We start from the raw sequence: 57671 nt of genomic DNA on the forward strand, positions 1-57671 counted from the left end.
AACCGCATTTGCCGCGAGGTGCGGTTGAACAGGATGCGTTCCTGATAGGTATTGATGACGGACAGGCCGCCGTTGCAGAAATAGAAAACGGTGATGCTTTTATTCAACAGCTGCGGATGAGTAAGGATGTTGTCGATAAAGGCCGGCAGAATGTCCGGCACGATCCCTTTGGCGCCGTCGCCGATAAACGCCACCACGTGGCTGGGGCTGGTATAAGCCAGGTAAGCGGTGGCCAGCAGGGCATCGCCCATCAGGGCGCGGCCATACCAACCGGAAAAGCCGCGGCGCGTCTTGGCGACGTTGCGCGTGGCGGAGATGCCGCACCGGCCGACGTCGTACACGCCGGTAAAATCAAAACCCTCCGTTTCGATCAACCCTTCGATCACCCGGTTCAACTGGCAGAAGAAGTAGTTGGCCGACATGGGCAGGCTGGGGAGCTGGCTGACCACGTCGGAAGGCGAATCGAGATAGGCGGCGATCAACGCCCGGCGTTTTTCCCGCAGCGCCGGATCGACGGCGAGGTGGGCTTTCACCGCGCGCAGGAACGCCAGGCAGTTCATGTGCAGATGCAGATCGGCATAGGGCGACAGATGGCGTTCGTCGTGCGTGAGCTGTACCAGATGAACCTTGCGCTCCAGCCTGCCGTCGGAGAAGGGGGTGGTGATCTGAGCGACGCGGCTCTTGATCATAAACAGGCTCTGTTCGCTCATGGCGTTGAGCTTGTCATTGGTGTGCAGGAAGTTGTAGACCCGCGGGCTGTAGCCGTAAATCGCCAGGGTGCCTAGATAGTGGGGATTGCGCTGCCCCTGATAGTATTTCGGCGCCGAGCCGGGGTGCGCCAGCGAGTCCACCAGGGCGATGCCGGCGGCGTCGGCGATGTCGTGGATCAGGGCGTATTCATCGTCGCTGACCGGGCCCAACTGCCAAACCAGCCGCTCCGGCCCAGCGTTGATCAGCGCCAGCGCCTGCGCCAGGCTTTCACTCATCGGCAACGGATCGTCCGCCGACAGAACCGGGATCGGCGAAGGATCGCAGACGGCGTCCTCCAGCGACAGGGTGGATTCCAGCACGTTTTGCGTCGCCAGGATCACTACCGGCCCCTGGCCTTGATGATAAAGCCGGAAGGCTTCTGTCAGGCCGGCGCCGATCCCTTCGACGTCATCGATATAAACGAACGGGATGCGGCGAGCGATAAGCACTTCGCGCATGTCTTCCGTCGGCGTCAGCGTTCCCTGGAAGCTGTACCATTGATTGTCGCGGTTTTCCGCCGCGACGATGATGCCTTGGGCGGCGGTTTCCTTGAGGTTGGCCAGGGTGCCCTTGAATTCATCCATCATGCCGGAGGTCACCACGCCGAGGAACGGCATGCGGTACAGCTGCCAGTTGGCCATGGCGCCGCAGGCGATGGCGTGTTCGTTCGGGCCACGCAAGATCAGCGCGCCACGCGCTTCCGCATGGCGATCCAGATAGCCGATCAAATTGGAGATGATCGACCCGGTGTAATAGGACACCAGCCAGCGATCGGCGGCGGTGCGTTCGAAGAACTGAATCAGCTGCTCACCCAGGGTGTTGTGCAGCGCCAGCGCGCCGATCGGTTTGACCCGGCGGTTGGTGTAATTCATCTCAAAGAAGTCCATCCACAGGCACAACAGCTCGGTCTGGAATATCGCCGGATCTTCGCTGCGCACGATTTCGCGGTATTGCTGCGGCAAATAGCGGAAGGGCGATCGCAGCTGGCGAATGAACGCGACGGTGGAGAAGGTGGTGTAAAAAGCGGGGATGCCGCTGCGCTGCAAGGCGCTGTAAAACGCATCCAAATCGCGATCGATCTGTTCGATGCTGTCATCGACGCCGGCCGGCGTGGTCTGATCGTAAAACAGCATGCCCAGATGAAATTCGGGGCGCTGCTCCAGCGCATGGGTATAGATGATCTTGCCGGTGGCCTCGGCCAGACTGGCGCACTGGATGATGCGAATATTGATCGCTTTGTTTTGGCCCTTGAGAAAGTGCAGCGCCTTTTCGCGCGCGGCCAGATAAAGCGAATCTGTCGCCAGATCCAGCAGCCTCAGCGGCAGCTCGGACTGGATATGCACGCGGTTGAAAACATAATCGCGGATATCGTTCAGTACGCTGAGCCCGGTTTGGAAAAAGTCCGGGTTGCGCGTCACCACCACCACGCCTACCGTGATGGTGTCGGGGTCTGCGTCGGCACGGCAGGCCTGGCGCTCCGCTTGCCACACTTGTTCGTAGGCGGCGGAGTTGGTGAGTCTTGCTTGTCCTGTCAGGGTCGTCATGATGAGTTCCTTGTGCAGCCAAAATGGAGTGACGGCTTCAGCCAGGCGGGCAAATTTGGCACGACAAAGCCCGCGACGGTCTCTGCAGGCGGCGGTTGCCGCGCGCATCACCCTCGTTGTATTGCGCTGTTTTCAGGCGGATTGTTTACCTTCGCCGGATATGGCGCGGACTAGCCATCGGCACGTTCTCCGTGTTGAATAATGACCGTCCCGCTGTCGCCATCGAGGATCAACGTGTCGCCGCTGTTGATCAGCTGAGTGGCGTTCTTGAGGTTGACCGCCGCGGGGATGCCGAATTCGCGCGCCACGATGCAGCTGTGGGACAGCGCGGAGCCGATGTCGGTGACGATGCCCGCTGCCAGCGCGAAGAGCGGGGTCCAGCTGGCGTCGGTAAAGCGCGCCACCAGGATTTCGTTGGGTTGCAGTTCGCCGGCCTGCGTCTGCAGATCGGTGATGACGCGCGCTTTCGCCACCACTTTTCCGGGGCTGGCCGCCAGCCCGAACAACACGCCGGTGGGGCTTTCCGCGGTGGGCGCTTTCATCCTGGGCTGATACCCCCCGACGATCGCCATCGGCGGCTCTTCCGCATGCAGATTCAGCAGATGCTGGTGGCGATTGCGTTCGATCAGATCGGCGGCGAACGCTTCCTGCGCCGACTGTTCTCCCGCCATAAACGCGCGGAAGCGCTCGAAGTCCACATACGGCAGATCGGCCGTTTTGACCATGCCTTGCGCTTCGAGGCGCCGCAGCACTTCCAACATGATGCGGCGGTAGAACCAGGTTTCGGTGACGAAGGTGGGCCGGGTCGCTTCGCGGCGTTCGGCCATCACGCCATACAGTTTGGTGATGAGTTTCAGCTTCATCCGGCCAAACCAGGGCATTGCTTTAAGCAGCGCCGCACTGTCCTCATGGCGCAGTCGCTCCGTCTCCCGCAGTTTCTTGTGCAGATCCACCGGATGTTGCAGATACATTTTCATCACTTGCAGCAGGTAACTGGGGTCGTCGCTCCAGCGCGGAATGCTCAATTCGAACTCCTGGCGGCCACGGGCGCCGAACTCGAACAGGAAGGCGCTGAAGTCGCCTTGCCAGAAAGCACGCGAATCCTGTTCGGCGGGCAGGACGCTGACCAGTTCCTGCGCGCTGTGTCGCTCGAACAGGGCCTTCAGAGCCGGTTGACGATTGACCGTCTCCACCAGGCCGAGAATACCCAGCGTGACTTCGATGGTGCGTAGATTGTTCATCGACGCCTTGATACGATTCTGCAATCCGTTGCCCCGCCCTTTGAGGTAACGTTCGCAGGTCAGCGCCAGCGCGTCGTAAAGCGCGAAAGACTGAAGGAAGAAGGGCATATAGGCGGCGCAGCTGTCGAGGAAATAACCGTCGATGCGGCTGAGCTCCCGTTCCAGTTCCTGATGCGTCATGGCCGTCAGATCCAACGCCAGAAAGCGGCGCGTCTCGCGCTGGCGCAGGGCGATCATCGTATCGACGGTCGCGGCGGCGCTGCGCAGGTTATGCGCCTGTTGTTTCAGCCAGTACCAGGCGCTCTTGAGATAAGCCCATCCCTGTACGCCGGAACCATAGGGATTTTTATACCCGCTGAAATCGATATCGGCGGTGGCGTAGCGGGTGGTGAATTTCATTTCGTCGCGGGTTGGCGGGCACTGGCGGAGCATGTAGGCCGATCCGGAGATATTCAGATAGACGTAGCCTTGCAAATACCCCATATAGATCTGCCAATCGCCGATATCCGCCAGCCCCATGGTTTTGATCGCCGGGCCATGAATGTGCTTTTGATAAAACTGGCAAAACGACAGCCCCAGCGGCGTCATCAAACCGGTAACGATCTCGCCGGTGTCCATCCGGGAGAAAAAGGCCCGTTCCTTGACCGCCGGATCGCTTTCCCACGGGTTGGCGTAAAGCACCTGAGCCGGTTTGGCCTGTGTGGTGACCGGCCGCGCCTGCAGTAGCCACACCCGATCGTCTTTCACCGCCCATTCGATATCCAGTTCTGTGCCGTAAATCAGCCGGGTTTGCCGGGCCAGCGTGGCCAGCTGCAGCAGCTGTTCCGGGGTTAAACTGGGGGCGTCCCGCCTGGCCTCGGGCGTTTGCAGCAGGGCGACGCGTCCTTGCGCGTCTCGCTGGCAATAGTGCGGCTTGTGGCGAATTTGCCGTTCGCGGATCTCGCCGCTCGCCTTGTCCAAAATAAAGCTGTCGGTGGTGACTTGCCCGGAAACCACGCCTTCTCCTAGCCCCCAGCAGCTGTCGATGACGATATGGTCGGCATTGCCCGTCAGCGGATCCTGGGTAAACATGACGCCGGCGGCATCGGCATCCACCATGATCTGCAAGACGACGGCGATATCACTCTGCGCCGCCGACGTCCGGCTATACTGCGCGGCGCGTTCCGCCCAGAGCGAAGCCCAGCAGGATTGCACCTTGCGCACCACCTCGTCATCCCCGCGCACGTGCAGGTAGGTGTCGTATTGCCCGGCGAAAGAGTGGGTCAGCCCGTCCTCTTCCAGCGCCGAAGAGCGCACCGCAAGCGAGGCGTCGTTGCCCAACTGCTTGCAGGCGTGGCGGATCGCCTGGTCGAGCGGGGCGGGGATGGCGGCGCGCAAAATCATCTCGCGCACGTTGTCCGGCTCGCCCGCGTTGAGCAGCTCTCCCGGTACGGCGAATTCGATAAATTGCCTGTAAGCCTGCGCGGTGATGCAAAACGCCGGCGGTACCGGCAAACCCGCCTGAATCAAATGATTCAGCGAATGGGCTTTGCCGCCCAGTCGATGGGGTTCCAGCGTTTTATCGCCGGAGAGCTCAACTACCAGGGTTGGGTTCATGGCGTTACCTCCGCAGGCGTTGCGGGCATCGCGAGGCGTTCTTTCACCGCTTTGGCGGCGTGCAGCCCGGCCAACACTGCGCTTTCGATATTACCGATGCCTACGCTGTCCTGATTGGCGAAGTGAATGTTTTCAAACGGCCTGCTGGCCTGGTGAAACACCCCCTGGGCCTGTTGCCCGGCGACCGAGGTCACCAGGCCCGCGGGCCAGAACCAGATTTGAATGTCTTCAATGATGTCGGCGTTAATGCCCATATTGCCCAGCACCTTGGCGATTTCGACATAGGTCTGCTGCTGCAACGCCGGGAATTCGTTTTGCGCGGTGCGCCCTTGCCGCTCTGGCCGGGTGGTCGGTTTGAGCAGGGTTAATACCCCGGTTTCCACATTGAGGTGATTGTCCATCCAATTGGCGACCAGGCAGGTGCCGGCTTTGCTCCAGTAGTAAGGCGTGCGGGCATTTTCCGGCTCGATGAGATAGCCGCCGAATGAGCGTTCGAGGATCGGCTTTTTCAACAGCACGTTCGCCAGGTAGTAATCTTCATGGCGGATTTTGCGGATTGCCGCCAACTGCTCTTTGGGCAGGGCGGGCAGCCAGGTTGGCAAATGCGTTTTGGGGGCGGCCCAGATCACTTGTTTGGCTCTGACTTCGCTGACTGCGCCATTGACGCTCAGCTGGATCACCGTTTCGTCGTTTCCGGGCGTGATGCCTTTAAGCTGTACGCGGCTTTGCAGCCTGACGTTGCTTTGCACATCGAGATAGTCGTGCAGCCCGGCGCTGATGCTGCCGTTACCCCCCGGCAGCGTCACCAGATTGCCGCGCAAATACCCTACCAGGAAGTGCAATCCGACGTAGGCGGACACTTCGCGGATATCGAGACATTCCACGCGCAGCGTGGTGCTCACGGCATTCTCCACCAGCTTGCCGAATTTTCTCGGCGGCCGCAGGTGCGCCGGAACCTGACCCAGCTTGTGCGGCTCGAACAAATAGGTATACAGCGGGATATTATCGAGCAGCGTCATATGCTCTTTGCTCCAGGCGCTCTCCGGCGTCCAGGGCATGCTGGGATACCGTTCGCCGCGCGGCGAGAAGGTATCCAGGAAGGCATACAGATCGGCGAAAATCGGATCGCCCAACTGCTTTGCCGCAATAACATAAGGCTTACCGATCAAGACATGCAGGAACAGCTGCCCGGTCAGGCGCCAGACGGCGGGTTTGAGCAGGTAAACCGGCTGTTTGAGAAAACCGACGACGACTTCGCCCAGGCATCGGAGCAGCAAGAAGGTGTCGAAAAACACCAGCGTGTCCTTTTCGTTGGACTTATAGGCGCCGCTCAGACCGATTTTCTTTAGCAGCTGCAACATGAACGAATCCGGCAGCGGCTCCTGGAAGCAGACCCCGGCGATGGGGAACTTCAGGCGGTTCACCGCACTATAGCGAGCGTTGCCGCCGAAGGAGGCGCTTTTTTCCAACACCAGAACCCGGCGGTCGGTCAGTTCGCTGGCCGCGGCCAGACCGGAGACACCGCCGCCGATGATCACCACGTCATACTCGTCGTCCAGCGGGGGCGTTACCGGGCCGCCTGTCGCCGGCGTGGGCGTGGAAAAGTCGCGCGTGGGGAACGTGCGCGGCTTGGGCTTGCGGTGGTGTTGCTGTCGCAGCATGTACAGCGCCGCCAGCGCAAAAATCGCATCGAGCAACAGGACCTGCGGCTGGGCGCGATGCAGGATAGTGACAAACACCGCCATCATCAGCAGCTGGCAGTAGATGACCAACGTCGTCCAACGCGGGTTGAACATCAGTACCGCGCCGGAGCCAAACAGCGCCACGCCGGTCAGCACATTGACCGCCGCGCCGTGCGCCGCCAGCCAAACCGTCGCCCCGGCGTACCAGGTGCCCTGGTTCGTCACGGCCGCCTGCTGCAGAATATCGGCGACGTTTTCCAACTGAGGGAAGGCTTTCGCCAGGCCGGCCAGCATGTAGAGCACGGCAAAAAGGCGTTGAACGATCATTATGCGCCTCCCCGCAAGCCCAGTTTGCGGGCGACGATCTCTTTTTGTATCTCGTTGGTGCCGGAGAAAATCCGGCTGGGGATCACGTTCAGCAAGTGGCGCACCAGGCCGAGTTCTTGATCCATACCGGCGCCGCCGAAAATTTGAATCGCGTCCAGCGCGGACTGCACGGCATATTCGGAAATCAGCAGCTTGCTCATGGCGATGTCGATCTCGGCGTCTTGGCCCCGATCGTGTTTCCAACAGGCGCGGTAGAGCATCAGCCGACACTGTTCCAGACGCAGTTTCATATCGATGATGCGGTTGGAGACGGACTGAAATTGGCCGATCGCTTTGCCGAATTGCCGGCGTTGTTTGGCATAGTGCAGCGCGCTGTCGAGCACGCGATCCATTGCGCCGACAAACAGCGCCGACAGACAGCCCTTTTCCCAGATCATCGAGTCGTGGAAGATGGCGCCGCCGGCGCCCGGCATACCGAGCCGTTGGGCTTCGGGAATGAAGACGTCGTTGAAGGTCAGTTCGCTCCACGGGCAGTTGGAGAGGCAATCTTTAGGGCTGACCGCGCCGACGTTTAAGCCGGGCGTTCCTTTCTCGATCAAAAATGCGCTGACGCCCATAAAGCCATGCTCGGGATGGGTTTTCGCATAGACGATAAAGATGTCGGCAATCGGTGCGTTGGTGATGAAAATCTTGCTTCCGTTGAGACGGTAACCGCCGTTACAGGGTTGCGCGGTTGATTTCATGGCGTAAATATCGGAACCGGCTTCCGGCTCCGTCGCCGCATTCGCCGCGATCAGCTTGCCGGCTGCCATCGCTTCGAGATACTGCGCTTTTAGCGCCTCGGAACCGAAACGGGAGAGCGGGATCACGCAGGCGCACAGATGGGCGCAGAGCGAGAAGGACATGCCGATATCGCGGCTGCCTTTCCCCAGCGCCTCAATCATCAGCGCGGTATCGAGCGCGCTCATGCCCAGCCCGCCGAACGAGGTCGCCACGGGGGCGCGGGTAAAGCCATATGCGGCGGCTTGTCGCCACAGATCCAGGCTTAATACCCGCTGTGAAAGGCGAGCGTGCGCATCCTGATCCAGCACCTCGCGGGCAAAACGCTGCGCGGATTCGCTTAGAGCCTGCTGCTCGCTTGATAAATTAAAATCCATGACGAACTCCGCTATCGGGTTGAATGATTAAAGCAGCTAATACTTCTAGTTTGAGTGAGGATAAAACTCAAACAGCGTGGATAATGGCAAATGTAAATAAATGTTTATTTATGTGGTTTGTTATTACACTTTTGTTAATCATTGTTTTTATATTGTTGATTTTAATTTGTTTTATTTTGTGTTATTTATACACAATTACTTACATATAATAAAAATCTTAATTTGATCATATTTTGATTGATTAAATTATCCATTGTTTCGTGGTGAATACTTTGCAAGTGAAGTATGCAATGTTCAACGCGACGAGCGATTTTCTCATCGGTATCGGCGGTGGGGGGCTGAGGCTTGGTCAGTGGCAGAAAGCGGCTTAAGATAAGCGCTGATGCAGGAGCATTCCGGAGGGAAAATGAATATTAGCGACGTAGCGAAAAAAACCGGTTTAACCAGCAAGACAATTCGTTTTTACGAAGAGAAAGCGCTGATTACCGCCCCGATTCGCAGCGACAACGGTTACCGCCATTATTCCGCCAAGCATGTCGAAGAGTTGACGCTGTTGCGCCAGGCGCGGCAGGTGGGCTTCAATCTGGACGAGTGCCGCGAGCTGGTGGCGTTGTTCAACGATCCGGCCCGCCACAGCGCCGACGTGAAGGCGCGCACGCTGCAGAAGGTGGCGGAGATCGAAAAGCACATCAGCGAACTGGGAGAAATGCGCCAACGCCTGCTGACGCTGGCCGAGCAATGCCCGGGCGATGAGGGGGCTGAATGCCCCATCATCAATAACCTGGCGGGGTGCTGTCGTTCGAATTAACGGTTGATGGCGCGGATCACCAGCGTGACGCCTTCCACCGCCACCACTTCCACTTCGGTGCCGGCGGGCAGATCTTCTGCCGCCTGCGCGCGCCAGCTGCTGTCGCCGATATTGATGCGCCCCATGCCGTTGTGCATCGGTTCCGTCAGCGTGGCGCGGGTGCCGATCAGCTGGCGGTTGCGCTGGTTGAGCACTTGCGTGCTGCCGGTTGCGGCCGCCGGGCGCCGACGCAGCCAATACCACCACAGGTAGGCGACAACGACGGTCAGGGCGGCGAAGATCACGCCCTGCCACTCCCAGGGGAGCTGCGGCAGCAGCCAGATAACGGCGCCAACCAGCAGCGCTGCCACGCCGCTCCACAGCAGGTAGCCGCCGGCGCCGAGCATTTCTGCCGCCAGCAACACGCCGCCGAGAGAAAGCCAGAACCACAGCGGATTCGCCGCGATCAGTTCGAGCATGATTATTTGCCTTTGCTTTCTTTCAACAGCTCGGTAATGCCGCCGATCGAGCCGAGCAGGCTGCTGGCGTCCAGCGGCATCATCACCACCTTGCTGTTGTTGGAGGAACCGATCTTCTGCAGCGCGTCGGTGTATTTCTGCGCCACGAAGTAGTTCACCGCCTGAATGTTGCCGCTGGCGATGGCGTCTGACACCAGCTGAGTGGCGCGCGCTTCGGCTTCGGCGGCGCGTTCACGCGCTTCCGCCTGCAGGAACGCCGACTGACGTTCGCCCTCGGCCTTCAGGATCTGCGACTGTTTATCCCCTTCGGCGCGCAGGATAGCCGCCTGACGCACCCCTTCCGCCTCCAGAATGTCGGCGCGCTTGGTGCGCTCGGCCTTCATCTGGGCGTTCATCGAGGCGATCAGCTCCGCCGGCGGCCGCACGTCGCGGATCTCGATGCGGGTGATTTTCACCCCCCACGGATTGGTCGCTTCATCGACGATGTGCAGCAGGCGGCTGTTGATGCTGTCGCGCTGCGACAACATCTCGTCCAGCTCCATCGAGCCGAGGACGGTACGGAAGTTAGTCATGGTCAGGTTGACGATCGCCCGCTCGAGGTTGCTGACCTCGTAAGCGGCGCGCGCCGGGTCGACCACCTGGATAAAGCACACCGCATCGATGGCGACGTTGGCGTTGTCGCGGGAAATCACCTCTTGCGAGGGGATGTCCAGCACCTGCTCCATCATGTTGATTTTGCGGCCGATGCGGTCCATGAACGGTACCACCAGGTTCAAACCCGGCATCAGCGTTTTGGTGTAGCGGCCGAAGCGTTCTACCGTCCATTGGAACCCTTGCGGCACAATCTTGACGCCGGCGAACACCACAATCAGCGCGACGACGATCACGATGGGAATAAAAGTAAGCATGCAAACCTCCTGTCAGACATATGTAAACAGATATTACGCCAGCGCCGGAAGAATGCCTACCGATACCGTGACTTAATCCAGAGCGCTGAGCAAACCCGCGACCAGCGGATCTCGCGTCTGGAACAGACGGATCAGGGTACGCACCGCTTCGCCGCAGCGGGTATCGGACCAGGCCAGCGACAGGGGAGAGGGCTGGCGCGGGTATTTGAGGTTTTTGGCCACTAACTCGCCGCTATCAAGATAAGTTTGGCACAGTTGGCGCGGAAGGAAACCGATCCCCAGACCGCGCAAATGGCACTCCAGTTTGGTGCGCAGGTCCGGCACCTTGATCTCCTGCTGGCCCGATAACAGCCAGGCGATGCGCTTGGCCAAATGGCGTGCGGTGTCTTCGACGTTGATCGCCGCGTAGGGGCGCAGCTGCGTTTCGCTCAGCGGATCGGCGGCGGTGGCCAGCGGGTGTGTCGGCGAGATGGCGAACACCCAATCGATTTTGCCCAGCGGCAGCACCTTGATGCTGTTTTCCAGCGATTCATTGCCCGCCGCGCCGATCGCCAGATGGCAGTCTTCATTCAGCAGCGCGTCCCACACGCCCATATACACCTGGCGGGAAATGTGAAATTGGGTGAACGGGTATTTGGCGTGCAGGTGAGCCAACAGCCTGGCTACGGCGGCGGCGTCGTACAGCAGGTTGTTGATGACGATGTTCACCTGGTGCTCTACGCCGTCGTTGATTTGCCGCAGCTCGCCCGGCATGGCGTCCAGCCAGGTGTGCCACTGGCGGCAGCGCTCCAGCAGATACTCGCCGGCCGGCGTCAGGTTGACGGTACGGGTGGTGCGGATAAACAGCTGCGTGCCGATACTCTCTTCCAGCGTTTTGATGCGGTAGCTGATGGTGGCGGTGGTTTTGTGCAGCGACTCCGCCGCGCGGGAGAAGCTTTGGCATTCGGCAACTTTGATAAACGAACGAATGGTTTCGTGATCCAGCATGAGGAGTCCTTGGCTGACACCGCCTTTTCGGTTATCGGTGAGAAGAATCTACTGATGTTGCGGCGCGATAGGCAGCGGCAAAGCCCAACCTCACGATCCCGGTCACAGAATCATCCAATAGCGATGAGCGTGCGCCGCCCCGTTTTGCCCGATGATGAATTAGGTTGTTTTTTAATTCATTGATTTAAGGCAACTAATATTGTTCTTCGATCGTAAAGTGTGCTGCCGATCTTGTTGTGGAAAGATTTTCCAAAATAATGCTGTCAAATTTACCACGCGCTGTCTAGAGTGAAGGCGTTGGGTGAAATATCGCCGTTTAATCGTCGTCTGGGTCATGCGCTTTGGAGAGTCACATGGATTTAGTCATCGAAGAATTAACGCCGGCGGCCTTTGCGCCTTATGGCGATGTATTGCAAATAGAGGGTTCGCGTTTCTTTCATATCAATGATGGGAAAACCGAGCGTTATCACGACCTCGCCAAGATAGAGGTGTCCGACGGCAACCGGGTGCTGGCCAGCATCAACCGGGCGGAACCCTGCGACCTGCCGATGACCTTTTCCCTATTGGAAAAGCATCCGCTCTCGTCGCAGGCCTTTGTGCCGATGAACGGCGAACGCTTCGTGGTGATCGTCGCCGAACCGGGCGAAACGATCCCCGTTGGCACGCTGCGCGCCTTTATCACCAACGGCAGGCAGGGGATCAACTATCACCGCAATGTCTGGCACCATCCGCTGTTCGCCTATGCGAAGGTCACCGACTTCTTCACCATCGATCGCGCGGGCGCCGACAACTGCGTGGTCAGCCGCTTGCCGGAGCCGTATCGCATAGTTTTGGCATAGCGCTGGTCGCACGCCGCGCAGGGCGTTTATCATAGTGTCACCCATGCCGTAACTGACAAAGGAAGCTTGAATGACCGAATTACGCAGGAAAGGACGACCCGCCACCGAAGCCGGCGCCACCAAAGGGGCGCAGGCGTTGGATCGCGGGCTGGAGATCCTCCAGTACCTGGCTAACGCCGGGGGGAGTTCGTCGGTTTCCGTGCTGTCCGAAAAGTTGGAGCTGCCGCTTTCCACCACCTTCAGGCTGTTGAAAGTGTTGGAGAAATCGGAATTCGTCTTTCAGGATCCGCAGCTGGGCTGGTGGCATATCGGCATTCAGTCGTTCACCGTCGGCTCCGCTTACATGAACGATCGCGACGTGGTGTCGGTGGCCGGGCCATTCATGCGTCGGCTGATGCTGCTGTCCGGCGAGACCGCCAACCTGGCGATCCGTAACAATTTCGACGCGGTGCTGATTCGCCAATGCGAGTGCCAGGCGATGGTGCGCATGTGCGCGCCGCTGGGCAGCCGTTTGCCGCTGCATGCATCGGGCGCCGGCAAGGCACTGCTGTACCCGCTGGCGGAAGAGGAGATGCTGGATCTGATCGTGCGTTCGGGGCTGCAATCCTATACGCCGAAGACGCTGACCAGCGTGAACCTGCTGCGTAAAGATCTGCATCAGTCGCTGGAGCAGGGCTACACCATAGATGATGAAGAGCACGCGCTCGGCCTGAACTGCCTGGCTTCGGCAATTTTCGATCGCAATAACAACGTGATCGCCGCCATTTCCATCTCCGGGCCCAGCTCACGGGTTGGCAAGGAGCGGTTCAAAGAGCTGGGCGAACTGGTGGGGGAAGTGGCCAGAGATATCAGCGCCGCGCTGGGCGAATCGCGCAGCAAGGCGTAAACGTCGCGCGCCGGGCTGAACCGGCGCGGAGCAAGACTCCCCGTTTGATGAGCAAACGGGTTTTTTTGACCGCAATTTCAAGTTGGAAAAATTTTCCAATAAATTAAGGAGAGCATCACATGGCAATTATGCGAGCGGTAGACGCGGCAATGCACGTGCTGGAAAAAGAGGGGATCACCACCGCGTTCGGCGTGCCCGGCGCGGCGATCAACCCGTTCTACGATGCGATGCGGCGGCACGGCGGCATCAAACACTACCTGGCGCGGCACGTAGAAGGGGCCTCGCACATGGCGGAAGGCTACACCCGCGCCGCCTCCGGCAATATCGGCGTGTGTATCGGCACCTCCGGCCCGGCAGGCACCGACATGATCACCGGGCTTTATTCCGCCTCCGCCGATTCGATCCCGATCCTGTGCATCACCGGCCAGGCGCCGCGTGCGCGTTTGCACAAAGAGGATTTTCAGGCGGTGGACATCGAATCGATCGCCAAGCCGGTGACCAAGATGGCGGTCACTGTGCAGGAGCCGGCGCTGGTGCCGCGCGTGCTGCAACAGGCGTTTCACCTGATGCGCTCCGGTCGGCCGGGCCCGGTGCTGATCGACCTGCCTTTCGACGTGCAGATGGCGGAGATCGAATTCGATCCGGACACCTACTCTTCGCTGCCCGCCTATAAGCCGGCGGCCACTCAGGCGCAGATCGACAAAGCGCTGGATCTGCTGTGCGCGGCGAAAAAGCCGCTGATCATCGCCGGCGGCGGCATTCACAACGCCGATGCGGCGGATTTGCTGCAGCAGCTGGCGGAGATCTGCAACGTGCCGGTGATCCCGACGCTGATGGGATGGGGCGCCATCCCGGACGATCACCCGTTGATGGCGGGCATGGCGGGCTTGCAGACCTCACATCGCTATGGCAACGCCAACCTGCTGGATTCGGATCTGGTATTCGGCATCGGCAACCGCTGGGCCAACCGCCATACCGGCTCGGTGGACAAGTACACCGCCGGGCGCAAGGTGGTGCACATCGATATCGAGCCGACGCAGATCGGCCGGGTGATTTGCCCGGATCTGGGCATCGTTTCCGACGCGCGCATCGCGCTGCAAATGCTGGTGGAAACGGCGCAGCGCCGCTTCGAGCACGGCGAGTTGCCGAACCGCGACGCCTGGTGCGCCGCCTGCCTGCAGCGCAAGCAAACGCTGCTGCGCAAAACCCACTTCGACAACGTGCCGGTCAAGCCGCAGCGGGTATATGAAGAGATGAACCGCGCCTTCGGCCGCGATGCCTGCTACGTCACCACCATCGGGCTGTCGCAGATCGCCGCCGCGCAAATGCTGCACGTTTTCGAACCGCGCCACTGGATCAACGCCGGTCAGGCCGGCCCGCTGGGCTGGACGCTGCCTGCGGCGCTGGGCGTGTGCGCCGCCGATCCGCAGCGCAAGGTGGTCGCGCTGTCGGGTGACTATGATTTCCAGTTTATGATCGAAGAGCTGGCGGTCGGTGCGCAGTTCAAGTTGCCGTATATCCACGTGCTGGTGAACAACGCCTATCTGGGGCTGATCCGCCAGGCGCAACGCGGGTTCGATATGGATTACTGCGTGCAGCTGTCGTTTGAAAACATCAACAACGCAGAGATAGGCGAGTACGGCGTCGATCACGTCAAGGTGGCGGAAGGGTTGGGCTGCAAGGCGCTGCGGGTGTTCAAACCGGAAGAGATCGCGCCGGCGTTCCGTCAGGCGCAGGAACTGATGCAGCAGCACCGGGTGCCGGTGGTGGTGGAAATCATCCTGGAGCGCGTCACCAATATCTCTATGGGCACCGAGCTGGATAACGTCAACGAATTCGAACCGGTGGCGGCAACGCCGGAAGACGCGCCGACCTCGGTCAACTTCTTTGATTACCGTTGAGGAGCCTCACCATGCCGAATTTTTCAGCCAACCTGTCCATGCTGTTCACCGAGGTCGATTTCATGCAGCGCTTCCGCCGGGCGAAGGAGCAGGGCTTCAGCGCGGTGGAATACATGTTCCCCTATGACTACCCGATCGCCGCGCTGCGCAGCGAACTGGAGGCGCACCGCCTGAGCCAGGTGCTGTTTAATCTGCCGGCCGGCGACTGGGCGGCGGGCGAACGGGGCATCGCCTGCTTGCCGGGGCGCGAAGCGGAGTTCCGCGACGGCGTCGGGCGCGCGATCGAGTATGCGCAGGCGCTGGGTTGCGATCGCATCAACTGTCTGATCGGCAATCCGGATCCCGCCGTCAGCCGCCACACCACCGACGAGCGGGTGATGGCGAACCTGAGCTACGCTGCCGACACCCTGGCACGGCAGAATATCCGCCTGCTGATCGAACCGATCAACCGCTACGACATGCCGCAGTTCTACCTGCAAACCTCCCGCCAGGCGATCGAACTGATCGAGACGATCGGCAGCCCCAATTTGTATCTGCAGTACGACCTCTACCACATGCAGCGCATGGAGGGAGAGCTGACGCAGACCCTTGAGCGCCTGCTGGCGAAGATCGACCACATTCAGGTCGCCGACAACCCGGGGCGGCACGAGCCGGGCACCGGCGAAATCAACTGCGAGTTTATCTTCGCGCAGCTGGATCGCATGGGATACCGCGGCTGGATCGGCTGTGAATACAAACCGCTTACCACCACGGAAAGCGGCCTGTCATGGATAAAACAATACCTGTCTTGAGGAGATGAAAATGAAAGTGGGATTTATCGGTCTGGGCATCATGGGCGCGCCGATGGCGGAGAAACTGCTGGCGGGCGGGCACACGCTTTACGCCCACACCCGGCATGAGGTGCCGGCGGCGCTGTTGCAGCAAGGGGCCATGGCCTGCCGCGATCCGCAGCAGGTGGCGGATGAGGCGGACGTGATCTTCATCATGGTGCCGGATACGCCGCAGGTGGAGGAGGTGCTGTTCGGTGAACGCGGCTGCGCCGCCGGCAAGCTGAACGGCAAAGTGGTGGTGGACATGAGCTCCATTTCACCGCTGGAGACCAAACGGTTCGCGCAGCGCATCAACCAGTTGGGCGCCCAGTACCTGGACGCGCCGGTTTCCGGCGGCGAAGTAGGCGCCAAACAGGGCACGCTGACCATCATGGTGGGCGGCGAGGAAGCGACCTTCGAACGGGTGCAGCCGCTGCTGGCGCTGATGGGCAAGAACATCACGCTGATCGGCGGCAACGGCGACGGGCAAACTTGCAAGGTCGCCAATCAGATCATCGTGGCGTTGACCATCGAAGCGGTCTCCGAGGCGCTGGTGTTCGCCTCGCGCGCCGGCGCCGATCCGGCCCGGGTGCGCGAAGCCCTGATGGGCGGTTTCGCCTCGTCGCGCATTCTGGAGGTGCACGGCGAGCGGATGATCAAGCGGGCGTTCGCGCCGGGGTTCCGCATCTCGCTGCACCAGAAGGATCTTAACCTGGCGCTGCAGGGCGCGAAGGCGCTGGCGCTCAGCCTGCCGAATACCGCCACCTGCCAAGAGCTGTTCAACGTCTGCGCCGCCAATGGCGACGGCGAGCTGGATCACTCCGCGCTGGTGCGAGCGCTGGAAATCATGGGCAACCACCGGGTGGCCGGCTAAGACGCTCGCCGGCGTTTTGTTTACCGGCTTATGGTTAGAATCCGAGATGTTCGACATTAATAACGCCCTCTTTATGATAAATAAAGAGGGTCCCCGCCAATCCAATAAAAAATGATTCAGCACAATAAAAAGTAAAAAGCAGGATGCCAACCGAGGAGATACTGAATATGGCAACCGATAATGCTGTTATTGATAAAGATATTATTACCGCCCCTGATAAAAACCGTTTATATAGAAAAATAGCTTGGCGCATTATGCCCATTTTATTAGTGAGCTATATCGTCGGTTATCTCGACCGGGTTGGGATTTCGTTTTCGAAATTCCAAATGATGCCCGATATTCTGAACGGCAATGTCTCGATGGCCGAGGCCGTTTACGGGCTGGGTGCCGGGGTGTTTTTCATCGGCTATATCATCGCCGGGGTACCCAGTAACATTCTGCTGAGCCGTTACGGCGCCAGAAAGATCATCGCGCTGCTGATGGTGGTATGGGGGACGATCTCGATGCTGAGTATCTTTATCACCAACCCCTGGCAATTCTACCTGGCGCGTTTCCTGCTGGGGCTGGCGGAGGCCGGCTTTTACCCCGGCGTGATCCTCTATCTGACGCTGTGGTTCCCCTCCAGCCAGCGCGCCAAGATGACCGCGTTGTTCGTGTGCGGTATCCCGGTCAGCAATATCATCGGCGGCCCGCTATGCGGTTGGATCATCGAGCACATGAACGGCCTGATGAATCTCTCCGGCTGGCAGTGGTTGTTCTTTATCAGCGGCCCGCGCGCGCTGTTGATCGCCATCGTCATCTTCTGCTTCCTGGATAACACCTATCAGAGCGCCAAATGGCTCAGCCCGCAGGAGAAGGCGCTGATCAAAGAGGATATGGCGCAGAGCGTGCCGAGCCAGGGCGCCGCAGGCGGGCAGGAATGGACGATGAAGAGCATGCTGAGATCGTCCGCGTTCACCAAAATGTGGCTGATTTGCTTTTGCACCGTAATGGGTCAAGGCGGGCTGGCGTTTTGGGTGCCGACCATCATTCGCGATACCGGCGTGACTTCGGTAATGGATATCGGCCTGCTGACCATGTTGCCATACATGCTGGCGGTGGTGGCGATGCTGGTGGCCGCGCGAAGTTCGGACAAGCACCGCGAACGGCGCTGGCACATCATAGTGCCGTTCTGCATCGCCGCGGTATCGCTGATCTTTATCGGCCTGTTCCCGGACAACAAGCACGTGGTGATGGCGGCGCTGTGCGTGGCGGTGGCGTCGAGCCTGGTGCCGTCGCCGCTGTTCTGGAGCTTGCCGAACGCCATCTTTACCGGCACCTGCGCTGCAGCGGGCATCGCGCTGATTAACTCCATCGCCAATATCGGCGGATTTATTTCGCCTTATATCATCGGCTATTTCAAACAGCTGACCCACAGCAATTTGGCGGCGATGTGCGTTTTGTCGGCGATGATGATACTGGGCGCCTTATTAACCTACAGCGTGCCGGCGAAATGGGTCAATAAATAACACTTTCATTCATCTTCATTAAATAGTCGGCAACAGTTTTATTTTATTTCGCCATGCATTTCTCATCTGGTTATTTCAGCGGAGGAAGGCATGGCCATTTTTATTTCTGCTCAAATAAGGATGCGCCATGAAAATTGTTATTGCACCGGATTCATTTAAAGAAAGCGTCAGCGCGGAATGGGCGGCGCGGGCGATCGCGCGCGGTTTTCACGAAGTTTACCCCGCAGCCGAATGCCTTTGCCTGCCGATCGCCGACGGCGGTGAAGGTACGGTGGACGCACTGGTGGCCGCCACCGGCGGGCGCAAGGTGAACGTGAGCGCAACGGGGCTGTTGGGGGAACGGGTGGCGGCGTTTTACGGCGTCAGCGGCGACGGCAAGACGGCGGTGATCGAAATGGCGGCGGCCAGTGGCTTGATGCTGACGCCGGCGGCGCAGCGCAATCCACTGCTGGCGACCAGCTACGGCACCGGCGAACTGATCCTGCATGCGCTGGATCAGGGCATACGTCACCTGATCCTCGGCATCGGTGGCAGTGCCACGGTGGACGGCGGCGTCGGCATGGTGCAGGCGTTGGGCGGCCGTTTCTATCGTCCGGACGGCAAGGCGTTGCCGTGGGGCGGCGGCGAGCTGGCGACGCTGAGCGGCATCGATCTCAGCGTGCTGGATGCGCGCCTGCGACAGTGCCGGATAGAAGTCGCCTGCGATGTAGACAACCCGCTGGTGGGGCCGCGTGGCGCGGCGGCGGTATTTGGGCCGCAGAAGGGCGCGACGGCGGCGATGGTGGCGCAGTTGGAACAGGGCCTGGTGCAGTATGCTGAGGTGATCCGTCAGAGCACCGGGCGCGACGTGCGGCACATCGCCGGCGGCGGGGCGGCAGGCGGCATGGGGATCGCCAGCCTGGTGTTCCTCGGCGCGACGCTGAAGCCGGGCATTGAGATCGTGATGGCGGCACTGGGGCTGGAGCAGGCGCTGGCGGACGCCGATCTGCTGATTACCGGCGAGGGGCGTATCGACAGCCAAACGCTGGGCGGCAAGGCGCTGTCCGGCGTCGCCCGTCTGGCGCGGGCGCGCGGCCTGCCGGTCATCGCGTTGGCCGGTGTGGTGGAAGAGGGGGCGGAGGCGCTGCACGCGCAGGGGATCGACGCCATGTTCAGCATTCTGCCGCGCCTGAGTACGCTGGAGGTCGCGCTGTCGCAAGGGGAACTCAACCTGCAGCGCTGCGCCGCCAACATCGCCCGCGCGATGCGGATTGGCCAGCGATTGGGATAAAAAAGAAGGCCACGCTGCGCGAGCAGGTGGCCTTGGTTTTCGCGGCGCAGCGGTTACGGCTCAACGTCGCGGTTACAGTCCTTGGAGTAGATGTAGCTGAAGGTTTCCTGGCCCACCGCATAGCCCGCCTGTTGCACATAGGCGCCCATAAAGATGTAGTCACCTTGCTTCACCGGCATCCACTCGTTGTCCAGGTTGTACACGCCGGCGCCGCTGAGAATGTAGGCGCCATGCTCCTGCACGTGGGTCTCGATGTAGCCGTGGCTGGCGCCGGGCGCGAAGGAGAGGATGTGCATATTCATGTCGAAGCCCAGATCTTTCGGCAGCAGATCCTGCAGGATCACCTCGCTCATGCCTTCGTAGTGGATCTTCTCCAGGTTGGCGACGTTGTTGCTGACCACGTGCGCCTCGTAGCCCTTGATGTGCTGGTAGCGGCGCTTGTAGAGGAACAGGCGGCTGGATTGGCCGCCGTTGGCGTTTTCCAGCCGCATCGTGACGCCCGCCGGACAGTAAAGGTAGCCGCCGGCGGTCAGCGGGTAGTCGGTGGCGTCGGCGGAAGCGGTGATGGCGCCGTCGATGACGTACACAAAGGTTTCGATCTCTTCGCCGCCAAAGCCTTTGGTATTGCGGCCGCAGTCGTGCAGCGTTACCAGATAATCGACGAAGGTGGCGCCCAGTTTCGGCGTCGACAAGATGGTGACGTCGCAGTTTTCAAAGCCGGGAATGACGTTGCGCACCAGGCCGTTCGGCGGGATCAGCGCATAGTTGCCGCGTTTGATGATAGCGCGCGTTGACAGAATGTCGGTTGGATAACCGGTTTGATTGTTGAAGTAACCCACGTTGATTCTCCTGATCGTTGAAAGGGCGCCGCGGCGGCGCCCGGTAAAAAAAAAGCGCCGTCAGGCCTCGGTGGCCGTTCGGGTTGGCGTAGTGCGTTTCATCAAGACGTTGACGGTGAAGAAAATGGCGGTGCCTACCAGCAGGATGGCGGCGGAGATGTAAAAGCCCATCACCTTGGAGCCGGTGCTGTCGGAGATCACGCCGGTCAGGAAGGGGGCGATCACCGACGAAGACATGCCGAAGAAGTTGAACACGCCGAAGCTGGTGCCATAGCCTTTCTTCGGCGCGTTGTCGGCGACGAAGGAGATCATGATCGGATCGACCGCCAGCTTGCCCAGCAGCCCGTACAGGATCAGGCTGATCAGCAGCATGGTGGAGTCCGGTGAGATGACGGTGCAGACCAGCATCACCGCCGCGCACAGCTCGAGGAAAATGATCAGCTGCACCTTCTTGTTGCGGAAACGGTCGGACATACGGCTGAAGAACAGCGCGCCCGGCACCGACGCGAATGCCACCAAGGCGGAGGAGAAGCCGATGGCCACCCCTTCAAAGCCGCGCTCTTGCTGCAGGAACGAGGGCAGCCAGGTGACGATCATGTAGTAGCCGTAGCAGGTGGCGAAGTACATCGCGTAGGCGGAGACCATGCGCAGGCTGAACAGGCCGCTGGCCTGGCCGTCCTCTTCGGGCTCGATCGCCGTCGGCGCAACTTTCTGGCTGACGGGCGCCGGGGCCCGCGGCTGCGAGCCTTTGATGACCACGGCGAACACCAGCGTCATCGCCACCAGCAGGCCGGTGATGATGAACAGCATGATCTGCCAGTTCATGTTGAAGCTTTTTACCAGCAGGCTGGAGGCGATCAGGCCGATGGCCATGCCGAGCGCCGAGCCGCTGTTGATCACTGCGGTGGCCAGGCCGCGCCGCTCCAGCGGGATATTTTCTGACGACAGGGAATAGGCCGAGCCGTAATAAGAGCCGCAGCCCATGCCCGCCAGCAGGCTGCCGGCGTACACCATGGTCAGGCTGGTGGCGTTGCCGATCAGCAGCGTGGCGATGATGAACAGGCAGAAGCCCGGGATCAGCACTACCTTCTTGCCGAATTTATCCACCAGGATGCCCGCCGGGATCTGCATCCCGGTGTAGGCGAAGAAGTAGAAGCTGGCGATCAGCCCCATTTCCGCATTGGAGTGCGCGCCGATGGTTTGCTGGATCTCGGGGAGGATCGGCGTCAAGACGGTGCGATAGATCCAGATCACCGCCCAGCCCAGGCAGAGCACGACGACGATCTTTTTCCAGTAGCGCGGGTCGATGTCGTTGCTCATGCCTCGGCCCCCTGCTCGGTGTAGGCCAGCTGATACAGCGTCTGCGCCAGGATTTTCACCCCTTCGTTCAAATCGGCGACGGCGGTTTTTTCCGCCGGGTTATGGCTGATGCCGGCGATGCTCGGCACGAACATCATCACCGTCGGCACGCGCGGGGCGAAGATTTGCGCGTCGTGCCCGGCGCCGCTGTGCATCATGCGGTAATTCAGCCGCTGCGTTTCGCATAGGCGGCTGACGCAGGCCACCAGCTGTTCGTTCATCGGGATCGGTGCTTCGTCCATCCACAGATCGATCTCGGCCTCGATGCCCATTTCGGCGCAAATGCGCTGGATATCCCGCTCGATCTCCTGCGTGAAGCGCAGCAGCGCGGCCTGATCGGTATGGCGGCAGTCGAGAGTGAAGTGGGTGAAGCCCGGCACCACGTTGACGGTATTCGGCTTCGGATCCACCTTGCCGAAGGTCAGCACCAGCGGATCGCCCTCGGCGCGCGCTTTGGCGATCGATTCGCAACAGATGCGGCTGAAGGCGTGCACGGTATCCCGGCGGTAGCTCATCGGGGTGGTGCCGGCGTGGTTGGCTTCGCCCTGCAGCCGCACGTCGTAGCGCCGTTGGCCGACGATGCTGGTCACCACGCCGATGGTTTTACCTTCGGTTTCCAGTACCTTGCCCTGTTCGATGTGGATCTCGACGAAGGCCGCGATATCGCTGCGCAGTGGCTGATGCGGCGGGAGGAAATCGAAGCCGGCGTCATGCATGGCGGTGACGAAACCGACGCCCTTGGCGTCCGTGATGTGCTGCACGTCTTCCCGCCGGGCCAGGCCGACGATGTTCTTGCTTCCCCAGAAAACATAAGGGAAGCGGCTGCCTTCTTCTTCCGCCAGCGCGATGACTTCCAGACTGCGCAGCGGCGGGCCATAGGTGTCCTTGAGGTGTTTGATCGCCATAAAGGCGGCTTCGATGCCGAACTGGCCGTCGAGGTTGCCGCCGTTGACCACCGTGTCGATGTGCGAACCGGAGAGAATCACCTGGTCGGGGTATTTGCTACCCTCCAGCCGGCCGAACAGGTTGCCGACCGCATCAAAGTGGGTGCTCAGCCCCGCGGCGTCAAAGGCGTTTTTCAACGCGTGCTGCGCCTCGATCCATTCCTGGGTATAAAGCAGACGCGTCATGCCGCCGCTGGGATCGGCGCCGATTTTCGATAACCAGCCGGAAATATCACGGATTTCTTGTTGGAAGTCTTTCATGTTTACCTGCCCGCATGTTATGTCTCAGCGGCGATGCGGCCAGGGCGGATGATAGTCGCCGCCGGCCGGCCTATTGCGCTGAGCGCGCTGATGAAGGTTTTCTTTTTCTCCCCGGCTCTGAAATGTCAACCGCGAGCCGCGGCGTAAAAAGCCCACGATAATAAAATTTCGTTAACTGGCGAAGGGGTCTTTATGGTCGTAAGAACGCTGGTAAATATCATTTGAAATTAAGTATTGATAAATATCGTCGACGATTTCGATACCGTTTTCATCGCTTTCCATTTCTCGCGCATGGCTGTTCTGCCCAGGATAAAGCACTTTGCTGACGCCCGGTGCCGGTTTAACGGCATTCAACTCTTTCATCACCTGGCTGATATTTTTACGGAACGCCGGTTCGTTGGTGAAATAACCCGGATTCAACACGATATGCAATTGGCCCAACTCCCGGCCGGCGCTGAGATCGTGATACATCGAGCTGACGTGCTTGCCGAACGGCAAACCGAGCAAAATGCCCGACAGCACGTCGACCATCATCATCAGGCCGTAGCCTTTCGGCCCGGCGATCGGCAGCAGCCCGCTGACGGCGAACGGATCGGTGGTGCGCTCGCCCTTGGCGTCCACTGCCCAGGAGTCGGGGATAGCGGCGTTGCGCGAACGGGCGTCCAGCACTTTGCCCCAGGCCTGCACGGTGGTGGCCATATCGAAGGTAATCAGCTCGTCACCTTCGCCCGGCGCGGAAAAGGCGATGGGGTTGGTGCCGTAGTAAACCTCGGCGCCGCCGTACGGCACCACCATCGGATCGGATTGGCACAGTGAAATGCCGACCATGCCGGCGCGTGCCGCCTGCTGCACGAAGTACGACAGCGCACCGCTGTGGCCGATGCGCCGCACGCCCACCACCGCCACGCCGTTCTCTTTCGCCATCTCGATGGCACGATCCATGCTCAGCTTGGCCGCCACGTGCCCGGCACCGTTGTCGCCGTCGAAAATGGCGCTGCAGGGGCCGGTTTTTTCAAAGGTGAAATGGGGGTGATTATTGGTGCCGCCCTTGCTGATGCGTTCTGAATAGTATTCGACCCTAACCGCACCGTGAGAGTGGATGCCGCGCGCATCGGCATGAACCAGCACGTCGGCGACGATGCCGGCGTGTTCCTGGCTCAGGCCGGCGGCGTGAATTTTTTGCTGGATAAGCTGATGCAATTGTTGTTTAGAGACCTTCATATACAGTCCTTTTATCACTACGGTTTATTTAATTCACCTCTGCGTTGTAATGTATAAATACCGGGGGGGAATAATGTGATCCAGATGCATTTTATTCGATTGGGTTAAAAATTCGTTGAATGAAATCACCATTGTTAGAAGTTTTTTTATAAATGTATATTTCCACATGAGTTAACTAATACTCGGTCGATTAAGTTATTTTTTCTAACAATGGATAAAGTGTGACCACACTCACCTCTGGACGTGATTTTAATTTGTAGCGTATTAAGCAACCTTTTCGCAGGATTCAATACATCTCCGCGTCGCCGGCGTGGGAAATATTGCCGATATAATTAAATGCTGTCTTAAGGATATCACCATGATCCATGCTTTTATTAAAAAAGGGAGCTTTCAGGATTCCGTCAGCCTGATGTTGATCTCCCGCAAACTCAGCGAATCTCCCAAGGTTGAGGAAATATCCGTCATGATGGGGACACCGGCCAATAAATCTTTATTGGAGGTGACCGGTTTTTGGCATCCGCAGTTTAGCGAAGCGACGCCGAACGATATTTGCGTGGCGATCAAAGCGGAGTCCGCCGACGAAACGATCGCCGAGGAGGTCAGCGCGGCGCTGGAGACGGCGCTCAAGGCGCTTGCACAGGGCAGCCAGGGCGGGAAAAAACTGCTGCGAGCGCGCAGCTGGCGTACCGCCCGGCAGAAACTGCCCGCCGCCAATCTGGCGCTGATCTCGATCGCCGGCGAATACGCGGCGGAGCTGGCGGATCGGGCGCTGGAAGACGGCTGCAACGTGATGATGTTCTCCGACAACGTCAGCCCGGCGCAGGAAGTGGCGTTGAAAACCAAGGCGCGTGAACGCGGGTTGATCGTGATGGGGCCGGACTGCGGCACTGCCTGCATCGCCGGTGCGCCGCTGGCGTTCGCCAACGTGGCGCCCGCCGGTTCCATCGGCGTGATCGGCGCCTCCGGCACCGGCATTCAGGAGCTGATCTCGCAAATTACCCTGGCGGGACAGGGCATCTCGCACGCCATCGGCTTAGGCGGGCGGGATCTGACGGCGGAGATCGGCGGCATCAGCGCCATCAGCGCGCTGCGCATGCTGGCGGCGGATCCGCAGAGCTTGGTGTTGGCGTTCGTGTCCAAACCGCCGGCGCCTGAGGTGCGCCAGCGGGTGATCGATGAGATGAAAGCGCTCGGCAAGCCGGTGGTGGCACTGTTCCTCGGCGCGCAGTCCGCCGTGCGTCAGGACGGCAACATCACGTTCGCCGCCACGCTGGATGAGGCGGCGCGCCTGGCGGCGATGCTGGGCAGCGTGCAGCAACAGGCGGCACAACAGCCTGCGGTGCCCGGCGGAAAAATCGCCGGACTGTACGCCGGCGGCACGCTGGCGGCTGAGTGCGCGATGCTGCTGGCGGAAAAACTGCGCTTGCCGGTGGATAGCGAGCACCCGCGCGGCGCCATGCTGGTAGCCGACGGCCATCGCATCATCGACATGGGCGATGACTTTTATACCCAGGGACGCCCGCACCCGATGATCGACCCGACCGCCCGCAATCAAGAAATCGCCCGTCTGGCGCAGCAGCCGCAGACAGGCGTGTTGCTGCTGGACGTAGTGATCGGCTTCGGCGCCCAGGACGATCCGGCGGCTTCGCTGGCGGCCGAGGTGGCCAATGTGCGTGCGGCGCGCGGCGCGGCTCACCCGCTGGCAGTCATCGCCACCGTCACCGGCACCGAACAGGATCCGCAGCAGCGCTCGCGGCAAATCGCCACCCTGCAAGAGGCCGGCATCGCGGTGATGCCGTCGCTGCCGGCGGCGGTCGCGCTGGCGCATCAGCTGATTACCCCCGTTTTACCGGCACCTGAGCGCGAGCGGCCGGCATTGCTGGACGGCGTCGCGGTGATCAATGCCGGATTGCGCAGCTTCGCCGACGATCTGCAAACCAGCGACATTCCGGTGGTGCATTACCAGTGGGCACCGGTGGCCGGTGGCGATCAACGATTAGCCAACATCTTGAAAAAATTAAAGTAAGGAACCGCTATGTACGCAACGATTGAGCAAGCAAACGCCGCCGTTATCGCCCGTATCCGCGAGGCGCGCCCGCACTGGCAGGATGTGGATTTGGCGCACCGGTTGATCCCGCAGCTGGCCGAAGGGCGCAAGCTGCTGCATGCCGGCCCGCCGGTCACCTGGCAAGAGATGAGCGGCCCGGTGCGCGGCGCCTGCATCGGCGCCTGCCTGTTCGAAGGCTGGGCGCAGGATGAGCAGCAGGCGCTGGCGCTGCTGGCGCAGGGGGAAATCGAGTTTATCCCGTGCCACAGCGTGAGCGCGGTGGGGCCAATGGGCGGCATCACCTCGGCCCACATGCCGATGGTGGTGGTCATGAACACCGTTCACGGCAATTACGCCTACTGCAACATGAACGAAGGCATCGGCAAAGTGATGCGCTTCGGCGCCTACGGCGAGGACGTGCAGCAGCGCCTGCGCTGGATGCGCGACTCGCTGGCCCCGGTGCTGAAAGCGGTGTTGGCGACGCTGGAGGAAGGGATCGATCTGACCGCGCTGATGGCGCAGGCGATCAGCATGGGGGACGAATTCCACCAGCGCAATATCGCGGCCTCGGCGCTGCTGATGCGCAGGCTGGCGCCGGAGATCAGCCTGTTGCCGCGCGATAAGGCGGAGCTGGTACAGGTGATGCAGTTCCTCAGCATCACCGATCAGTTCTTCCTCAATCTGGCGATGGCCTACTGCAAGGCGGCGATGGACGCCGGGGCGGAGATTGAGCAGGGCACCATCGTCACGGTAATGACCCGCAACGGCAAGAATTTCGGCATCAAGATCAGTGGGATGGGCGATCGTTGGTTCACCGCGCCGGTGAACACGCCGGAAGGACTGTTCTTCTCCGGCTTCAGCCAGGCGGACGCCAACCCGGACATCGGCGACAGCGCGATCACCGAAACCTTCGGCATTGGCGGCGCGGCGATGGTGGCGGCACCGGGCGTGACGCGCTTCGTCGGGGCTTCCGGCGGCATGAGCGCCGCCACCGACATCTCCGAGGAGATGGCGGAAATCTACCTCGAACGCAACATGATGCTGCAGATCCCGACCTGGGACTTCCAGGGCGCCTGCCTGGGGCTGGATGCCCGGCGGGTGGTGGAAACCGGCATCACGCCGCTGATCAACACCGGCATCGCCCACCGCGAAGCCGGGGTCGGGCAAATTGGCGCCGGTACGGTGCGTGCACCGCTCGGCTGCTTCGAGAAAGCGATCGAAGCGCTGGCCGATAAGCTCGGCATTACGGCGTAAGCGAACGGAGGCGCATATGGACATTATCGCGTTGGCCGGCAGCCGCCATGCGACGCAGGATTACGGCGCGCTGCGCTGCGTCGGCAGCTTCAACAACGCGATCAATTTCCTGACGGAAAACGCACGGCTGCTGACGCTGCACCGCGCCGGCAGCGGCCTGAGCCCGATGGGGTGGCAGCTCGGCGCGCGGGATTTCGATCGCGTGCGGCGTGTGGTGCCGTCCGTACGACGCTGCGCTTTCTCCGCCGCAGGCATCACGTTGGATGCGCTCCTGGTGCGGCCCGCCGCGGCGGCGCGGGATCTGGCGCTGGCGCCGCGTGCGGCCATTGCCGATCGGCCGCTGACGGCGGTATTGCAGCGCTGCACGGCGCAGTGCGGGTTGCACGGCGAGCTGGGCCGATTGGTGAGGCAGCCGTTAACGCCGGAGCCGGCCGCGCTGGTGCGGGATTTTTCCCGTTGGCTGCGGGGCGACACGGTCGACTGGCACCAGGCGCTGGGCAAGGGGCCGGGGCTGACGCCGAGTAACGACGACACCTTGCTCGGCCTGCTGCTGAGCGCCCACCTCGACAGCCGCATCCCGGTTAGCGGGCTGGCGCCGTTTTTCGCCCAGACGCCACCGCTGGACGCGCTGACCACGCTGGTGAGCGCGCACTACCTGCGTTACGCCGAGCAGGGCCTGTTCGCCACGCCGCTGCATGCGTTGGCGCAGGGGCTGCGGGCGCCTGAAGGCGTATCGGCGGCGGTGGCGGCGGTGCTGAGCCTGGGGCACTTCTCGGGAGCGGACACGCTGCTGGGCGTGTGGCTGGGGGTGACGACGATTAACGCACTGTGCGGCGCGCGGTGTGAACACGAGGGCCGGATCGCGGATCCGGCCGGGACGGTATGATTTCAACTACGGGTGCAAACCATGAAAACCTTGGTCATTGCGTTGGGCGGCAACGCCCTATTGCAGCGCGGAGCCGTGCTCTCTGCGGAAAATCAGTATAAGAGCATCGCCCTTATCGCCGACGCCATCGGCAAGCTGGCGCAGAAATACCGCATTGCCATCGTACACGGCAACGGGCCGCAGGTGGGGCTGCTGGCGTTGCAGAACCTGGCGTACCGCGATGTGCCGCCTTATCCGCTGGATATTCTGGTGGCCGAAAGCCAGGGCATGATCGGCTATATGCTGGCGCAGCAGCTGAGCGCCAGCCATCCGCAGCAGCCGGTGTCCACGCTGCTGACGCGGGTGCTGGTGGATGCGCAGGATGCGGATTATCAGGCGCCGAGCAAGTTCATCGGGCCGGTGTATGCGCCGGAACAGCGGCAGGCGCTGGAGGCCAAATACGGCTGGACGCTGAAGGCGGACGGCAACCACATCCGCCGGGTGGTGCCTTCGCCGGCGCCGCAAAAGATCCTCGACATCGAGGCGATCACGCTGCTGCTGTCGCAGCGGCACATCGTGATCTGCAACGGCGGCGGCGGTATCCCGATGATCGCCGGCGAGCATGGGCTGACGGGCAGCGAAGCGGTGATCGACAAAGATCTGGCGGCGGCGCTGTTGGCGGAGCAGGTGGGGGCCGATCATCTGGTGATCCTCACCGATGCCGACGCGGTGTACCAGGAGTGGGGCACGCCGCGCCAGCGCGCCATTCGGCGCGCCACCACGCAGGAGCTGGCGCCGATGGCGGTGGCGGACGGTGCCATGGGGCCGAAGATCATGGCGGTCAGCCGCTTCGTCGATCGCACCGGGCGGACGGCCCATATCGGTGGCCTGCAGGATATCGACGCGGTGCTGGCGGGCCAGGCCGGCACCTCTATTTTACCTTAGCCGCCGTCGGTTTATCCGCGCCCGCGCTGGCGCGGATAAGTATGCCTAAATGGCATGATTTCAATAATTTTTATTCATTTCATGATGTTGCTCGCCTTGGCTAGAGTAAAAACACCCCCGTATTTACCGTCAAAAATTTGTCATTTTTATTTGCGACTATGCTTTTTGAAATGACATTTCGGCCAAGGATTGTTATGGATTCGCTCAGTGTTGATGAACTCGCCCAGAAGAAGGATCGCTGGTATCGCATTGTGGAGGAGATGTTGGCGGAAGCCGGCGTCGCCATCAACGGCCCGCGCACCTGGGATATCCGGGTGCACAACCCGGCGCTGTTCAAACGCATTTTGCAGGAAGGCTCGCTCGGTTTCGGCGAAGGCTATATGGACGGCTGGTGGGAGTGCGAACGGCTGGACATGCTGTTCACCCGCATTCTGCAGGCCGGCGTCGATGAGCGGCTGCCGAAAAGCCTGAGCGACATCGCGCGCGTTGCCTATGCCCGGCTGTTCAACCGCCAATCGCGCAAGCGCGCTTGGCAGGTGGGCAAAGAGCACTACGACATCGGCAACGACCTGTTCCGGGCGATGCTCGATCCTTACATGCAATACTCCTGCGGCTACTGGAAAGAGACGCAGACGCTCGAGCAGGCGCAGCAGGCCAAGCTGCGGATGATCTGCGAAAAACTGCAGCTGAAACCGGGCATGACGCTGCTGGATATCGGCTGCGGCTGGGGCGGGTTGGCGCAGTTTGCGGCGCAAAACTACGGCGTCTCGGTGCACGGCGTGACCATTTCCGCCGAGCAGCAGAAGCTGGCGCAGGCACGCTGCGCGGGGCTGGACGTCGAGATCTTGCTGCAGGACTACCGCGATCTGGATCGCCAGTTCGATCGCATCGTGTCGGTCGGCATGTTCGAGCACGTCGGGCCGAAAAACTATGAGACCTATTTCAGCGTCGCGGCGCGCAACCTGAAGCCGGATGGCCTGTTCCTGCTGCACACCATCGGTTCCAATCAGACCGATCTCAACGTCGACGCCTGGATAGACAAGTACATCTTCCCCAACGGCTGCCTGCCTTCGGTGCGACATATCGCCGAGGCCAGCGAAGGGCGTTTCGTGATGGAGGATTGGCACAACTTTGGCGCCGATTACGATCGCACGCTGATGGCCTGGCTGGAGAACTTCAAACGGGCGTGGCCAGAATTGGCCGGCGGCTATTCCGAGCGCTTCGAACGCATGTTCACTTATTACCTGAACGCCTGCGCCGGCGCGTTCCGTTCGCGCAACATTCAGCTTTGGCAGGTGTTGTTCAGCCCGGCGGGCGTGGAGGGCGGGGTGCGGGTCTATCGCTGATATCCCCGTCATATTTCAAGCTACATCTGTGTTGGCTGCGTTTGCGCGCCCCGCTCGCTTACTTGAGTAAGCTCCCGGGGATTTACAAACTTGCCGCCTTGATGCAACTCGAACTATTTAGGGGATACCCTTCAATATTTACTTTGGGACAACAGATATACCCAATGGATTTCCAGTTGCGTCCAGGCGGCAAACGTGACAAACCCCAGGAGCTTAGATAACTAAGTGACTGGGGTTCGAACATGCAGCCAACAACGATGCGGCTGGAAAGAAGAAGGGTATATCAGTACAGCAGGGAGTACAGCTGGCGGCGATACTTAGCGGCCAGCGCGTCGCCGGTGCCGAGCGCGGCCAGAATGTCCATCAGAGTCTTGCGCGCGTTGCCGTTGGCGGCGGCCAGATCTTTCTTCAGATGCCCCATCAGCAGCTCTAGCGCTTCTTCGTTACGCCCGACCTGATGCAGCTGCAGCGCCAGCTGCACTGCCAGCTCGACGTTGTCCGGCTGCTGTTGCACCTGCTGTTGCAGCTGTTGGATTTCCGGGGTGTCCGCCGCCTGCTTCAACAGTTCAATCTGCGCCACCAGGCCCTGATAGCGGGTATCGCGATCCTGCAGCGGGATAGTTGCCAGCACCGCTTCGGCGTCTTCGCTACGGCTGAGCGCGATCTGGGTTTCGGCCAGGGTCAGGCCGATGTCGCTGCGCTGTTGGCTACTCTGCCAGGCGTCTTTCAGCAGCGGCAGCGCTTCGGCGGCGTTGCCGGCGGCCAGCAGTTCCTGCGCCTGCGCCAGTTTCAGGTCTTCTTCCTTCGGCAGGAAACGCTGCAGCAAGTCGCGGATCGCTTCTTCGGGCTGCGGGCCCTGGAAGCCGTCGACCGGCTGGCCGTCTTTGAACAGGTAGACCGTCGGAATGGAGCGCAGCCCGAATTGGGAGGCGATCATCTGTTCGGCGTCGCAGTCCACCTTGGCCAGAATAAACTGACCGGCGTATTCCGCCGCCAGCTTGTCCAGCACCGGCGTGAGCTGCAGGCAGTGTTGGCTGCGCTCGGACCAGAAGTAGAACAGCACCGGAATGGACATCGACTGTTCCAGCGTCTGGTGCAGGTTAGTTTCGTTAATATCAACAACAGCTTGAGCTAGCATCTTTTTTCTCTCTGATCGTGCGGAGCCATGGGGTGTAGATGGGGGCGCGCCGCCATTCTTCAACCCCGGCGGGCGAATTAAGCGTTGCTGCGCAGCAGCCAATCCAGACAGCGGCCCGGCAGAATGCGGCGCAGCACGCTCATGGCGTGCGCCAGCAGGGTCACCGGGTAGCGCAGTTTGGCGCGCGGGCTTTCCAGCGCGTGGCGCAGCTTGGGCAGAATGGCCTCCGGCGGCAGCGTCAGGCGCTTGGCGATGCCGGGGTTGTGCACCGGCTTGTCGCTCTGTGCCTGGTTGACGTTCTGGCTAAAGTGGGTAGAAATCGGCCCCGGTTCGATCAGGCTGACCTGAATGCCGCTGCCGTTCAGCTCCATGCGCAGCGCGTCCGACCAGGCCTCCAACGCGAACTTGCTGGCGGCGTAGGCGCCGCGCCCGGCGCTGGAGACCAGCCCCATCACCGAGCTGGTCTGGATAATGCGCCCTTCGCCGTGCGGCAGCATTGCCGGCAACAGCAGCTGGGTCAGCTGGTGGGTGCCGAACAGGTTGGTGGCGAACTGCCGCTCCAGCTGGCTGCGCGAAATGCGGCTGAGCGGGCCGTAAACGCCGAAGCCGCCGTTGTTGAACAGGCCGTACAGGCGGCCGCCGGTCAGCGCGATCACCTCGGCGGCGGCGCGCTCGACGCTGGCGCTGTCGTCCAGATCCAGCTCGATGCCTTCCAGCCCGAGCTGGCGCATGTTTTCCACGTCCTGCGGTTTGCGGCAGGCGGCCAGCACCCGATAGCCGCGGTTGCGCAGATCCTGCGCCGCAATCAGTCCAATCCCGCTGGAGCAGCCGGTTATCAATACTGCTTTTTGCATAACTTTACCTAGTGTACGACCCTAATTTAGTTAGACTCATGTTTTACTAGCGGTTCCAGGCGCTCCGCCATCCAGGTGGCGATAAACGGCTGGGCGTCCCCATTGGGGTGCAATCCGTCATCCTGCATCCATTCCGGCTTCACCACCACCTGTTCCATATAGAACGGCAGCAGCGGAATGTTGAACTGCTTGGCCAGCGCCGGGTAAACGGCGCTGAACGCCTCGGTATAGCGGCGGCCGTAGTTCGGCGGGATGCGGATCTGCATCAGCAGCGGCTGTGCGCCGGCCTGCTGCACCTGTGTGATGATCTGGCCGAGATCGCGCTGTACGTCCTGCGCCGGGAAACCGCGCAGGCCGTCGTTGGCGCCCAGCTCGATCAGCACCCAGCGCGGCTGATGCTGTTTCAGCAGCGCGGGCAGACGCGCCAGCCCCTGCGCGGCGGTGTCGCCGCTGATGCTGGCGTTGACCAGCTGTGGCGCGCCTGGTTTTTTCTGCCACTGTTCGGCCAACAGCGTCGGCCAGGCCCGCTCGATCGGCAGGCGGTAGCCGGCGCTTAAACTGTCGCCCAAAATCAACAAGGTATCGGCGGCGACAGCGCGTAAACTGAATAATCCCAACAGCAAAAGGAAGGGAAGATGCCAGCGGAAAACGTTCTTGAAGTTCATCATCTTAGTAAACACGTTGGTCAGGGTGAGCATCAGCTCACCATCCTTACCGGAGTCGAGCTGCTTGTCAAACCCGCGCAGACGATCGCCCTGATCGGCGAATCCGGATCGGGGAAATCGACCCTGCTGGGCATTTTGGCCGGGCTGGATGACGGCAGCGAGGGCGAGGTGCGCCTGCTCGGCGAGTCGCTGACCGCGCTGGACGAAGAGGGGCGCGCTGCGCTGCGCGCCAGAAACGTCGGCTTCGTGTTTCAGTCGTTCATGCTGGTGCCGACGCTGAACGCGCTGGAAAACGTGCAGCTGCCGGCGCTGCTGCGCGGCGAGAGCGACAGGCAAAGCCGCGAGCAGGCGGTGCAGCTGCTGGAACAGCTGGGATTGGGCAAACGGCTCGATCACCTGCCGGCGCAGCTGTCCGGCGGCGAGCAGCAGCGCGTGGCGCTGGCGCGCGCCTTCAGCGGCCGGCCGCGGGTGCTGTTCGCCGATGAACCGACCGGCAACCTCGATCGTCAGACCGGCGATCGCATCGCCGACCTGCTGTTTTCCCTCAATCGCGATTTTGACACCACCCTGATCCTGGTGACCCATGACGAAACCCTGGCGGCGCGCTGCCAGCGGCGGCTGCGGCTGCGCGAAGGCAAGCTGTGGGAGGAAGCATGATCTGGCGCTGGTTCTGGCGCGAATGGCGCTCGCCGTCGCTGCTGATCGTTTGGCTGGCGCTGACGCTCTCCGTGGCCTGCGTGCTGGCGCTGGGCAGCATCAGCGATCGCATGGACAAAGGGCTCAGCCAACAGAGCCGCGACTTTATCGCCGGCGATCGGGTGCTGCGCAGCGCGCATCCGGTGCCGGAAGGCTGGCTGCTGGACGCGCAGCAGCAGGGGCTGAAACTGAGCCGTCAGCTGTCGTTCACCACCATGACCTATGCCGGCGATCGGCCGCAGCTGGCGGACGTGAAAGCCACCGATCTGGCCTATCCGCTGTACGGCAAGCTGGAAACGCGCCCGGCCAACATCAAGCCCGAACCGGGCAGCGTGCTGGTGGCACCGCGTCTGCTGGCGCTGCTGAACGTGAAAGTCGGGGATTCGCTCGAGGTGGGCGACACCACGCTGCGCATCGCCGGCGAAATCATTCAGGAGCCGGACGCCGGCTTCAACCCGTTCCAGACCGCGCCGCGCATCATGATCAACCTGGCGGACGTCGATAAGACCGGCGCGGTGCAGCCGGGCAGCCGCCTGACCTACCGCTACATGTTCGCCGGCGCCGAGCCGGATATTCAACGTTACGAAGAACGGCTGACGCCGCAGTTGACGCCGGATCAGCGCTGGTTCGGGCTGCAGGAGTCCGGCAGCGCGCTCGGCAAGTCGCTGCAGCGATCCCAACAGTTCCTGCTGTTGTCGGCCCTGCTGACGCTGCTGTTGTCGATCGCCGCCGTGGCGGTGGCGATGAGCCACTATTGCCGCAGCCGCTACGATCTGATCGCGGTGCTGAAAACCCTCGGCGCCGGGCGCGGCGCGCTGCGTAAGCTGATCGTCGGCCAGTGGCTGGCGGTGATGGCGCTGGCGGCGGTGTGCGGCGGGGCGATCGGGCTGGCGTTTGAAGCGCTGTTGATTCGCCTGCTGAAACCGGTGTTACCGGCCGCATTGCCCGCCGCCGGCGCCTGGCCGTGGCTGTGGGCGCTCGGCGCGCTGGTGCTGATTTCACTGCTGGTCGGGCTGCGGCCGTACCGTCAGCTGCTGGCTACCCAACCGCTGCGGGTGCTGCGCCGCGATGTGGTGGCCAACGTCTGGCCGCTGCGCTACTTCCTGCCGGTGACGGCGGCGGTCGTGGTGGCGCTGCTGGTGACGCTGATGGGGGCCAGCACGCTGCTGTGGGCGATCCTGGCCGGTATGGCGGTGCTGGCGCTGCTGCTGGGCGGCATCGGCTGGGGCAGCCTGTTGTTGCTGCGCCGCATCACGCTCAAGAGCCTGGCGCTGCGGCTGGCGGTTAACCGCCTGCTGCATCAGCCGTGGGTGACCATCAGCCAGCTGGCGGCATTTTCGCTGTCGTTCATGCTGTTGGCGCTGCTGTTGGTGCTGCGCGGCGATCTGCTCGAACGCTGGCAGCAACAGCTGCCGCCGGACAGCCCGAACTATTTCCTGCTCAACATGACCGAGGCGCAGGTGCCGCAGGTGAAAACCTTCCTGCAGCAGCACCAGATCAAGCCGGAAACCTATTATCCGATCGTCCGGGTGCGCCTGACCGAGATAAACCAGCAGCTGGCGACCGAGCGGGTGCATGAAGACGATCCGGGCGGCGAGGCGGTGAACCGCGAGCTGAACCTGACCTGGCTGGCCGATCTGCCGGATCATAATCCGCTGGTGGCGGGCAGCTGGCCGCCGAAAAGCGGCGAAGTCTCGATGGATGAAGGCATTGCCGGGCGGCTGAAGATCAAGCTGGGCGACACGCTGACCTTCAGCGGCGATACCCAGGCGTTCAGCGCCAAGGTCACCAGTCTGCGCCAGGTGGATTGGGAAAGCCTGAAGCCGAACTTTTACTTTATCTTCCCGCCGGGCGCGCTGGACGGCCAGCCGCAGACCTGGCTTACCAGCTTCCGCTACGACGGCGACGGCCAGATGCTGACCCAGCTCAACCGCCAGTTTCCGACGCTCAGCCTGCTGGACATCGGCGCGATCCTGAAACAGGTCGGCGGCGTGCTGCAGCAGGTCAGCCGCGCGCTGGAGGTGATGGTGGTGCTGGTGGTGTTGTGCGGTGGCCTGCTGCTGCTGGCGCAGGTGCAGGTCGGCATGCGTCAGCGCCGCCAGGAGCTGGTGGTGTACCGCACGCTGGGGGCCGGCAAACGGCTGCTGCGCCGCACACTGTGGTGCGAGTTCGCCCTGCTGGGGCTGGTGGCGGGCATCGCGGCGGCGGTGGGCGCCGAGGCGGCGCTGTGGCTGCTGCAGAGCCGGGTATTCGACTTCCCGTGGACGCCGACGCCGGTGCTGTGGTGGGCGTTGCCGCTGGCCAGCGCGCTGCTATTGTCGCTGTGCGGCGGCTGGCTGGGCGTACGCCTGCTGCGCGGCCGGGCGCTGTTCCGCAGTTATGAGGGGTGATGTTGACTTAGCGGGATGAAAAAAGGGGTTAGCCTAAGGCTAGCCCCTTTTACTTTCGGCGGCGGCGCCTTAGGCCAGCTTCTGCTGTGCCCAGGCCAGCCCGCTTTGGTATTCGCCCGGCAGCAGCGGTGCCAGCGCCTGCAGCGCCTGGCGCAGATCGGCGGCGCTCGGGTCGTTCAGATTGAGATGGCCGACCTTGCGGCCCGGGCGCACCTCTTTCTCATACCAGTGCAGATGCACCAGCGGCAGCGACAGCCACTGTTCGTTGACGGCGGTGCCGATCAGGTTGACCATCACCGACGGCGTGCTCACCACCGGCTGCGGCAACGGCAGGCCGAGAATAGCGCGCAGATGCAGTTCGAACTGACTGATGGACGCGCCGTTTTGCGTCCAGTGGCCGCTGTTGTGCACGCGCGGCGCCAGTTCGTTGATCAGCAGCCGATCGCCGACGATAAAGCACTCCATCGCCATCACGCCGACGTAGTTCAGCTCGTTCAGGATCGCCGCCAGCATCTGCTCGGCCTGTTGCTGCAGCGCCGGGTTGGGCTGCGGCAGCGCCACGCTGGTGCGCAGGATGCCGTCTTCATGCAGGTTGTGGGTCAGCGGGTAGAATACCGAACGGCCGTCGTGGCCGCGCGCGCCCACCAGCGACACTTCGCCGGAGAAATTGATGCCTTGCTCAACGATGCACTCGCCATAGGCGTCGGCCGGCAGCTCGGCTTCCTGGCCCGGGCGCAAGCGCCATTGGCCGCGGCCGTCATAGCCGCCGACCCGGCGTTTGACGATCGCCAGCTCGCCCAGCGAAGCGAATACCTGCGGCCATTCGGCGGCGCTCGCCAGCAGCTGCCACGGCGCGGTCGCCAGGCCGAGCTGGTCGAGCAGCTGTTTTTGCGTCAGGCGATCGGCCAGGCGCGGGAAGATGTCGCGGTTGACGAAGGCGCTGTGGGTCGCCAGTTCACGCGTTAGCGCGGTTTCCGGCCAGCGTTCGATCTCGGCGGTAATGACGCTGTTCTGATACGGCACCGCCTCGGGCTCGGCATCGATGCCGACGGGGTAAACGGCGATGCCCAGCGGTTCGCCGGCCTGGCGCAGCATGCGCCCCAGCTGGCCGTTGCCCAGTACGCAAACTGGCTTCATGCGTCCTCCCGCGGATCGGGGTGGTTCAATACCTCTTCGGTCTGCGCCCGACGCCAGTCCGCCAAACGCTGCGCCAGCGCGGAGTCGTGCAGCGCCAGGATCTGCATCGCCAGCAGCCCGGCGTTGGCGGCGCCGGCTTTGCCGATCGCCAGCGTGCCCACCGGAATGCCGCGCGGCATCTGTACGATGGAGTACAGGCTGTCTACGCCGCTCAGCGCGGCGCTTTGCACCGGCACACCCAGCACCGGCACCAGGGTTTTCGCCGCCAGCATGCCCGGCAGGTGCGCCGCACCGCCGGCGCCGGCGATGATCACGTCAAAGCCGTTGGCGGTAGCCTGCTCGGCGAAGCTGAACAGCTTGTCCGGCGTACGGTGGGCGGAAACGACTTCGACATGGAAGGGGACTTCGAGCTGGGTCAGGACTTCGGCGGCGAACTGCATGGTGGCCCAGTCACTTTTCGATCCCATTACAATTGCGATTTTCGCCCCGGTAGTGGCGGCTGAAGCGGCGTTGGCTCCCATGGGTGTAAGGCTCCTGTGATTTGTCTGGCGTCGGCTGAGGGCCGAATGAGGGCGTAGAGCATACCATGAGCGCACGGCGAGGAAAACGGTTGCGTCGCCGGTTTTCACCGCCGAAAGCGCGAATTTTCACTCGCGCGCCAGTCCGGGGCTCAGAATGGGAATTGGATCAGCTCGACGGCGTCGGCGCTGACTTTGACCATCGATCCTTCGACGTGCCAGGCGCCCAGCACCGCGCGATGGGCTTCGCCGTTGCTCAACGCCAGCCGGTGCACCGCCGGGCGATGGGTATGGCCGTGGATCATCCAGTGCACGTCGTGGCGCAGCATCGTCTGTTCGACTGCCTGCGGGTTGACGTCCATGATGGCTTCCGACTTGTACTGGTTGGATTGCTGGCTGCGGGCGCGCATGTTGGCGGCGATCTTCAGTCGCCAGCGCAGCGGCAGCGCCAGGAACAATTTTTGAATCAGCGGGTTGTGCACTTTACGGCGGAATTGCTGATAGGCCTGATCGTCGGTGCACAGGGTGTCGCCGTGCAGGATCAGGATCCTGCGGCCGTACAGCTCCAGCACTTTCTCTTCCGGCAGCAGCTGCATGCCGCTGGCGCGGGCGAAGCGCTTGCCGAGCAGAAAATCGCGGTTGCCGTGGATGAAGTAGCAGGGCACGCCGGCCTGTTGCAGCGCTTTCAGCGCCGCGGCGATCTCCGCGTGCAGCGGCTCGGGATCGTCGTCGCCGATCCAGGCTTCAAACAGGTCGCCGAGGATGTACAGCGCGTCGGCGTGAACTGCTTCGCGCCGTAAAAAACGCAGAAAACCGGCAGTGATTGCCGGTTCCTGTGCGCACAAGTGCAGATCTGCGATGAACAGCGTACTCATGCAGCCGCGATTACTCGCTGACGGTCACGCTGTTGATCACGACGTCTTCTACCGGTACGTCCTGGTGCATGCCGCTGCGGCCGGTTTTCACGCCTTTGATTTTGTTGACCACGTCCATGCCTTCAACCACTTCAGCAAACACGCAGTAGCCCCAGCCCTGCACGTTTTCGCCGCGGAAGTTCAGGAAGTCGTTGTCAGCCACGTTGATGAAGAACTGTGCGGTGGCGGAGTGTGGATCGTTGGTGCGCGCCATTGCCAGGGTGCCGATGGTGTTTTTCAGACCGTTGTTGGCTTCGTTCTTGATGGTCGCGTTGGTCGCTTTCTGGTTCATGCCCGGCTCGAAACCGCCGCCCTGGATCATGAAGCCGTTGATCACACGGTGGAAGATGGTGTTGTCGTAGAAACCGGCGCGGCAGTAGTTCAGGAAGTTTTCAACGGTAACCGGCGCTTTGTCAGCAAAGGTCTTGATAACGATATCGCCGTGATTGGTGTGGAAAGTAACCATAGTTTTAATCCTAACAAGGTGAAGTGAGACGTCACGTAAAGCGAGTGAACATTCAGACCGCCCTTATAACATATCCGCCCCAGCGAGTCAGCAGCGGCTCAACCGTGCACTGTCTGTGGTAATTGCATTTATGTTATATTATAACAATTGCGCCAGCCGCCGAATTTCGCGCATTTTATTCGCGTGAAATCAGCAAAGCATGGCCTTAACCTTGCAATAGATCAGGCTTCAGGTTTCAATACGCTACCGGGCGGAAAACCTGAAGCCCGGTTATCTTTTTTGTTATCACGCACACCACGGAATCTCCCGATGCTAAAGATTTTTAATACCCTGAGTCGTCAAAAAGAGGAATTCAAACCCATTCATGCCGGGAAAGTGGGCATGTACGTGTGCGGGGTAACCATCTATGACCTGTGTCACATCGGCCACGGTCGTACCTTTGTCGCTTTCGACGTGGTGGCGCGTTACCTGCGCTACCTCGGCTATTCGCTGAACTACGTGCGCAACGTCACCGACGTGGACGACAAAATCATCCGCCGCGCGGCGGAAAATCATGAAACCTGCGACCAGCTGACCGAACGCATGCTGGCGGAAATGCACGCCGACTTCGACGCGCTGCTGATCGACCGCCCGGATCAAGAGCCGCGCGCGACCCAGCACATCGCCGAGATCATCGAGATCACCCAACGCCTGATCGATCGCGATCACGCCTATGTGGCCAGCAACGGTGACGTGATGTTCTCCATCGACAGCGATCCGCAATACGGGCTGCTGTCGCGTCAGGATCTGGATCAGCTGCAGGCCGGCGCGCGCGTAGAGATCGACGACGTGAAGCGCAACCCGATGGACTTCGTGCTGTGGAAGATGTCCAAACCGGGCGAGCCAAGCTGGCAGTCGCCGTGGGGGCCGGGCCGTCCGGGCTGGCACATCGAATGCTCCGCCATGAACTGCAAGCAGCTGGGCACCCACTTCGATATCCACGGCGGCGGTTCCGATCTGATGTTCCCGCATCACGAGAACGAGATCGCACAGTCGAGCTGCGCCCACGACGGCCCGTACGTCAATTACTGGATGCACTCCGGCATGGTGATGATCGACAAAGAGAAAATGTCCAAATCGCTGGATAACTTCTTCACCATTCGCGACGTGCTCGGCCATTACGATGCGGAGACGGTGCGTTACTTCCTGATGTCCGGCCACTATCGCAGCCAGCTGAACTACAGCGAAGAGAACCTCAAACAGGCGCGCACCGCGCTGGAGCGCCTCTATACCGCGCTGCGCGGCACCGATGCCGACGCCGCGCCGGCCGGCGGCGAAGCGTTCGAAGCCCGCTTCCGCGAAGCGATGGACGACGACTTCAACACCCCGGAAGCCTATTCGGCGCTGTTCGATCTGGCGCGCGAGGTTAACCGCCTCAAGGGTGAAGACATGGCGGCGGCCAACGGCATGGCGGCGGAACTGCGTAAGCTGGCGAACGTGCTCGGCCTGCTGCAGCAGGAGCCGGAGCAGTTCCTGCAAGGGGGCGCTCAGGTTGACGACGGCGAAGTGGCGGAGATCGAAGCGCTGATCAAACAGCGTAACGAAGCGCGCGCCGCCAAGGACTGGGCGCTGGCGGATGCTGCCCGCGATCGGTTGAACGAGATGAACATCGTGCTGGAAGACGGCCCGCAGGGCACCACCTGGCGCCGCAAGTAATCCGGCCGCAGGGAAAAACAAAAAAGGCGCTGAATTCAGCGCCTTTTTCTATGGCTGCGGGTTAGGGTTTAACCGTGACCTTGCCGCCGTTGAATTCCACCACCTGATCGGCGACGATCTTGCAGCGTTTGCGGGTTTCGACCTTGCCGTCGACTTTCACCTGCCCTTCGGCGATGACTTCTTTGGCGGCGCCGCCGCTTTCACACCAGCCCTGGAACTTCAGCAGATCGCACAGTTCGACGTGGGGATGATTGTCCAGATTGAAAATTTCCATACTGCCTTACTTATTTAGGTTGAACGTCGTGATATTCCTCGCAGGCCTGCAAGGTATTTTGGATCAGTGTAGCAACGGTCATCGGGCCGACGCCACCCGGCACTGGGGTGATGTAGGCGGCGCGCTCGCTGGCGGCGTCGAAATCGACATCGCCCACCACTTTACCGCTTTCCAGACGGTTGATGCCGACGTCCACCACGATGGCGCCCGGTTTGATCCAGTCGCCCGGAATGAAGCCCGGCTTGCCGACCGCCACCACCAGCAGATCGGCGTTCTCGACGTGATGACGCAGATTCTTGGTGAAACGGTGGGTGACGGTGGTGGTGCAGCCGGCCAGCAGCAGCTCCATGCTCATCGGGCGGCCGACGATGTTGGAAGCGCCGACCACCACGGCGTTCAGGCCGTAGGTATCGATGTTATAACGCTCCAGCAGGGTGACGATGCCGCGCGGCGTGCACGGGCGCAGCTTAGGCGCGCGCTGGCACAGGCGGCCGACGTTGTACGGGTGGAAGCCGTCGACGTCTTTGTCCGGGTGGATGCGTTCCAGCACCTTGACGTTATCGATGCCGGCCGGCAGCGGCAGCTGTACCAGAATGCCGTCGATTTCCTCATCGGCGTTCAGCTGGTCGATCAACGCCAGCAGCTCGGCTTCACTGGTGGCAGCGGGCAGATCGTAGGAGCGGGAAAGGAAGCCGACTTCATCGCAGGCGCGGCGCTTGCTGGCGACGTAAATTTGCGAAGCCGGGTTCTCGCCGACCAGCACAACCGCCAGCCCTGGGGCGCGTTTGCCGGCCGCCAGACGTTGTTTCACTTGCTCAGCCACTTCGTTTCTAACCTGCTGCGCAATCGTTTTACCATCAATAATCTTTGCTGACATCAGTGTGGAAATCCATCAATTAAGAAAAGCGGGGATGCCGCTATTCTGGCAGAAGCTGAGCGCGCTGTCAGGCGCAGAATCACCCTCGCGGCCGTTGCCGACGCCGATTTACGCTTTTTTTATTGCCGGCCTCAGGATCCTCTACGTCATTTTTACCTGTATTTGGATACGCTGGGGCCGTTCACTGGGCGAAAGAGGGCAGGATCATGAGAACGATAACCCGGCTTTACCCGTTGCATCATCAGCCTGACGAGCAACCGACGGAGCCTAAACATGTGGGGGAAACGGTGTTCGATTCTTCACTGCATCCGGCGGACAGCGCGCAACTCACCGCGTTGCACCAGCTCGGCAAGCATGAGGCGGCGCCATCGTGGCGGGCACGCCTGAATGCGCTGTGGCGGAAGTTATGCGCATGAAGGGCTGCGCCTGGGCAGGCTGCACGCTGTTGCTGGTTTGGGCATCGGGGAGCCAGGCTTCTTTAAACAGCGCCCGCCCCGACGCCACACTGGGGGAAAGGGTGGCGGCGACCTGCAACGCGCGGGTGGTTGAGCATGCCGATTGGGGCGACATCGCCGCAGTCGTGCAGTCCGTTCGCCTTTGCCGGTGGAGGGAGGTTGGGCGGCGGTGGTCTGAACGCGCGCCGATTTACGTAGGTGTCGGCCTGGTTCAGCATGGCGGCGCTCGGTTGACGGGAACCCTCGCCGCGCGGGCGCTGGCGGAAAAAACGCCATAAAGCACGGCCGCCGCCGTAACGTCATGAAAAGGCATTGACTCGCTAACCTCTGACCGTATAATCCCAACCCGCAGCCGCAGGTTGCCGCATCTCAATGCGCCCTTAGCTCAGTTGGATAGAGCAACGGCCTTCTAAGCCGTAGGTCATAGGTTCGAATCCTATAGGGCGTGCCATTTTCAAATCAACTCACCTCTACTGAATTCGCTTTTTATCCTTTATACTCCCTGAAATTACTGAATTTTTCTGTCACGAGCTCTATCGAGGTCAACTCAGTTATATCCAAATCAAGTGGTATCTGGGGGCCTTTGAGGGGGCTCATCTCGTTCAATGGAAATTAGGGGCCCCTTTATGCCACTAAATGCACGACAGATTGATACTGCAAAACCCAAAGAAAAAGAATACAAGCTCACTGATGGCGGTGGGTTGTATTTGTTGGTAAAGCCTAACGGTGCGAAGTACTGGCGCTTGAAGTACCGTTTTTTAGGGAAAGAGAAAAAGCTTTCTATCGGTGTTTATCCTGATATCTCTCTGGCCGACGCTCGCCTGAAACGCGAGGAGGCTCGGAAGATCATCGCCTTAGGCGGTGATCCTGGAGAAGAAAAGAAAGCTGAGAGGTTGGCTAAAAAAGCCAATGTCGAAAATACCTTTAAAGCTATTGCACTGGAATGGCATGGCTACAAGCGGCCTAACTGGTCGAAAGGCTATGCTGACGATCTGATGGAGGCGTTCGAGAACGATATCTTCCCTGATATTGGTAAGCGCCCTATTGCTGAGATCAAGCCTCTTGAAGTGCTCAGCACACTACGTAAACTCGAAAAGCGAGGTGTGCTCGATAAGCTGCGTAAAATCCGTCAGGCCTGCAATCAGGTATTCCGCTATGCCATCGTCACCGGCAGAGCTGAAACAAACCCTGCCTCTGAACTGGCAAGTGCTTTAACTGCACCTAAATCCACCCATTATCCCCACCTGTTAGCTGATGAACTCCCTGATTTCTTACAGGCTCTTGCTGCGTATTCTGGTAGCCCGATCACCCGACTTGCTACTCGGATTCTGATGTTAACAGGTGTTCGTACTGTCGAACTTCGCCAGGCTGAATGGAAAGAGTTTGATTTCGATAAACGTGTTTGGGAAGTGTCGGTTGAAAGGATGAAGATGCGTCGTCCGCATCTGGTCCCGCTATCCGATCAAGTTGTGGCATCACTTCGTGAGATCCAGGCAGTGACGGGCCGTTACAACCTGGTGTTCCCAGGCCGTAACGACATTACGAAACCGATGAGTGAAGCGAGTATCAATCAGGTACTGAAAAGGATTGGGTATCATGGGAAGGCGACAGGACACGGTTTCCGGCACACGATGAGTACTATCCTGCATGAACAGGGCTATAACACAGCTTGGATCGAGTTACAGCTTGCGCATGTGGATAAGAACACCATTCGTGGCACTTACAACCATGCACAGTATCTGGAGCAGCGCAGGGAGATGTTGCAGTGGTATGGGGATTATGTGGACAGCTTAGAATTCGGTGGGAATGTGGTTCATGGGAAGTTTGGGGGCTGAGCCTAAGTTAACGTGATTTTTCTTAATTAGATCAACAGTACTAGCGAAAGTGCTGGCACTGTTGGTTTCAGCGGCAACTTGTTTTTTTGTTTCAGTGGGATAATGGAAGATAGCAGGTCATGGTGTAGAATAACCAACCATTATCCCTAGGAAATGAATGTCATTCAAATGCAGAAAACTGCTAGCTGTCTAATTTTAGACCGAGAATGATTAAGATTTCAGCTAGTGATCTTTCACATTCTGTTGCAATATGCGTAAAGTGTGCTCGAAGGTTTCCATGGTTAGTTCGCGCTTCAGAAATGGCTTTTTTCTTCTTTTCAGTAGATGCATGACCGCGCACTTCCGTGCGTAGAGCGTGCAGTTTCTGCATTGGTTGAACGAGTGTTTTAGCGTGTTCTTCTGTTGTTCCTTTTGCAATAAGTGCTTCTTGAAGTAAGCGTAGAGATCCCCACTTGGCTTCAATGATTCGGCCCCCATGTTTCGCGATCTCGCTTAGTGGCTTTTGTAAAAAGCCTTCAACTAGATACTGATCGAGAGCAAGCACTTCATCACCCCATTCCTTAACCGAATCCGTTGCTGGATACTGAACAGCATCACTCAGAGTTGTACCTCGTGACTTCCACCAAGATGGCGGATTTTTGTCCATAACTAAAATCGTATGTTTTAGCACTCCCAACGGTTCATAGGACGAATCCCAATCCCCTACAATATCCGTCTGAAATGCACGCTCTGAAATCGTTCCCTTTGGCCATTCGTTGAAGGATTGCCAATAGATCTGCTCTTCATAGGGTAATTTTGCCAAATCACCAATATATGCATGAACCTGCCCAGCCTCATTAATGTCGTAGGATTTTAAATACCATGCATTACGGCAAGCTATGCTTCTATCTTCGAAGGTAAATTTTTCTGGATCGGCCTTGAAGCGATGCAAAACCTCTGACCTAAAAAAACGGGTGAAACTTCCCAAGGTAGCTCGGATTTCTGAAAGTAGTTAGATATAGAACTTGGGCTGCAAGATGTTTCAACATTACAGTTGTTTTTACGATCAAAAATTTTGAAAGTTGCGTATTTTCTCCTGGATGGATTCTCTTCATCCTTCCATGCTTTGACCAGATCGCGCAAGGACAATTGTGGACGTACGATCATAACACCATTGCAATAGCTGGCTTCACTATTAATTCCGCCGTGATAAAATAGACCCTCTTCTTCTTTATTGTATCTGTTGATATCTCCCCAGCCAGCGAAGTTACCCCATTTGACACGGGTGAAGTCAAATTTCAAGACAAGGCACGCTTTGGATAGCGTCATATATGTATCCAAATCCTTTCTTTGTATCGTGACAACATCCAGGTAATTAAAAAGTGTTGGTACCTTGTGTTGGGTAATCTTGATTACATCCTCAATATCACCTCGAGAGTCAAGACGACAATAAGCATTGCGTTCGGCTACATAGTGCAAATCAAGGCTATGCACAAGTTTCTGACTTAGTTCAATGGTGGGACGACCCTCTATAACACCATCAAATCTACGGCGAAAAATGAGAGATTCTCCACCTTTAAAGACGTTGTAACCATCTAGTGGTGGTTCAAGGTATATTTTATGTCCTTGGCCACCGCCCCATGATTTTTGAATCTTCCAACAATCGTCTATATCTATGCGCATGTTTTGCAGTGAATCTCCATCTGCCTGAGCAACGTTTTTTGCTAGGGCCAGTGCTCCGTGAATCAAAATGCTACTTCCGCTTGCGTAGATGACGATTTCATCATTTTTAGTGTTTTCTTTCAGATAGTTAATTGAATCTTCAGCCCCTAAAAGCCAGGAAACCTCATCATTTTGAGGCTTTTCCGAAACAGCATGAAGATCTGCAAATTTAAATGGACGCATGAGTTAAATTAATTTCCTTTTAGTCATCTTAAAATTGTCTTCAATTTACACGTTGGTCATCCGGTCTATCACAATCAACAGAGCAAGCTTCAAACAAATACGACACCTGTGGCGATTGTTTCACTGAATCTGTTATAGCTACCATTTCGATGCAATGTACGGACTTGCCAAGAGTAAAACGCTCGCAGTGTCCCGTTATCTGTTGCGCTACTCTCCCGGTATGCAGTGCCCCGCGATATGAGGGCTGACCCACAATTACCTTGAAACTGCCATGGCTTTGCTGGGCCCCATCCCGCGTTCCAGTAGTAAAAATCTGCGATGACCTGACCCCCTACCTTAGCTTGTAGCCGCCCATCATGCGGTGTAATTTCAATCATATTTACCGCTCCTGGCATCGTCGGCAAAAATAGTCGGGATGGATACAGATCATGTTGAAGGTATCCTATCCGATCAAAATCGAGCGTTCCGGCTAGGGGCCAAGCCTCGCAGTCTTTATTCACTAACTGTTTGAAAGTTGGTGGAACGATTAGAGTTGTTGTACTGAGTTCATCAGTAGCTTGGCTAGAAAGCATCTCTCCACACGTCCAGAAGGATTCGATATGGGCTGCCAAGTCGGCTTCTTCCAAACCGCCGTTTACGGTTTGTGACCATCGCATAATCGACACTTCTACACACCGTTCCTCCGACATTACGATGGGCGAGCTAAAAGCTATTAGCTCGTCGCCAGGATTTTCCGCCTCGACTCGACCAAGGAGAGTACGCAATGAAATCTCGATCGCATTACTGTCACCGTTGAATTCAGTCAATGTCGGTAACCAGTCAGGACGCCTTGGCCGAAGAAAGGCCAAAGTTGGATGAATCGGCAGTGCCAAAAGAGATTTCTGATCCGTCAACTCCGCTGGTATCTTCCAAATGTGTGTGGCCACAGCTAACGTGCGAAGGTAAGCGGAAATAACGCGAAGAGCGGTTCGAGTTGAAAAATGACTGGAAAAACCATCACCTAAGGGGCGAATGAAATATCCTGCATCCCCTTGGTACGGAGCATCCGGATATGACGCCCGGTTTTTTGTCCACTCGAAGGCCATTTGTCGAACAAACGGAAAACTGGTAAAATCTTCAAGCCTACTTATGGTCGTCCGGAATATTTTTGGCAAATCCACGCCTTGAACGCCATCAAAGTCATCAGGAATAATGAAATCTTCTGGGGCAACTTCCAGAACCGCATAGTTGACTTGAATTGGTAGCCCAAAATTATTCACCAGCAGATCTGAAAGTGGAGAGGGTAGAATAATATTTTTAGCCAACTCTATAGTGGGAGAGTAGTTGAACTCTTTTATTGCCATCCAGAAGATGCACAGCACTTCGACAACTTCAGCTTCAAGCTTGCGTGAACGCAGTAAGTGAAGTAGTGAGGATTCGGTTTCCGCCTTTGTCGCAGGTTCTCCCAGTCGAGCCGCAATTTCCTGCATAGTCCACCACCGGGCAGACGTAGATGGCCACCCAAGACGGGCAAGAAGAATGTGAAGGTCGTTCATTGAACCTCCAGGGAGTTAGGTAAAACCAGCTCTAACATCCAGCGAGGTGGTTCCAAAGGCAAGGTCCGAGTATCCTCAATCACGCAATTGACCATCGTCTCTGCGAATTTCACAGCCTCTTCTATACGGTTCTGCTTGATGTATAAATAGACCATGAGCTCCGACGGGGCAAGGCGTGACGGTTCTGGGTCATCGAACATGCTATATGTCGTTTTTGTCACAAATTCATCACAGCGTTTCGAATAGTATTGAGCGACTAGCTCGAGTCTGTTACAGGTCTTTTCTTCTCTCTCCATGTAGCCAATCCATCCTCCACTGCGGATCTGAGCATGTACAAGATACTTCCATGCCGCTGGCAAGCCACTTAATTTTCGTTTTGCTTGAAAAGCTATCTCAGACAGAGATAGTGCTTCTCTCATCCATCTGTTATCTGAAAAAAGAACCTTATCAAGCTCAACGAGTAAATCTCGCCCCCTCTTTTGGCTTTCCCAGTACTGGTACCAAGTCCGAAGAAGCTCCGGTCGTTCTTTATAATATGGCTCCAGACTTTTGAGTAAGTCTTCTAATTGTTCAGGTTTAAAGACCGTGACGTCTCCGTCATAAGGTTTGTTGTCAGTGTCACTGCCTGAGCTTTCTTGGCGCTGTAAACAACCAATATCCCATCCAGTATGCTCTTCAAGAATACGAAGCCGTTCGGAAGCGCTTGCACAGCCATCCTGCACAAGTTGTTTCAGGGCATCACGTATTTCGGGGTGAAGGCCAGTGCGTAACAGAGCATCCAGTGGCCACCCTTCGATGATTCCCTGTTTGATGTAGGTTTGCATGCTACTTTCGGCCAGAGCCCAGTCACCCGAACATGTATGCTCTTCCAATTTTATCACCAGTGCGGAAGGCTTAAGCTTAGCTAGCAGCCGATCAGCTTCAGTAAGAACATGCCTTGTGCCCTTGCCATCTGTGTAATTCAGAACATGGTGGATTTGCGGTGCAATTTGGCTAAGTAATCGACAGGCTTCCTTCGGCGCAACATCGGCCAGATAAGCGATGGCATCTACCGTATTATTTAGTGTTGGATCTTTGCGATGCCCATATCCGGTTGTCAGCTCCCATGTCTGTGTACAAAGTTCACGAGCATCAGAAGTAAGGCGATGCTCGATCGCAATTGAGCAGAGTTGTAATGGTATCTGAAGATGGATGCTGGTCTCATTTTGAATGTCTGCATCAAGCAATAGACGCTGAGCGCGAATGAATGTCACAGCGGCTTCGTATGCCATTTTTGTCAGCGATCCGGCTGTGTATTGAGTGCGGAAAGATGTGCTATCGAACCAAGTGCATTGCAAGGCTGCATCAATAGTCTCAGGGGAAAGTTCCACATCACTAATACCAGTTAGTAGAACACTACCAAGATGAATATCGCAAGCGATACGGTGTAGTGCTGCTTGGAGATCCCCGGCAGCTGAGTTTCTATCATAACTCTGCCTGAATCTCCGAAATTCAATAGGTTCGAGTAATTCATATAGCACATGGAAATCGATGAATTCACCGCGCCACCAACGTTGAGCTATTTGTGCACCAATGGCGGACAGGGCATTGAGGTAATCAGTAATATTTTCTCTATCTTCATAGACAGGGGCTTTGATGTACTCGAAGTTTGATTGCCCCTCCGCAATCATACAAAGACTTAGATGTACAGCGCCAAATAGCCAGTGGTGCGTTAGCGCCGCCAAGTCATCTGTGCGCTCATAGTAGTTGCCCTTCAGCCAATTCACCGGAACTGGCTCGTTCGAAGGCGTTGAGGTTTTCGTAAGAGCAGCCTCTATCGCAGCCACAAATGGAGTTCTGACCAGTACATTGAAGTCTTCGCGCTCGGTAACATCTACCCCCGCTTTTGCTGCTGCGCGAATGCAAGCATCGCTGATGATACGTTTTTTATGGCTATTGGATAGCGAAGCAGCAACAGCCATTAAGTCGTCCAAATTGCCTTCATCAACCAGCATTTGAACTCGAGGCAGCCATGCAGCCGGCCGATTTCGCTCTACCAACCACGCGAGTTTCTCAGGAGTGGCCCCTATAACGCCGAGTTGCGCGAATGCACTGGCCAGAAATGTAAACTCATCAGAGCCCGTCCTTGAGTTATATTTGCGGGAGAACTGGTTCAAGCCCTTGAAACGGTGCAGCACTTCTTCACCACAGGTTTCAGCCAGAACTTGATCACCTCGCGAGTGTAAGGCCAGACCAAGCGCTGCAACATTCAGGATGTCCGTTTCGTGCCTGGACGCAACAGCCTCGCGTATGACGCTTTCTTCTGCCGCCAGAGTTAACGTAAATGATATGAGCCTGGCAAAGTCGTCGTCTTGCATTTGGAACTGGCTACCATCGACCATGCGAGACTTTAAGTGTGCCAGGCGATAGGCATCTGCAAATTTTGCGGTTTCAAGTGCAGCAACCAGAGCGTCAGATAGTAGTGTGTCGAAGAGCGATTTGGGATAACCTTCTTCTAAGCGGCGCATGATCCAGTCACGGGTAATACCTGTGATGAGATTGGTGGGCTTGCCCATTTTCGCTTGAACCGTCCATAACCAGTTCACACGTAGTGAACTGGGAGCCAAGCGCTCAAGCCAATCTGTTACCGCAGGCATCAGTTCATTAATCCGAGCCTCGTAGCCTGCGGTTGCGCGCACGAAAACAGCCAGACTCTCATGAAAGACCTTCAAACCAGCTGCTGATGAGTGAAGTAAATGTTCCACTTTGCCGACTTCAGGATCCGCCAGCTTGATGATCGCTGTGATCTCTGAGAAGGCAGTTTTTGGCCAAAAAAACGGAAAGGCGCAGATGAGTCTTAGTGTGTCCTTCTGGCTTGGGGGAAGATGCTCCCACAACGATGCATAGTAGAATTTGGCGTCTTTGCTCAAGTCCCCCTTCAACTGCTCAACATCCCAGCGGGATAATTTATGACCGGCATGTTCCAGTTCCGCTGTCGCGTATATAACGTGAAGAGGGTGGCCGTTTGTTCTGTTGCGGAGTGCAGATGCTGCATCTTGCAGTTGTTCTTCGGCTTGCCGCTCATCCTCGAAATGACTTGTAAGCTTGCCCTCTTGGAGTGCTCTACGAAGGTAGGAAAGAACTGCATTCTCAGACATTGCCGGTAAGGTTCGCCATTCGGCCTTTGGAGCAAATGCAAGCAGGTCCGTTGGCAACTGGGCGTCATTTACCGGCTGAGTACCGACGAGCAACACCATATTGTCCGGGCAGGGAATTACCTGAGAGAAAAGGTCGTCAAGCGGTCGTTTGTCTTCAGCGTTGATACGCCAGACATGATCCAAGCCATCGATAATGAGCACGAATGGCTTACCCAGTGCTTTGTAGTGGGTAGCGCATGCCTCCAATTGCGTATGTAAGCCTCCACTCGTCTTCGGAACATCTCCGTGGAACTGTTGGATCTGTGCCTGAATGGATTGCTCGACAACATAGCTATTGAGCCTGTCACGACCACGCTCCGTTGTGGACAAAAAGTAGTGATGGCGTACCGTTGGGATGCCTTGTTCTGCGAGCGTGTCGCACAGTGCACTCAGATAGGTACTCTTTCCCCGACCAGGTGGACCTGTCAGCACGATTGCCTTCCCTGTGGCGTTAATTATGCTCTGGACAAATTCTTGATGAAACGTCTCGTCAGGAACCTCATACCCTTTTGGAACGACAAAGTCCTCTGGCAGCGGTGTCGGCGGTGAGGCTCGCAGGATAGTGCGGAGTTCGGTCTGTGTGATCCAACCGTTCGGTGCCGGGGTGTTCTTTTGTGTCGCCCAGTTCAGGGCTATATTTTTGAGGGTAGCTATACCCTCAGCTGTACCATGCAGTCGAAGACGTGCATCAACATCATGCTCCAATGCGATGTAGCCCTTATCGCTGTGTTGAATGCGTAATTGGTTGAAAAACGCTTCGCATTCCTCAATGCTACCGAGTTCAGTTTCTACTCTGGAGCGCTGAGGCTCAGGGATCTTGGAAAAATGAATCCTATCTAGCCCCAGACAAGCTTCAATAGCTGCATCAGGCCGGCGGTTCGTTATTAGAGAGATTTCACCAATACGTGCTGGATCGAGTTGTTTGAAAGCATCGAACCATTTACGTAGCATCGATCTAGACCGCTCCGTTTTGCCCGTTTTCTCTAGCATCCAATCCCAAGACAGGGGATGCTTGTCAGCATCCGGGGTGAACTTGATCTGCTGAAGATCAACGAGGCCATCACTTCGTTCGATGACAATGTCATCAAGGCCCTGTGGTGCTTCGTTTTCATTATCGCACTCAAATTTCACGCGGCTATAACGCACCGGTGCATCAAGCCAATCGCACAGGACCTTAAGACCCTGGCGATTTTGATAAATATAACCAGCTGCCGTGATGGCAGTTTTCTTAATATGTTCACTCATAGCGTCAAGTTATGCTTAGTTCGGTTCTGATCCATGTATCCAGGGTGTTTACAGGCACAAAATGGGTCGGAACAGGATATGGCGGATGAACCATCCAGTAATACACATCGCGGCTCACATAGAGTTCAATATTTCTGAAAGGAACATCTTTTGGCAGTGGCCACTGGAGAAGATTCAGCAATTTTGAACGGTGAGTATCGAGAAATTTTCGGCGGCCTAAGATACGACTAAACTGTCCTGTCTTGTCATTCTCTGCCTTGCCAAATATCCGATCACGAAGACGACGACTATCTTTCATCGTATATGGTGGCTGGTTGTACTTGCACTCTACCGTCACGAGCAAATTATCTTCCGGCCAGTATGCGAAGACATCGAAGTCGCCAACGTCATCAAATTTCTCCCCACGGAATCGTCTAAAGAAATCGATACCTCGCAGAACATATGGTGTATGTCTGCGAAAAATCTCCTCTGTACGAAGCTCGAGGCGCTTTTCAATGCTTTCCTTAACATCGCGAATGACGGGCTTAACATGAGGCCAATCAAATTCTGCTGGCAAATAACCGTCTCGTACCGCCGACATCCAAATATACATTGCCCGGCTTGCTGATTCGGCCCCCCAACGCAGGTCGGTACCATCAATTACCAGCGGCTTAATTGTGTATCGATCGATTCGCTTGTTCCGCTCCCAGTATGGGATATCTCCCTCATCGATATCCCGTCCAGCAAGTCTACGAACACCTGCTTCCGAAAGAGTCAGAAAAGCAACGATTTTTTGGGCCTCAGAATAGTCAAGTCTATCGATACTGTCAGCCAATCCTTGCGCGAGGCGATCCGGTGTAGCAACATAAGACAGTGAAAGTTCGTCGCTAAACCCATATCGTTGAGCTTGCGATAAAACAGCGAGGGCAGTGAGCATGTTCTGCAGTTCGAAGCCCAGGTCGGTTATAAAAGCCTCTTTGAGTTTCTCTGATGACAGTAAATCTTCTGATTCACCTTCTACCGCATCTTTGTCATTTGCACCGAGTCCCAGTCTGGATTTTGCGTTCTCCCTTGCAAAAACAGCTTTACGATCATCAAAACCTGCCGAATAGAAAACTTCAGGAATATACGAGTCGTCGATTTCAACTCCCCCCACATCTATGCCATTGTGAAGGGCATCACTGGCACCAGTCAGCACCATGAACCAATCCACCAAACCTACTAACTCCCGTAGTACATCCTCTGTAACGTCATCTACACCGTTTGAAGATAAACTGACGGTCTTTTCCAACAGATATCGATAATGCCGAGCCTTATCTCCGAATTCTTTGCATGCCTGTTCAATCGCATCAAGTCTGTCGTACTCAACTTCATGAGCAAGACTCTGACGGGTTCGTTGAATTTTCGTTCTCTCGGTAACAAGGAGAGCATCGTGTTGTTCAATGAATGCCTGCAGAAGCTGCTGCCTATCAAATGCTGCAAGTCGACTCTCGATATGAAGACGCATGCGGGTACTGGAAGGATCAATCCTGGCCTTGGCATCTGACAGTTCATATCGGCCAGGAACAAGGCCAAGCTCCATGATTTCTGCAGCCAGTCGCCTGCGTGCAAGTTTGTAATCGGTGGGTGAAGGAATTATAGGATGCACGTAGTCTGGGACATCAATATTCCGGGCAATAACTCTCAAATGATAACGGGCAGCTTGTGATGCTCTGTTAGTAAACCGTTGCGCAAAGTCATTGGGCATCTTCAGACTACATGCAGCATGACATTTTTCTATTGTTTCCAGTAAGCAACGAACCTCGAAGGAGCCATCTTTGGCAAGGTTGAGCCCGGCAAGCACTGCGCGTGCATCAACTTGAACGTGAAATAAACCGGGGTTGTTGGAGTCCGCGTTGACTGAAGTGACCACCTGCATAAATTCGTCTAAAGAAGAAGGAATCTCTTCAGCTTCAACAAGACTGGATGGATCCGGTAAGCAGGAAAACAAGACATGTGGTTGTCTAAATAGCAAGATATCAGACATCATTTCGCTACAGCGGTAGCTACAGTCTGCTAAAAGTTGGGCAAAAAGGTCTATCAGGCGACCATCTTCGGTGCGAAGTTCTTTGGGGATTTCAATTAATGTTTGAACGGTACAGGAGCCAACCGATGTTGAATATGCAATCGCTTTGCGATTGCGAGATGCGAGCCGAATAACTCCTTCAGTTGAAGGGCTCAGTGTCCAGCCGATAGAACTGTCTGGAAATACCTTCGGTGCATACGACCAGAAGTCTGTCAGTACCTTAAAGCGCCAAGAGGTACCCCAGTGAGGATCTAGTCCGATAAATGTAGGGGATATAGCTCCTTCGACAAGTACTCCATGCGTGTCTTTGAATGACGCAAACAGGTCTGCAGCTCCGCGGGAAAATGGGCTAAGAGAGCGGTTCTGAGCATCTGTAAATTTCCAATAGCGTTCTAATTCGTTGAGATCTTTAAGACTATCGAAAATTGTGATGAAATCCGTCAGCGGCAGCAAGCGGGTTGGGCTGGAGGGGATGTCGATGGAACTAAATGCAGTACCTGCGAGTGTCACGACAATAAGGATGTGAAGTTCATCGATTCCAGGTTCTTCCCCATCTCTGGATAGAGAAAGGAAACGCCCGTCACCAAGACGGAAGAAAATCGGCGAACCACGGCTTACCTTGGCGTATATGCTTTCCGCTACGTTTGACAGGCGATCATTCGATACGTGGTCACACATGCAAATGAGATATACCCCAGAATCACTAGGGATGATACAACTAATAGGCAGGTCTTTGCAGGCGGTACCGTCGACATATAGAGTCAGAGGCCCCATAAGGGTTCTTTGGAATCGTTCTGCGACGAACTCTGCAAGTTTCCTATGTGTAGAGGGGCTAACCCCAGTCAGATTTTTGTTGGCCCAATGGTCAATAATGAGGCTAGGAGCACTACGTACTGACATCGGCACCCATGTACCATCTTTTTCGAGCGCCAAGAAGGGCAGCGCCATACCTTGCATCACTGCATTTCCGAAAGCATCCGAGCTCAATGGTGCTTTAAAAGTGCCAAAATGAACATCAAACGCATATCCAGCCTTATCTCGCCAGTTCGCTAGCTCGTCACTGAGTTGATGAAACACTGTTCTACAAGCCAGCCAGAAGTCTTCGGGGACTATCTCAACATGAGCGCATTGTGCCTCGACAGTGGTAGTACTAATGGGAGCCTGAATCGACTCGATGATCCGTGTTTGCAGTGCAATGGCAAGATCCATATGGGCTTGTGCTTCAGGAATATGTGCGTAGGTAATACGGAATGCTTCTACAAAGTCAGGCGTCCTTTCAATACAACTGCCGTAGAACATCGGAGCGAACTCTTGGGCAAGGCGTACCTTGATTTGTCCCCAATCAGTCTCAGGGGAGAAATCCTCGAGCATCGGGAATTCAGGCCATGCTGCATACATTGCTTTCGTAAATGCTTTGAAATCTGCATAGCTATCAATGGACATGCCTTCCTGAGACTCACACGGAAGCTCCAAAAGAACACACCAGGCAAAAATGTGCTTTATCGGACTGCCAGTGTTAGCTGGCCACAGTTCAGAAGTACTTAAAGCAACGGCAACGTCGAGACTTTTATATTGGCGGAATAATCCCCGTACTGCTTCTAAGCCCTCATGGAAATGTGTTCCCTTATCGATGTCATCAGCCATTAATCCTCGAAATTTGGACATCTCGCGTAGCAAAAAATCGTAGTCAGTCTCCTGCGCTACCGATTTTCGTTCCCGCTTCTCCCGAGATTTTCTACCCACACCATATCCTCCATGTATAAATGTCGTAGTGAACCAGCTAGCATAGCTATCTTATTAAGAATGTTAACTTATTATCATGATTTTCCATTTCTCATATAAGCCGTGAGTATACCGAACTGAAAATTTAAAATTAACGATTATCTTAAGGTGTATTTTAAGCTGTTTCATGTGTAGTAATCACAAAAACAAGTAGCCGTGGAAAATCAAGAAACACATTAACAATGTAATAACCATTCGGTATTATAATGATTGTTATAATAATGAATGCATGCATGTAATCGGCCGCTATTGTCAGATATATAAGCCATTCTATTGAGCAAAAATCATTAGCATTCGCCTATATACCTATAAGCCCTTTAGAATAGCGTCTTATCTTGCATCAATCTGAATAGGGACGGAGTCGCCAATAGACTTTGGATGTCACTCGGGACGAAGTTTACGTGTTACCAACGGTAAACACAGGTATCTTTCATGACTCGGTCAATCCCAAAACAAACAAATTATTGCGATCGTGTTCGCATCGTGGACAATGTTTAATCATGAATTGCATGTATATCAACGAAATCAATAAATCTCATTAGATTATGGGGCATGGATGGACAGTAATACTCAAGGATTTACATCATACTGGCGTAACTCCTTAGCAGATGCCGAATCTGGCAAAGGGGCATTTGAGCATAAAGATGCAGATAAATTCACCCGGTGGATAGATATCACCACGGGACGGCTGGATGAAGAGAGCGCCCGTGCGTTCTTTGAGGGAGAAGGCGATACGGTTAAAACGGTCGAGGTGATATTGCGGCCAAAAGTCTGGAATCGTCTGCTAAAGCATGGCAAAGCGCGGACGGCAGGCGCGCCAGCTATCATTACACCATTGGTGACTTCAGCACTCCTGAACCGCGAAGGTTTCCTATTCCCCATAGCACCTGCCACTATCCCTCGTGACCTGCTCGAACCGCTTCCCAAGGGCACCTTCTCTATCGGCGAGATGGAGCAGTATGACAAATACAGAACGACGCACAGTTCATTCACCTTTGGTGTTGATGGCGAACAGGAACGGCGTGAAGAAACCGATGAACAGCGGTCAGAGCGGTGTGCCAGATATCAGCAGTTGTGGCAGAGGTACCTGACCGAGACAAACATTCTTTTGAAAAATGTGGCTGGAAAATGGGTTGACACCCACGAGCAATACGAATTGGCAGGATATGGCTATATTATTAAAGCCAACCAACCCGGTGGGGCCAGCATCCATATTCTTCCTCTGTACGATCATCTGTTGATGTGTAAAAAAGATGTTCCGCTACTATCTCGTTTTGCCTCGATGGCCAGGCCGCTTGTAGAGCCGCTACTTGCCGCTAATGTAAAATTCAGTGAGCGGCTGGGGCATTCCGGGGATGAGTTCCCGCTGGCTATGGCGCAGCGCGATGCTCTGAGCCATTACCTCACCCAGCAGCCGGGTGATATCCTCGCCGTCAATGGCCCGCCAGGAACCGGAAAAACCACT

General features: G+C 57.8%; 44 protein-coding genes and 1 tRNA gene (2 of these 45 cut by a window edge). 20 read left to right on the plus strand and 25 right to left on the minus strand.

Annotated elements, in window-relative coordinates:
- The 4 genes from BHU62_RS04180 to BHU62_RS04195 form a co-directional block, all read right to left on the minus strand.
- Positions 1-2294: the 5' portion of a biosynthesis protein PigD gene (locus tag BHU62_RS04180; protein WP_073529296.1), read on the minus strand. It extends 310 nt beyond the left edge of the window; only the first 2294 of its 2604 coding nucleotides appear in the window; its start codon is at positions 2292-2294; its stop codon lies off the left edge, out of view.
- Positions 2295-2464: 170 nt separating this feature from the next.
- Positions 2465-5131: a PEP/pyruvate-binding domain-containing protein gene (locus tag BHU62_RS04185; RefSeq protein ID WP_073529297.1), complete on the minus strand. Its 2667-nt coding sequence runs from the start codon at positions 5129-5131 to the stop codon at positions 2465-2467.
- On the minus strand, positions 5128-7140 hold the full coding sequence (locus BHU62_RS04190; protein WP_073529298.1) for a DUF6041 domain-containing protein: 2013 nt from the start codon (positions 7138-7140) through the stop codon (positions 5128-5130). Before BHU62_RS04190 ends, BHU62_RS04185 begins: the two co-directional genes overlap by 4 nt.
- Positions 7140-8297: an acyl-CoA dehydrogenase family protein gene (locus tag BHU62_RS04195; RefSeq protein ID WP_073529299.1), complete on the minus strand. Its 1158-nt coding sequence runs from the start codon at positions 8295-8297 to the stop codon at positions 7140-7142. The genes BHU62_RS04190 and BHU62_RS04195 overlap by 1 nt, the downstream gene beginning before the upstream one ends.
- A 406-nt stretch (positions 8298-8703) precedes the next feature.
- Between BHU62_RS04195 and cueR the strand changes: the two genes are divergently transcribed.
- Positions 8704-9105, plus strand: a complete 402-nt coding sequence (gene cueR, locus BHU62_RS04200; protein WP_073529300.1) for a Cu(I)-responsive transcriptional regulator — start codon at positions 8704-8706, stop codon at positions 9103-9105.
- Here the strand turns inward: cueR and BHU62_RS04205 are convergent.
- The 3 genes from BHU62_RS04205 to allS form a co-directional block, all read right to left on the minus strand.
- The gene (locus BHU62_RS04205) at positions 9102-9563 is read right to left on the minus strand and encodes an NfeD family protein (RefSeq protein ID WP_073529301.1); all 462 of its coding nucleotides are present in this window, start codon (positions 9561-9563) and stop codon (positions 9102-9104) included. The two genes, cueR and BHU62_RS04205, sit on opposite strands and share 4 nt — an antisense overlap.
- A 2-nt stretch (positions 9564-9565) precedes the next feature.
- Positions 9566-10471, minus strand: coding sequence for an SPFH domain-containing protein (locus BHU62_RS04210; protein WP_073529302.1), 906 nt, complete (start codon positions 10469-10471; stop codon positions 9566-9568).
- 72 nt (positions 10472-10543) lie between these two features.
- Positions 10544-11458 (minus strand): HTH-type transcriptional activator AllS, encoded by a 915-nt coding sequence (allS, locus tag BHU62_RS04215; protein ID WP_073529303.1) that lies wholly within the window; start codon positions 11456-11458, stop codon positions 10544-10546.
- 353 nt (positions 11459-11811) lie between these two features.
- Here allS and BHU62_RS04220 point away from each other — a divergent pair, with 353 nt between their 5' ends.
- The 7 genes from BHU62_RS04220 to BHU62_RS04250 all read left to right on the plus strand — a co-directional run bounded on the left by BHU62_RS04220 (position 11812) and on the right by BHU62_RS04250 (position 19545).
- Complete coding sequence (locus BHU62_RS04220) at positions 11812-12297, plus strand: ureidoglycolate lyase (protein ID WP_073529304.1); 486 nt, start codon at positions 11812-11814, stop codon at positions 12295-12297.
- 70 nt (positions 12298-12367) lie between these two features.
- Positions 12368-13183, plus strand: a complete 816-nt coding sequence (gene allR, locus BHU62_RS04225) for an HTH-type transcriptional repressor AllR (RefSeq protein WP_015376892.1) — start codon at positions 12368-12370, stop codon at positions 13181-13183.
- 119 nt (positions 13184-13302) lie between these two features.
- Entirely contained in the window at positions 13303-15084 is a 1782-nt protein-coding gene (gene gcl / locus BHU62_RS04230; RefSeq protein ID WP_073529305.1) for a glyoxylate carboligase, read from the plus strand.
- An 11-nt stretch (positions 15085-15095) separates the two neighbouring features.
- The gene (gene hyi / locus BHU62_RS04235; protein ID WP_073529306.1) at positions 15096-15875 is read left to right on the plus strand and encodes a hydroxypyruvate isomerase; all 780 of its coding nucleotides are present in this window, start codon (positions 15096-15098) and stop codon (positions 15873-15875) included.
- Positions 15876-15885: 10 nt separating this feature from the next.
- Positions 15886-16767: a 2-hydroxy-3-oxopropionate reductase gene (glxR, locus tag BHU62_RS04240; RefSeq protein ID WP_073529307.1), complete on the plus strand. Its 882-nt coding sequence runs from the start codon at positions 15886-15888 to the stop codon at positions 16765-16767.
- Between the two features lie 254 nt (positions 16768-17021).
- Positions 17022-18275 (plus strand): MFS transporter, encoded by a 1254-nt coding sequence (locus tag BHU62_RS04245; protein ID WP_236720623.1) that lies wholly within the window; start codon positions 17022-17024, stop codon positions 18273-18275.
- Positions 18276-18402: 127 nt separating this feature from the next.
- On the plus strand, positions 18403-19545 hold the full coding sequence (locus tag BHU62_RS04250) for a glycerate kinase (RefSeq protein ID WP_073529309.1): 1143 nt from the start codon (positions 18403-18405) through the stop codon (positions 19543-19545).
- A 53-nt stretch (positions 19546-19598) separates the two neighbouring features.
- Here BHU62_RS04250 and allE read toward each other — a convergent pair whose 3' ends face one another.
- The 4 genes from allE to allD form a co-directional block, all read right to left on the minus strand.
- Positions 19599-20384, minus strand: a complete 786-nt coding sequence (allE, locus tag BHU62_RS04255) for a (S)-ureidoglycine aminohydrolase (protein ID WP_073529310.1) — start codon at positions 20382-20384, stop codon at positions 19599-19601.
- Between the two features lie 60 nt (positions 20385-20444).
- Positions 20445-21704, minus strand: coding sequence for an MFS transporter (locus tag BHU62_RS04260; RefSeq protein ID WP_073529311.1), 1260 nt, complete (start codon positions 21702-21704; stop codon positions 20445-20447).
- Positions 21701-22948 carry an allantoate deiminase gene (gene allC / locus BHU62_RS04265; RefSeq protein WP_073529312.1) on the minus strand — a complete coding sequence of 416 codons (1248 nt, stop codon included), beginning with the start codon at positions 22946-22948 and terminating at the stop codon, positions 21701-21703. The genes BHU62_RS04260 and allC overlap by 4 nt, the downstream gene beginning before the upstream one ends.
- Before the next feature lie 171 nt (positions 22949-23119).
- Positions 23120-24169: an ureidoglycolate dehydrogenase gene (gene allD / locus BHU62_RS04270; protein WP_073529313.1), complete on the minus strand. Its 1050-nt coding sequence runs from the start codon at positions 24167-24169 to the stop codon at positions 23120-23122.
- Between the two features lie 358 nt (positions 24170-24527).
- Here allD and BHU62_RS04275 point away from each other — a divergent pair, with 358 nt between their 5' ends.
- The 5 genes from BHU62_RS04275 to cfa all read left to right on the plus strand — a co-directional run bounded on the left by BHU62_RS04275 (position 24528) and on the right by cfa (position 30626).
- Positions 24528-26195 carry an acyl-CoA synthetase FdrA gene (locus BHU62_RS04275; protein ID WP_073529314.1) on the plus strand — a complete coding sequence of 556 codons (1668 nt, stop codon included), beginning with the start codon at positions 24528-24530 and terminating at the stop codon, positions 26193-26195.
- Between the two features lie 9 nt (positions 26196-26204).
- The gene (locus BHU62_RS04280; protein ID WP_073529315.1) at positions 26205-27470 is read left to right on the plus strand and encodes a DUF1116 domain-containing protein; all 1266 of its coding nucleotides are present in this window, start codon (positions 26205-26207) and stop codon (positions 27468-27470) included.
- Between the two features lie 16 nt (positions 27471-27486).
- Positions 27487-28356, plus strand: coding sequence for a DUF2877 domain-containing protein (locus tag BHU62_RS04285; protein ID WP_073529316.1), 870 nt, complete (start codon positions 27487-27489; stop codon positions 28354-28356).
- A gap of 21 nt (positions 28357-28377) precedes the next feature.
- On the plus strand, positions 28378-29280 hold the full coding sequence (locus tag BHU62_RS04290) for a carbamate kinase (protein ID WP_073529317.1): 903 nt from the start codon (positions 28378-28380) through the stop codon (positions 29278-29280).
- Positions 29281-29474: 194 nt separating this feature from the next.
- A complete protein-coding gene (cfa, locus tag BHU62_RS04295; protein WP_073529318.1) occupies positions 29475-30626 on the plus strand; it encodes a cyclopropane fatty acyl phospholipid synthase in 1152 nt (383 codons plus the stop codon).
- Between the two features lie 283 nt (positions 30627-30909).
- On the opposite strand, the gene BHU62_RS04300 is transcribed toward cfa, so the two are convergent.
- From BHU62_RS04300 to tesA, 3 genes are all read right to left on the minus strand, one after another.
- Positions 30910-31764 carry a co-chaperone YbbN gene (locus tag BHU62_RS04300; protein ID WP_025160052.1) on the minus strand — a complete coding sequence of 285 codons (855 nt, stop codon included), beginning with the start codon at positions 31762-31764 and terminating at the stop codon, positions 30910-30912.
- Between the two features lie 77 nt (positions 31765-31841).
- Positions 31842-32618: an SDR family oxidoreductase gene (locus tag BHU62_RS04305; protein WP_064290370.1), complete on the minus strand. Its 777-nt coding sequence runs from the start codon at positions 32616-32618 to the stop codon at positions 31842-31844.
- A gap of 26 nt (positions 32619-32644) precedes the next feature.
- Positions 32645-33283: a multifunctional acyl-CoA thioesterase I/protease I/lysophospholipase L1 gene (gene tesA / locus BHU62_RS04310; RefSeq protein ID WP_164268474.1), complete on the minus strand. Its 639-nt coding sequence runs from the start codon at positions 33281-33283 to the stop codon at positions 32645-32647.
- On the opposite strand from tesA, the gene ybbA reads away from it, so the two are divergent.
- Positions 33254-33940 (plus strand): putative ABC transporter ATP-binding protein YbbA, encoded by a 687-nt coding sequence (gene ybbA / locus BHU62_RS04315; protein ID WP_004940192.1) that lies wholly within the window; start codon positions 33254-33256, stop codon positions 33938-33940. The genes tesA and ybbA overlap by 30 nt on opposite strands.
- The gene (gene ybbP / locus BHU62_RS04320; RefSeq protein WP_060423509.1) at positions 33937-36369 is read left to right on the plus strand and encodes a putative ABC transporter permease subunit YbbP; all 2433 of its coding nucleotides are present in this window, start codon (positions 33937-33939) and stop codon (positions 36367-36369) included. The genes ybbA and ybbP overlap by 4 nt, the downstream gene beginning before the upstream one ends.
- A gap of 69 nt (positions 36370-36438) precedes the next feature.
- Here the strand turns inward: ybbP and purK are convergent, their stop codons facing one another.
- From purK to ppiB, 4 genes are all read right to left on the minus strand, one after another.
- On the minus strand, positions 36439-37506 hold the full coding sequence (purK, locus tag BHU62_RS04325) for a 5-(carboxyamino)imidazole ribonucleotide synthase (RefSeq protein WP_043146773.1): 1068 nt from the start codon (positions 37504-37506) through the stop codon (positions 36439-36441).
- Positions 37503-38027, minus strand: coding sequence for a 5-(carboxyamino)imidazole ribonucleotide mutase (purE, locus tag BHU62_RS04330; protein ID WP_073529319.1), 525 nt, complete (start codon positions 38025-38027; stop codon positions 37503-37505). Before purE ends, purK begins: the two co-directional genes overlap by 4 nt.
- 149 nt (positions 38028-38176) lie before the next feature.
- The gene (locus BHU62_RS04335) at positions 38177-38899 is read right to left on the minus strand and encodes a UDP-2,3-diacylglucosamine diphosphatase (RefSeq protein WP_060440541.1); all 723 of its coding nucleotides are present in this window, start codon (positions 38897-38899) and stop codon (positions 38177-38179) included.
- Positions 38900-38909: 10 nt separating this feature from the next.
- A complete protein-coding gene (gene ppiB / locus BHU62_RS04340; protein WP_004940183.1) occupies positions 38910-39404 on the minus strand; it encodes a peptidylprolyl isomerase B in 495 nt (164 codons plus the stop codon).
- Between the two features lie 309 nt (positions 39405-39713).
- Between ppiB and cysS the strand changes: the two genes are divergently transcribed.
- Positions 39714-41099 (plus strand): cysteine--tRNA ligase, encoded by a 1386-nt coding sequence (gene cysS, locus BHU62_RS04345; RefSeq protein WP_038875101.1) that lies wholly within the window; start codon positions 39714-39716, stop codon positions 41097-41099.
- Positions 41100-41160: 61 nt separating this feature from the next.
- Here cysS and ybcJ read toward each other — a convergent pair whose 3' ends face one another.
- Positions 41161-41373, minus strand: a complete 213-nt coding sequence (ybcJ, locus tag BHU62_RS04350; protein WP_049278727.1) for a ribosome-associated protein YbcJ — start codon at positions 41371-41373, stop codon at positions 41161-41163.
- A gap of 10 nt (positions 41374-41383) precedes the next feature.
- On the minus strand, positions 41384-42250 hold the full coding sequence (gene folD, locus BHU62_RS04355; protein WP_004940177.1) for a bifunctional methylenetetrahydrofolate dehydrogenase/methenyltetrahydrofolate cyclohydrolase FolD: 867 nt from the start codon (positions 42248-42250) through the stop codon (positions 41384-41386).
- Positions 42251-42456: 206 nt separating this feature from the next.
- On the opposite strand from folD, the gene BHU62_RS04360 reads away from it, so the two are divergent.
- From BHU62_RS04360 to BHU62_RS04375, 3 genes are all read left to right on the plus strand, one after another.
- Positions 42457-42666, plus strand: coding sequence for a hypothetical protein (locus BHU62_RS04360; protein ID WP_073529320.1), 210 nt, complete (start codon positions 42457-42459; stop codon positions 42664-42666).
- Between the two features lie 413 nt (positions 42667-43079).
- Positions 43080-43156 (plus strand) — tRNA-Arg (locus BHU62_RS04370).
- 175 nt (positions 43157-43331) lie between these two features.
- A complete protein-coding gene (locus BHU62_RS04375; protein ID WP_073529322.1) occupies positions 43332-44540 on the plus strand; it encodes a tyrosine-type recombinase/integrase in 1209 nt (402 codons plus the stop codon).
- A gap of 181 nt (positions 44541-44721) precedes the next feature.
- On the opposite strand, the gene BHU62_RS25360 is transcribed toward BHU62_RS04375, so the two are convergent.
- The 5 genes from BHU62_RS25360 to BHU62_RS04395 form a co-directional block, all read right to left on the minus strand.
- Positions 44722-45471 (minus strand): hypothetical protein, encoded by a 750-nt coding sequence (locus BHU62_RS25360; RefSeq protein WP_236720624.1) that lies wholly within the window; start codon positions 45469-45471, stop codon positions 44722-44724.
- Positions 45417-46424 (minus strand): hypothetical protein, encoded by a 1008-nt coding sequence (locus BHU62_RS25365; RefSeq protein WP_236720629.1) that lies wholly within the window; start codon positions 46422-46424, stop codon positions 45417-45419. Before BHU62_RS25365 ends, BHU62_RS25360 begins: the two co-directional genes overlap by 55 nt.
- An 89-nt stretch (positions 46425-46513) precedes the next feature.
- Positions 46514-47959, minus strand: a complete 1446-nt coding sequence (locus BHU62_RS04385) for a multidrug DMT transporter permease (protein WP_073529323.1) — start codon at positions 47957-47959, stop codon at positions 46514-46516.
- Entirely contained in the window at positions 47956-52380 is a 4425-nt protein-coding gene (locus BHU62_RS04390) for an NACHT domain-containing protein (RefSeq protein WP_073529324.1), read from the minus strand. Before BHU62_RS04390 ends, BHU62_RS04385 begins: the two co-directional genes overlap by 4 nt.
- A gap of 4 nt (positions 52381-52384) precedes the next feature.
- Positions 52385-56167: an OmpH family outer membrane protein gene (locus BHU62_RS04395; RefSeq protein WP_073529325.1), complete on the minus strand. Its 3783-nt coding sequence runs from the start codon at positions 56165-56167 to the stop codon at positions 52385-52387.
- A gap of 595 nt (positions 56168-56762) precedes the next feature.
- Here BHU62_RS04395 and BHU62_RS04400 point away from each other — a divergent pair.
- Positions 56763-57671 carry the 5' end (the start) of an AAA domain-containing protein gene (locus BHU62_RS04400; RefSeq protein WP_073529326.1) on the plus strand. Its footprint extends 2613 nt past the window's final position, so 909 of the gene's 3522 nt are visible here — the first part of the coding sequence; its start codon is at positions 56763-56765; its stop codon lies off the right edge, out of view.

The organism is Serratia marcescens (assembly GCF_001902635.1).
Classification (GTDB): domain Bacteria; phylum Pseudomonadota; class Gammaproteobacteria; order Enterobacterales; family Enterobacteriaceae; genus Serratia; species Serratia marcescens_F.

Excerpts from the sequence above, each read along its gene's own strand:
- BHU62_RS04185 (WP_073529297.1), bottom strand. The coding sequence starts at position 5,131 with ATGAACCCAACCCTGGTAGTTGAGCTCTCCGGCGATAAAACGCTGGAA.
- BHU62_RS04190 (WP_073529298.1), bottom strand. The coding sequence starts at position 7,140 with ATGATCGTTCAACGCCTTTTTGCCGTGCTCTACATGCTGGCCGGCCTG.
- BHU62_RS04195 (WP_073529299.1), bottom strand. The coding sequence starts at position 8,297 with ATGGATTTTAATTTATCAAGCGAGCAGCAGGCTCTAAGCGAATCCGCG.
- cueR (WP_073529300.1), top strand. The coding sequence starts at position 8,704 with ATGAATATTAGCGACGTAGCGAAAAAAACCGGTTTAACCAGCAAGACA.
- BHU62_RS04205 (WP_073529301.1), bottom strand. The coding sequence starts at position 9,563 with ATGCTCGAACTGATCGCGGCGAATCCGCTGTGGTTCTGGCTTTCTCTC.
- BHU62_RS04210 (WP_073529302.1), bottom strand. The coding sequence starts at position 10,471 with ATGCTTACTTTTATTCCCATCGTGATCGTCGTCGCGCTGATTGTGGTG.
- allS (WP_073529303.1), bottom strand. The coding sequence starts at position 11,458 with ATGCTGGATCACGAAACCATTCGTTCGTTTATCAAAGTTGCCGAATGC.
- BHU62_RS04220 (WP_073529304.1), top strand. The coding sequence starts at position 11,812 with ATGGATTTAGTCATCGAAGAATTAACGCCGGCGGCCTTTGCGCCTTAT.
- allR (WP_015376892.1), top strand. The coding sequence starts at position 12,368 with ATGACCGAATTACGCAGGAAAGGACGACCCGCCACCGAAGCCGGCGCC.
- gcl (WP_073529305.1), top strand. The coding sequence starts at position 13,303 with ATGGCAATTATGCGAGCGGTAGACGCGGCAATGCACGTGCTGGAAAAA.
- hyi (WP_073529306.1), top strand. The coding sequence starts at position 15,096 with ATGCCGAATTTTTCAGCCAACCTGTCCATGCTGTTCACCGAGGTCGAT.
- glxR (WP_073529307.1), top strand. The coding sequence starts at position 15,886 with ATGAAAGTGGGATTTATCGGTCTGGGCATCATGGGCGCGCCGATGGCG.
- BHU62_RS04245 (WP_236720623.1), top strand. The coding sequence starts at position 17,022 with ATGCCCATTTTATTAGTGAGCTATATCGTCGGTTATCTCGACCGGGTT.
- BHU62_RS04250 (WP_073529309.1), top strand. The coding sequence starts at position 18,403 with ATGAAAATTGTTATTGCACCGGATTCATTTAAAGAAAGCGTCAGCGCG.
- BHU62_RS04260 (WP_073529311.1), bottom strand. The coding sequence starts at position 21,704 with ATGAGCAACGACATCGACCCGCGCTACTGGAAAAAGATCGTCGTCGTG.
- allC (WP_073529312.1), bottom strand. The coding sequence starts at position 22,948 with ATGAAAGACTTCCAACAAGAAATCCGTGATATTTCCGGCTGGTTATCG.
- allD (WP_073529313.1), bottom strand. The coding sequence starts at position 24,169 with ATGAAGGTCTCTAAACAACAATTGCATCAGCTTATCCAGCAAAAAATT.
- BHU62_RS04275 (WP_073529314.1), top strand. The coding sequence starts at position 24,528 with ATGATCCATGCTTTTATTAAAAAAGGGAGCTTTCAGGATTCCGTCAGC.
- BHU62_RS04280 (WP_073529315.1), top strand. The coding sequence starts at position 26,205 with ATGTACGCAACGATTGAGCAAGCAAACGCCGCCGTTATCGCCCGTATC.
- BHU62_RS04285 (WP_073529316.1), top strand. The coding sequence starts at position 27,487 with ATGGACATTATCGCGTTGGCCGGCAGCCGCCATGCGACGCAGGATTAC.
- BHU62_RS04290 (WP_073529317.1), top strand. The coding sequence starts at position 28,378 with ATGAAAACCTTGGTCATTGCGTTGGGCGGCAACGCCCTATTGCAGCGC.
- cfa (WP_073529318.1), top strand. The coding sequence starts at position 29,475 with ATGGATTCGCTCAGTGTTGATGAACTCGCCCAGAAGAAGGATCGCTGG.
- BHU62_RS04300 (WP_025160052.1), bottom strand. The coding sequence starts at position 31,764 with ATGCTAGCTCAAGCTGTTGTTGATATTAACGAAACTAACCTGCACCAG.
- BHU62_RS04305 (WP_064290370.1), bottom strand. The coding sequence starts at position 32,618 with ATGCAAAAAGCAGTATTGATAACCGGCTGCTCCAGCGGGATTGGACTG.
- ybbA (WP_004940192.1), top strand. The coding sequence starts at position 33,254 with ATGCCAGCGGAAAACGTTCTTGAAGTTCATCATCTTAGTAAACACGTT.
- tesA (WP_164268474.1), bottom strand. The coding sequence starts at position 33,283 with ATGAACTTCAAGAACGTTTTCCGCTGGCATCTTCCCTTCCTTTTGCTG.
- ybbP (WP_060423509.1), top strand. The coding sequence starts at position 33,937 with ATGATCTGGCGCTGGTTCTGGCGCGAATGGCGCTCGCCGTCGCTGCTG.
- purK (WP_043146773.1), bottom strand. The coding sequence starts at position 37,506 with ATGAAGCCAGTTTGCGTACTGGGCAACGGCCAGCTGGGGCGCATGCTG.
- purE (WP_073529319.1), bottom strand. The coding sequence starts at position 38,027 with ATGGGAGCCAACGCCGCTTCAGCCGCCACTACCGGGGCGAAAATCGCA.
- BHU62_RS04335 (WP_060440541.1), bottom strand. The coding sequence starts at position 38,899 with ATGAGTACGCTGTTCATCGCAGATCTGCACTTGTGCGCACAGGAACCG.
- ppiB (WP_004940183.1), bottom strand. The coding sequence starts at position 39,404 with ATGGTTACTTTCCACACCAATCACGGCGATATCGTTATCAAGACCTTT.
- cysS (WP_038875101.1), top strand. The coding sequence starts at position 39,714 with ATGCTAAAGATTTTTAATACCCTGAGTCGTCAAAAAGAGGAATTCAAA.
- ybcJ (WP_049278727.1), bottom strand. The coding sequence starts at position 41,373 with ATGGAAATTTTCAATCTGGACAATCATCCCCACGTCGAACTGTGCGAT.
- folD (WP_004940177.1), bottom strand. The coding sequence starts at position 42,250 with ATGTCAGCAAAGATTATTGATGGTAAAACGATTGCGCAGCAGGTTAGA.
- BHU62_RS04360 (WP_073529320.1), top strand. The coding sequence starts at position 42,457 with ATGAGAACGATAACCCGGCTTTACCCGTTGCATCATCAGCCTGACGAG.
- BHU62_RS04375 (WP_073529322.1), top strand. The coding sequence starts at position 43,332 with ATGCCACTAAATGCACGACAGATTGATACTGCAAAACCCAAAGAAAAA.
- BHU62_RS25365 (WP_236720629.1), bottom strand. The coding sequence starts at position 46,424 with ATGCGTCCATTTAAATTTGCAGATCTTCATGCTGTTTCGGAAAAGCCT.
- BHU62_RS04385 (WP_073529323.1), bottom strand. The coding sequence starts at position 47,959 with ATGAACGACCTTCACATTCTTCTTGCCCGTCTTGGGTGGCCATCTACG.
- BHU62_RS04390 (WP_073529324.1), bottom strand. The coding sequence starts at position 52,380 with ATGAGTGAACATATTAAGAAAACTGCCATCACGGCAGCTGGTTATATT.